Source organism: Streptomyces sp. 3-6 (assembly GCF_056323165.1).
This window is the reverse complement of the sequence record NZ_JBWHZP010000025.1, coordinates 1-56,011: the sequence shown is the minus strand read 5'-3', so window position 1 is coordinate 56,011 and position 56,011 is coordinate 1. Positions and strand designations below refer to the sequence as shown.

General features: G+C 73.5%; 42 protein-coding genes and 1 pseudogene. 16 read left to right on the top strand and 27 right to left on the bottom strand.

Features of this window, described 5'->3' with window-relative positions:
• Positions 1 to 104: 104 nt before the first annotated feature.
• The 3 genes from AC02VZ_RS23950 to rpsO all read right to left on the bottom strand — a co-directional run bounded on the left by AC02VZ_RS23950 (position 105) and on the right by rpsO (position 4,422).
• Positions 105 to 1,484 carry a M16 family metallopeptidase gene (locus tag AC02VZ_RS23950; RefSeq protein ID WP_432057821.1) on the bottom strand — a complete coding sequence of 460 codons (1,380 nt, stop codon included), beginning with the start codon at positions 1,482 to 1,484 and terminating at the stop codon, positions 105 to 107.
• Positions 1,481 to 3,712 (bottom strand): polyribonucleotide nucleotidyltransferase, encoded by a 2,232-nt coding sequence (locus AC02VZ_RS23945; RefSeq protein ID WP_432057820.1) that lies wholly within the window; start codon positions 3,710 to 3,712, stop codon positions 1,481 to 1,483. The genes AC02VZ_RS23950 and AC02VZ_RS23945 overlap by 4 nt, the downstream gene beginning before the upstream one ends.
• 422 nt (positions 3,713 to 4,134) lie before the next feature.
• Positions 4,135 to 4,422 carry a 30S ribosomal protein S15 gene (gene rpsO / locus AC02VZ_RS23940; RefSeq protein ID WP_164338358.1) on the bottom strand — a complete coding sequence of 96 codons (288 nt, stop codon included), beginning with the start codon at positions 4,420 to 4,422 and terminating at the stop codon, positions 4,135 to 4,137.
• Between the two features lie 439 nt (positions 4,423 to 4,861).
• Between rpsO and AC02VZ_RS23935 the strand changes: the two genes are divergently transcribed.
• Positions 4,862 to 5,143, top strand: coding sequence for a DUF397 domain-containing protein (locus AC02VZ_RS23935; protein ID WP_362101609.1), 282 nt, complete (start codon positions 4,862 to 4,864; stop codon positions 5,141 to 5,143).
• Positions 5,144 to 5,560: 417 nt separating this feature from the next.
• Here the strand turns inward: AC02VZ_RS23935 and eccD are convergent, their stop codons facing one another.
• Positions 5,561 to 7,072: a type VII secretion integral membrane protein EccD gene (eccD, locus tag AC02VZ_RS23930; RefSeq protein ID WP_476476363.1), complete on the bottom strand. Its 1,512-nt coding sequence runs from the start codon at positions 7,070 to 7,072 to the stop codon at positions 5,561 to 5,563.
• A gap of 554 nt (positions 7,073 to 7,626) precedes the next feature.
• Between eccD and eccCa the strand changes: the two genes are divergently transcribed.
• Both eccCa and AC02VZ_RS23920 read left to right on the top strand, forming a co-directional pair.
• Positions 7,627 to 11,604 carry a type VII secretion protein EccCa gene (eccCa, locus tag AC02VZ_RS23925; protein ID WP_476476362.1) on the top strand — a complete coding sequence of 1,326 codons (3,978 nt, stop codon included), beginning with the start codon at positions 7,627 to 7,629 and terminating at the stop codon, positions 11,602 to 11,604.
• Between the two features lie 617 nt (positions 11,605 to 12,221).
• Positions 12,222 to 12,944, top strand: coding sequence for a hypothetical protein (locus AC02VZ_RS23920; RefSeq protein WP_476476361.1), 723 nt, complete (start codon positions 12,222 to 12,224; stop codon positions 12,942 to 12,944).
• Positions 12,945 to 13,061: 117 nt separating this feature from the next.
• Here the strand turns inward: AC02VZ_RS23920 and AC02VZ_RS23915 are convergent, their stop codons facing one another.
• From AC02VZ_RS23915 to eccB, 7 genes are all read right to left on the bottom strand, one after another.
• Entirely contained in the window at positions 13,062 to 13,364 is a 303-nt protein-coding gene (locus AC02VZ_RS23915) for a WXG100 family type VII secretion target (RefSeq protein ID WP_432057816.1), read from the bottom strand.
• 43 nt (positions 13,365 to 13,407) lie between these two features.
• Complete coding sequence (locus AC02VZ_RS23910) at positions 13,408 to 13,749, bottom strand: WXG100 family type VII secretion target (RefSeq protein WP_362101623.1); 342 nt, start codon at positions 13,747 to 13,749, stop codon at positions 13,408 to 13,410.
• Between the two features lie 86 nt (positions 13,750 to 13,835).
• Entirely contained in the window at positions 13,836 to 15,035 is a 1,200-nt protein-coding gene (locus AC02VZ_RS23905) for a S8 family serine peptidase (protein ID WP_432057815.1), read from the bottom strand.
• A 117-nt stretch (positions 15,036 to 15,152) separates the two neighbouring features.
• Entirely contained in the window at positions 15,153 to 16,934 is a 1,782-nt protein-coding gene (locus tag AC02VZ_RS23900; protein ID WP_476476360.1) for a WXG100 family type VII secretion target, read from the bottom strand.
• Entirely contained in the window at positions 16,934 to 17,392 is a 459-nt protein-coding gene (locus AC02VZ_RS23895; protein ID WP_476476359.1) for a hypothetical protein, read from the bottom strand. The genes AC02VZ_RS23900 and AC02VZ_RS23895 overlap by 1 nt, the downstream gene beginning before the upstream one ends.
• A 256-nt stretch (positions 17,393 to 17,648) precedes the next feature.
• Complete coding sequence (gene mycP / locus AC02VZ_RS23890; protein WP_476476358.1) at positions 17,649 to 18,911, bottom strand: type VII secretion-associated serine protease mycosin; 1,263 nt, start codon at positions 18,909 to 18,911, stop codon at positions 17,649 to 17,651.
• Between the two features lie 14 nt (positions 18,912 to 18,925).
• Positions 18,926 to 20,461: a type VII secretion protein EccB gene (gene eccB, locus AC02VZ_RS23885; RefSeq protein ID WP_476476357.1), complete on the bottom strand. Its 1,536-nt coding sequence runs from the start codon at positions 20,459 to 20,461 to the stop codon at positions 18,926 to 18,928.
• A gap of 214 nt (positions 20,462 to 20,675) precedes the next feature.
• Here eccB and eccE point away from each other — a divergent pair, with 214 nt between their 5' ends.
• The 8 genes from eccE to AC02VZ_RS23845 all read left to right on the top strand — a co-directional run bounded on the left by eccE (position 20,676) and on the right by AC02VZ_RS23845 (position 33,165).
• Positions 20,676 to 21,992, top strand: a complete 1,317-nt coding sequence (gene eccE / locus AC02VZ_RS23880; protein ID WP_476476356.1) for a type VII secretion protein EccE — start codon at positions 20,676 to 20,678, stop codon at positions 21,990 to 21,992.
• A 5-nt stretch (positions 21,993 to 21,997) separates the two neighbouring features.
• Positions 21,998 to 22,810 (top strand): hypothetical protein, encoded by an 813-nt coding sequence (locus AC02VZ_RS23875; RefSeq protein WP_476476355.1) that lies wholly within the window; start codon positions 21,998 to 22,000, stop codon positions 22,808 to 22,810.
• Positions 22,811 to 23,019: 209 nt separating this feature from the next.
• On the top strand, positions 23,020 to 26,493 hold the full coding sequence (locus AC02VZ_RS23870; RefSeq protein WP_476476354.1) for an SCO5717 family growth-regulating ATPase: 3,474 nt from the start codon (positions 23,020 to 23,022) through the stop codon (positions 26,491 to 26,493).
• 510 nt (positions 26,494 to 27,003) lie between these two features.
• Positions 27,004 to 28,923 (top strand): ABC transporter substrate-binding protein, encoded by a 1,920-nt coding sequence (locus AC02VZ_RS23865; protein ID WP_476476353.1) that lies wholly within the window; start codon positions 27,004 to 27,006, stop codon positions 28,921 to 28,923.
• Positions 28,924 to 28,941: 18 nt separating this feature from the next.
• Positions 28,942 to 30,024: an ABC transporter permease gene (locus AC02VZ_RS23860; protein ID WP_432057806.1), complete on the top strand. Its 1,083-nt coding sequence runs from the start codon at positions 28,942 to 28,944 to the stop codon at positions 30,022 to 30,024.
• A gap of 200 nt (positions 30,025 to 30,224) precedes the next feature.
• Positions 30,225 to 31,127: an ABC transporter permease gene (locus tag AC02VZ_RS23855; RefSeq protein WP_432057805.1), complete on the top strand. Its 903-nt coding sequence runs from the start codon at positions 30,225 to 30,227 to the stop codon at positions 31,125 to 31,127.
• Positions 31,124 to 32,131: an ABC transporter ATP-binding protein gene (locus AC02VZ_RS23850; RefSeq protein WP_432057804.1), complete on the top strand. Its 1,008-nt coding sequence runs from the start codon at positions 31,124 to 31,126 to the stop codon at positions 32,129 to 32,131. Before AC02VZ_RS23855 ends, AC02VZ_RS23850 begins: the two co-directional genes overlap by 4 nt.
• The gene (locus tag AC02VZ_RS23845) at positions 32,128 to 33,165 is read left to right on the top strand and encodes an ABC transporter ATP-binding protein (protein WP_432057803.1); all 1,038 of its coding nucleotides are present in this window, start codon (positions 32,128 to 32,130) and stop codon (positions 33,163 to 33,165) included. Before AC02VZ_RS23850 ends, AC02VZ_RS23845 begins: the two co-directional genes overlap by 4 nt.
• Before the next feature lie 326 nt (positions 33,166 to 33,491).
• On the opposite strand, the gene AC02VZ_RS23840 is transcribed toward AC02VZ_RS23845, so the two are convergent.
• The 9 genes from AC02VZ_RS23840 to rimP form a co-directional block, all read right to left on the bottom strand.
• The gene (locus AC02VZ_RS23840; RefSeq protein ID WP_432057802.1) at positions 33,492 to 34,448 is read right to left on the bottom strand and encodes a bifunctional riboflavin kinase/FAD synthetase; all 957 of its coding nucleotides are present in this window, start codon (positions 34,446 to 34,448) and stop codon (positions 33,492 to 33,494) included.
• 169 nt (positions 34,449 to 34,617) lie between these two features.
• Positions 34,618 to 38,190, bottom strand: coding sequence for a trypsin-like peptidase domain-containing protein (locus AC02VZ_RS23835; protein ID WP_476476364.1), 3,573 nt, complete (start codon positions 38,188 to 38,190; stop codon positions 34,618 to 34,620).
• A 755-nt stretch (positions 38,191 to 38,945) separates the two neighbouring features.
• Positions 38,946 to 39,851, bottom strand: a complete 906-nt coding sequence (truB, locus tag AC02VZ_RS23830; RefSeq protein ID WP_432057801.1) for a tRNA pseudouridine(55) synthase TruB — start codon at positions 39,849 to 39,851, stop codon at positions 38,946 to 38,948.
• On the bottom strand, positions 39,848 to 40,297 hold the full coding sequence (gene rbfA, locus AC02VZ_RS23825) for a 30S ribosome-binding factor RbfA (protein ID WP_432057800.1): 450 nt from the start codon (positions 40,295 to 40,297) through the stop codon (positions 39,848 to 39,850). The genes truB and rbfA overlap by 4 nt, the downstream gene beginning before the upstream one ends.
• A 48-nt stretch (positions 40,298 to 40,345) precedes the next feature.
• Positions 40,346 to 40,642: a DUF503 domain-containing protein gene (locus AC02VZ_RS23820; RefSeq protein WP_362101735.1), complete on the bottom strand. Its 297-nt coding sequence runs from the start codon at positions 40,640 to 40,642 to the stop codon at positions 40,346 to 40,348.
• Between the two features lie 197 nt (positions 40,643 to 40,839).
• On the bottom strand, positions 40,840 to 43,881 hold the full coding sequence (gene infB, locus AC02VZ_RS23815) for a translation initiation factor IF-2 (protein ID WP_476476352.1): 3,042 nt from the start codon (positions 43,879 to 43,881) through the stop codon (positions 40,840 to 40,842).
• Positions 43,882 to 44,045: 164 nt separating this feature from the next.
• Entirely contained in the window at positions 44,046 to 44,327 is a 282-nt protein-coding gene (locus AC02VZ_RS23810; RefSeq protein ID WP_362101673.1) for a YlxR family protein, read from the bottom strand.
• A 172-nt stretch (positions 44,328 to 44,499) separates the two neighbouring features.
• Entirely contained in the window at positions 44,500 to 45,498 is a 999-nt protein-coding gene (gene nusA, locus AC02VZ_RS23805; protein ID WP_432057798.1) for a transcription termination factor NusA, read from the bottom strand.
• Positions 45,499 to 45,500: 2 nt separating this feature from the next.
• Positions 45,501 to 46,034, bottom strand: coding sequence for a ribosome maturation factor RimP (gene rimP, locus AC02VZ_RS23800; protein WP_432057797.1), 534 nt, complete (start codon positions 46,032 to 46,034; stop codon positions 45,501 to 45,503).
• A gap of 207 nt (positions 46,035 to 46,241) precedes the next feature.
• Between rimP and AC02VZ_RS23795 the strand changes: the two genes are divergently transcribed.
• The 3 genes from AC02VZ_RS23795 (at position 46,242) to AC02VZ_RS23785 (ending at position 48,275) form a co-directional block, all read left to right on the top strand.
• Entirely contained in the window at positions 46,242 to 46,799 is a 558-nt protein-coding gene (locus tag AC02VZ_RS23795) for a hypothetical protein (protein WP_476476351.1), read from the top strand.
• Entirely contained in the window at positions 46,796 to 47,239 is a 444-nt protein-coding gene (locus tag AC02VZ_RS23790; protein WP_476476350.1) for a DUF4439 domain-containing protein, read from the top strand. Before AC02VZ_RS23795 ends, AC02VZ_RS23790 begins: the two co-directional genes overlap by 4 nt.
• Before the next feature lie 124 nt (positions 47,240 to 47,363).
• On the top strand, positions 47,364 to 48,275 hold the full coding sequence (locus AC02VZ_RS23785; RefSeq protein ID WP_476476349.1) for an aminoglycoside phosphotransferase family protein: 912 nt from the start codon (positions 47,364 to 47,366) through the stop codon (positions 48,273 to 48,275).
• Positions 48,276 to 48,490: 215 nt separating this feature from the next.
• On the opposite strand, the gene AC02VZ_RS23780 is transcribed toward AC02VZ_RS23785, so the two are convergent.
• From AC02VZ_RS23780 to AC02VZ_RS23770, 3 genes are read right to left on the bottom strand one after another with little or no spacing between them, the layout of a single operon-like run.
• Positions 48,491 to 49,039 (bottom strand): hypothetical protein, encoded by a 549-nt coding sequence (locus AC02VZ_RS23780; RefSeq protein WP_476476348.1) that lies wholly within the window; start codon positions 49,037 to 49,039, stop codon positions 48,491 to 48,493.
• The gene (locus AC02VZ_RS23775; protein WP_476476347.1) at positions 49,036 to 50,187 is read right to left on the bottom strand and encodes a BN159_2729 family protein; all 1,152 of its coding nucleotides are present in this window, start codon (positions 50,185 to 50,187) and stop codon (positions 49,036 to 49,038) included. The genes AC02VZ_RS23780 and AC02VZ_RS23775 overlap by 4 nt, the downstream gene beginning before the upstream one ends.
• Positions 50,184 to 50,765, bottom strand: a complete 582-nt coding sequence (locus AC02VZ_RS23770; protein ID WP_432057791.1) for an RNA polymerase sigma factor — start codon at positions 50,763 to 50,765, stop codon at positions 50,184 to 50,186. The genes AC02VZ_RS23775 and AC02VZ_RS23770 overlap by 4 nt, the downstream gene beginning before the upstream one ends.
• Positions 50,766 to 51,178: 413 nt before the next feature.
• On the opposite strand from AC02VZ_RS23770, the gene AC02VZ_RS23765 reads away from it, so the two are divergent.
• Complete coding sequence (locus AC02VZ_RS23765) at positions 51,179 to 51,604, top strand: helix-turn-helix domain-containing protein (protein ID WP_432057790.1); 426 nt, start codon at positions 51,179 to 51,181, stop codon at positions 51,602 to 51,604.
• A 139-nt stretch (positions 51,605 to 51,743) separates the two neighbouring features.
• Positions 51,744 to 51,989, top strand: a complete 246-nt coding sequence (locus AC02VZ_RS23760) for a hypothetical protein (RefSeq protein ID WP_432057789.1) — start codon at positions 51,744 to 51,746, stop codon at positions 51,987 to 51,989.
• A gap of 106 nt (positions 51,990 to 52,095) precedes the next feature.
• Here the strand turns inward: AC02VZ_RS23760 and AC02VZ_RS23755 are convergent, their stop codons facing one another.
• The 4 genes and pseudogenes from AC02VZ_RS23755 to AC02VZ_RS23740 form a co-directional block, all read right to left on the bottom strand.
• A complete protein-coding gene (locus AC02VZ_RS23755; protein WP_476476346.1) occupies positions 52,096 to 53,799 on the bottom strand; it encodes a proline--tRNA ligase in 1,704 nt (567 codons plus the stop codon).
• A 123-nt stretch (positions 53,800 to 53,922) separates the two neighbouring features.
• Complete coding sequence (locus tag AC02VZ_RS23750; protein ID WP_432057787.1) at positions 53,923 to 54,492, bottom strand: GNAT family N-acetyltransferase; 570 nt, start codon at positions 54,490 to 54,492, stop codon at positions 53,923 to 53,925.
• Between the two features lie 52 nt (positions 54,493 to 54,544).
• Entirely contained in the window at positions 54,545 to 55,393 is an 849-nt protein-coding gene (locus tag AC02VZ_RS23745) for a GNAT family N-acetyltransferase (protein WP_432057786.1), read from the bottom strand.
• Positions 55,394 to 55,861: 468 nt separating this feature from the next.
• Positions 55,862 to 56,011 (bottom strand): annotated as a pseudogene (locus tag AC02VZ_RS23740) (flavodoxin-dependent (E)-4-hydroxy-3-methylbut-2-enyl-diphosphate synthase); the annotation flags it as partial.

Below are 56,011 nucleotides of genomic sequence, written 5' to 3'. Positions count from 1 at the left end.
TGGTGACGCCCGGTGGGCCGACAAATCCCAAACAGGACAGTCGAGACGTCAGTCAGGCGAGGGGTCAGACCCACCAGCGGCGTCACCACGTCACATCCTCACTGTCAGGCGACGGCGTCGTGCAGCCGCGCCGCCTGCTTGTCCTTGAGCGGGCCGATGACCGACAGGGAGGGCCGGCGTCCCAGGATGTCGCGGGCGACGGCGCGGACGTCGTCCGGGGTGACCGAGGCTATCCGGGCGAGCATGTCGTCGACCGACATCTGATCGCCCCAGCACAGCTCGCTCTTGCCGATGCGGTTCATCAGCGCGCCGGTGTCCTCCAGTCCGAGGACGGTGGAGCCGCGGAGCTGGCCGACGGCGCGTTCGATCTCCTCGTCGGGCAGGCCGTGCGCGGCGACCTGGTCGAGTTCGTCGCGGCAGATCTTCAGTACGTCGTGCACCTGGGAGGGCCGGCAGCCCGCGTACACGCCGAACAGGCCGCAGTCGGCGAAGCCGGAGGTGTAGGAGTACACGCTGTAGGCCAGGCCGCGCTTCTCTCGGACCTCCTGGAACAGGCGGGAGGACATGCCGCCGCCGAGGGCGGTGTTGAGCACGCCGAGGGCCCAGCGGCGGTCGTCGGTGCGGGCCAGGCCGGGCATGCCGAGGACGATGTGCGCCTGCTCGGTCCTGCGGTCGAGGAGCTCGACCCGGCCGGCGGTGCGCAGGGCGCGGCGTCCGCCGCGCGGGGCGATCGGGACGGCGGCCGGGTCGCGGAACGCGCCGGCCTTCTCGAAGGCGGCCCGGACCTGGCGGACGACCGTGCCGTGGTCGATGTTCCCGGCGCAGGCGACGACCAGGTGGGTGGGGTCGTAGTGCTTGCGGTAGAAGCGCCGGATGCGGTCGGCGGTCAGGGCGTTGACGGTGTCGACCGTGCCGAGGACGGGGCGGCCGAGGGGGTTGTCGCCGAACATGGTGTGCGCGAAGAGGTCGTGCACGCAGTCGCCGGGGTCGTCCTCGGTCATGGCGATCTCTTCGAGGATGGCGCCGCGTTCGACGTCGACGTCCTCCTCGCGGATCAGGGAGCCGGTGAGCATGTCGCACACCACGTCGATGGCGAGCGGCAGGTCGGTGTCGAGCACGCGCGCGTAGTAGCACGTGTACTCCTTGGCCGTGAACGCGTTCATCTCGCCGCCGACCGCGTCGAGGGCGGCGGAGATGTCGAGCGCGGAGCGGCGGGCGGTGCCCTTGAAGAGCAGGTGTTCAAGGTAGTGCGTGGCGCCGTTGAGCGCCGGGGTCTCGTCGCGGGAGCCGACGTGTGCCCAGATGCCGAAGGTGGCGGAGCGGACCGAGGGCAGGGTCTCGGTGACGATGCGCAGGCCGCCCGGGAGGGTGGTCCTGCGGACGGTGCCGGTGCCGTTCTCGCCCTTGATCAGGGTTTGGGTACGGGCGACGGCCCGCGCCTCCGGGGAGGTGCGGGCCGTCGCCTGGAAGCCACGGGACGTCACTTGGCGGCGTCGTCCTTCGTCTCGTCGGAGCCGTTGCCGGACTCGTCCTCGCCCTCGATCACGGGGATCAGGGAGAGCTTGCCGCGGGAGTCGATCTCGGCGATCTCGACCTGGACCTTCTGGCCCACGCCGAGCACGTCCTCGACGTTCTCCACGCGCTTGCCGCCGGCCAGCTTGCGGATCTGCGAGATGTGCAGCAGGCCGTCCTTGCCGGGCAGCAGGGAGACGAACGCGCCGAAGGTGGTGGTCTTGACGACCGTGCCCAGGTAGCGCTCGCCGACCTCGGGCATCGTCGGGTTGGCGATGCCGTTGATCGTGGCGCGGGCGGCCTCGGCGGCCGGACCGTCGGCGGCACCGATGTAGATGGTGCCGTCGTCCTCGATGGTGATCTCGGCGCCGGTGTCCTCCTGGATCTGGTTGATCATCTTGCCCTTCGGGCCGATGACCTCGCCGATCTTGTCGACCGGGATCTTCACGGTGATGATCCGCGGCGCGTTCGGGGACATCTCGTCGGGCGTGTCGATCGCTTCCATCATCACGTCGAGGATGTGGAGGCGGGCGTCACGGGCCTGCTTGAGGGCGGCGGCCAGGACGGAGGCGGGGATGCCGTCCAGCTTGGTGTCGAGCTGGAGGGCGGTCACGAACTCCTTGGTGCCGGCGACCTTGAAGTCCATGTCGCCGAAGGCGTCCTCCGCACCGAGGATGTCGGTGAGGGCGACGTAGTGCGTCTCGCCGTTGATCTCCTGGGAGATCAGGCCCATGGCGATGCCGGCGACCGGGGCCTTGAGCGGCACACCGGCGTTCAGCAGCGACATGGTGGAGGCGCAGACGGAGCCCATGGACGTCGAGCCGTTGGAGCCGAGGGCCTCGGACACCTGGCGGATCGCGTAGGGGAACTCCTCGCGGGTCGGCAGCACCGGCACGATGGCGCGCTCGGCGAGAGCGCCGTGGCCGATCTCGCGGCGCTTGGGGGAGCCCACGCGGCCGGTCTCGCCGACGGAGTAGGGCGGGAAGTTGTAGTTGTGCATGTAGCGCTTGCGGGTCACCGGGGAGAGGGTGTCCAGCTGCTGCTCCATGCGGAGCATGTTGAGGGTGGTGACGCCCAGGATCTGGGTCTCGCCACGCTCGAACAGGGCCGAGCCGTGCACCCGCGGGATGGCCTCGACCTCGGCGGCCAGGGTGCGGATGTCGGTGAGTCCGCGGCCGTCGATGCGCTTCTTCTCCTTGATGACGCGCTCGCGCACCAGGGACTTGGTCAGCGCGCGGTAGGCGGCGGAGATCTCCTTCTCGCGGCCCTCGAACTCCGGCAGGAGCTTCTCGGCGGCGAGGGACTTCACGCGGTCGAGCTCGGCCTCGCGGTCCTGCTTGCCGGCGATGGTGAGCGCCTGGGCGAGCTCGGGCTTGACCGCGGCGGTCAACGCCTCGAGGACGTCGTCCTGGTAGTCCAGGAAGATCGGGAACTCGCCGGTGGGCTTGGCGGCCTTCGCGGCGAGGTCGGACTGCGCCTTGCAGAGCACCTTGATGAAGGGCTTCGCGGCCTCCAGACCGGCGGCCACGACCTCCTCGGTGGGGGCCTCGGCGCCGCCCTCGACCAGCTTGACGGTCTTCTCGGTGGCCTCGGCCTCGACCATCATGATCGCGACGTCGCCGTCCTCCAGGACGCGGCCCGCGACGACCATGTCGAAGACGGCGTCCTCGAGCTCGGTGTGCGTCGGGAAGGCCACCCACTGGCCGCGGATCAGCGCGACGCGGACGCCGCCGATCGGGCCGGAGAAGGGCAGTCCGGCCAGCTGCGTGGACGCGGAGGCGGCGTTGATGGCCACCACGTCGTACAGGTGGTCGGGGTTGAGCGCCATGATCGTGGCGACGACCTGGATCTCGTTGCGCAGGCCCTTCTTGAAGGACGGGCGCAGCGGGCGGTCGATGAGGCGGCAGGTGAGGATGGCGTCCTCGGAGGGGCGGCCCTCACGGCGGAAGAACGAGCCGGGGATGCGGCCCGCGGCGTACATCCGCTCCTCGACGTCCACCGTGAGCGGGAAGAAGTCGAGCTGGTCCTTGGGGTTCTTGGAAGCGGTGGTGGCCGACAGCACCATGGTGTCGTCGTCCAGGTAGGCCACGGCGGAACCGGCGGCCTGACGGGCCAGGCGGCCCGTCTCGAAGCGGATGGTGCGGGTGCCGAAGGATCCGTTGTCGATGACGGCTTCGGCGTAGTGGGTCTCGTTCTCCACCAGTGTCTTCTCCGTTACATGTCGTCTTTTCGTCCCTCGCGCCCGTGTGGCGTGGGGGACGTGGTGGAGAAGCGCTCCGTCTGGTGCGGGCCGGTCTTCGATCGAAGCTCCCGGGTTCGCATTGCCCGGGGGCCACTACCGAGGACCGGCGGCGGCGAGGTGCGCTTCTCCCCTTGCGTCGTGACGCCCCGAGGGGCGTCCGTGACGTCCGTGCCGCGGATTGCGGTGCGGGCGTCTGTGACGTCAGTGCCGCGGGTGCGGTGCGGACGTCTGTGGCGTCCGTCCCGCGGGTGCGGCCGAGCGTCACGGTGAGTTGTTCCCAAGGCGTGTGTTACCACACTACAAAGAGGCGGTGACACTCCGCACGTACAGCAAAGGGAGCGGTCCCCGATCCTTCAGGGAACCGCTCCCCTCACGCCGTCCTACTTGGCGCCCGCCGCACCGCGACGGATGCCGAGGCGGTCGACCAGCGCACGGAAGCGCGCGATGTCCTTCTTGGCCAGGTACTGCAGCAGCCGGCGGCGCTGACCGACCAGGATCAGCAGACCACGACGGGAGTGGTGGTCGTGCTTGTGGGTCTTGAGGTGCTCCGTCAGGTCCGAGATCCGGCGGGACAGCAGCGCGACCTGGACCTCGGGGGAGCCGGTGTCGCCCTCCTTGGTGCTGAACTCGGAGATGATCTGCTTCTTCGTAGCGGCGTCGAGCGACACGCGTACTCCTCAAAGGTGTGATGAGTGGCCACCGAGTGCCCCCGGTCTTCGTCTCGGGGGATCTTCCATGACTCGGAAGGCGCGGATCCGCTGGGCGCGGCCTCCAGAGCGGGCGCTCCGGGGGTGCGTACACAAACGGCCATCGGCCAGCCTATCAGGCGGTGACGGGGCTCCCGTCCACGGTCCGCGGAACCGCCCTGGTGGAGGGCTCGCGGCCACTAGGGTGAGCGCCGGACCGTGGACACGCCGGGCAGGTCCGGCTCGCGGCGCGGTCGCCGTCAGCGGTCGGGGCGCAGGGTTGTGGTGGCCGGGGTCCACGGTCTGCGCCGGGGTCGCCGGTCGGGTCGCGGTCACGGTCGCGGTCGCCGTCACCGGAGAGTACGGCACAGCAGGTGGACAGTCGGAACAGACGGAACAGGCGGAAAGGGGTCGCTGCGGCATGGCGGAGACGGCTGAGGAGATCAGGGCGCGCAAGGAGCGGGAGAAGGACGAGCTGTACGGGCTCGACATCTCCGGCGTCGAATGGCACAGCGCACCGGGCACCGAGGAGCACGAGGAGCGGGTCGAGATCGCCTACCTGCCCGGTGGTGCGGTGGCCATGCGGTCCTCCCTGGACCCGGACACCGTGCTCCGGTACACGGAGGCGGAGTGGCGGGCCTTCGTGCTGGGCGCCCGGGACGGGGAGTTCGACCTGGAGCCGGCGGGGCCCGAGGCGGGCTGATCCCACGCGCGCCGGAAGGTGCCGGAGCGGGCGGGACGTCCGTCCGCCCGGCGCCCGGATGCGCAGCATCGCAGCGCCGGGGTGGACGTGCCGGAGGGGCGCGTCACCGGAGCGCCCGCTGACGGGCGCGGGGCGCGCCCTGCCTCGCTGCTGCGCGCCGGCGGGTGGCGACGGGGTGCGGCGCACGCCCGCTTGTGGCTGTGCGGTGTGCACGCCCCGCGTGTGGTGGTGCGGCGCACGCCCGCGCGTAGTCGTGCGGTGCACGCCCGGCTGTGGGGCGCGTCGGCGTGCGTGGCAGCGCGTCGCACGGCGCGCGGCCCACGCACGTGCGCCGTGTGCCCCGACGCGGCGGGCCCGGTCGGCCGGCCGTCCGTCAGGCGTCGGTCGGCTGCCCGTAGGGCGTCCGCTCGTCGTCCGTCAGCCGGTCATCGACCGCACCGACTGGTAGACCTCGAAGACAGCCAGCGCGAGGGGGACCAGCGTCAGCAGGACGAAGCCCTCGGCGATCTCCAGGAAGCGGCCCCAGAAGGGCGTGAGTCCGGTGCGGGAGGCCATCAGTCCGATCGCGGTGATGATCGCGGCCGCCACGGCGATGGCCGCGACCAGCCAGACCGTACGGAGGTCCAGGTCGGCCCGGTCGCCGGTGAGCGCGTCGCGGACCAGGGCGTGCGGCGGGTTGAGCGCCAGCCCGAGGCCGAGTGCCACCAGTGACCCGAGGCCGGCGGCCAGCAGACCGGCGACCTGCGCGGTGTAGCGGAACAGCTGGGCGCGCATCAGCAGCGCGATGCCGGTGGCCAGCGCCAGCAGCTGGGCCCACACGTCGTCCGAGAAGCCGAGCACCAGCGCGGAGCCTGCGGCGAGCAGGGCGCAGCCGCCGACCAGGCCGACGAGCAGTTCGTGACCGCGCCGGGCCTGCGCGCCGATGCGTTCGGCGTCGACCGGTTCCTGGGGTTCGGGGTCGGCGCCGTACGCGGTGCGGTGGGTGGTGTCCGGTGCGTCGAAGCCGATGGGCAGGCGGGCGAAACGCATCGACATGCCCGGCAGGAAGGCCAGTGCCCCGACGGCGACGGGGGCGCACAGGGCGGCCGTCTCGGACGGGGTCCAGTCGCCGAGGAGCGCCCCGAAGGTGGCGGCGAGGGCGAGGCCGGAGGCGACCGCGAAGGCGACGAACGGGCCGTCGCCGCGCGGGGAGCACAGGGTGAGGACCACCGAGGCCACCAGGACGGCCGCGCAGGCCAGCAGGAACTGCAGCTTGCCGATGCCCTGCCCCTCGGACAGCGAGAGCAGCCCGGAACCGGCCACGCCGGCGTTCGGCAGGGCAGCGAGCCCGAGCGCGACGCCCGCGGCACGGTCGTCGTAGACGCGGGCCCGGACGCAGCCGAGGACCACGAGGAGCACGCCGGTGACGCCCGCGAGGATGCCGGGCAGGCCGTGCATGTCGTGGCGCGGGTCGGCGGACCAGGCGACGAACGCGAGCAGGGCGAGCAGCACCCCGCCGCCGGTCAGGCCCGCCGCGCGGGTGAGGTCGTCACGCCACAGGGAGCGGTCGCGGGTCACGGCGGAGGCGACCGCTTCGGAGACGTCGTCGAAGACGGCCGGCGGGAGCGATGCGGAGAACGGGCGCAGGGTGAGGAGTTCGCCGTCGAGAATGCGCTGTGCCGCGAAGGAGCGGGAACTGTCGAGGACGGTCCCGTCCCGGCGGACGAGGTGGTAGCCGACCGGGGCGCCCTCCTCGGCGGTCTGCCGGGAGAGGCGGAGGATCTCGGGGTAGACGTCGGCGACCGGCACGTCGTCGGGCAGGGCCACGTCGATGCGGCTGTCGGGGGCGACGATGGTGACCCGGCAGAAACCGAGTCCCTGTGCCGCCCGGGTGGGTGGCGTCCCCTGCCCCGGTCCGCCCGGGCCGGTGGCCGCCGTCGAGGCCGTCATGCTCACCTGCTGTTCCCCCTCGGTGCTGCGTCCGTACTGAATCCGTACTGAGTCCGTACTGCAGTCCGCACTGCGTCCGGAGCGCGTCCGCACCCTGTCCGGAGCGCGTCCGTACTGTCGCGTACTGCGTCACTGTTTCGTGCTGCGTCCGCACGACGCCCGTACTGCTTCGGTCGTGCACGGTACTGCGTCGTCGCCGAGTCGGTGCGGCCCGGTGGCCTCCGCCCTGCGTCACGGGCCCCGGTCCGTGGGTACGGGGTGAAGGGCCTGTGTTTTCTTCCGGCGGTGCCACTGCCCGCCGTGGAGCAGGCGGTTGACGGCTGTTCGGCAGCCGGGTGCGGGCCCGTGCGGTCCGGGACGGCGTTCCCCGCCGCGCCGGATCTCACGTATGCCCCATATTCCCGGCCGGGTTCGCGTGTGCTGACGCGAACATCCGGCACCCTACCGTCCGTCGGCACGTGAGGGGATCAGTAGGATCGCGCGGCGGCCCTCGTCCGCCTGACACGGGGTGGTGGACGACAAACCCGGCGGGCCGCCAAGGGAATTGGTGAGCAGTGACCCAGATCGTCGTGAAGCGTCCGCCACGAGCGCTGCCGCCCGAGGTGCCGTCCGGTGAGGTCGTGGTGCAGCCGCCGCCCGAGTTGCCGCGGGACCACCGGGAAAGCGTGCTGATGCAGCTGCTGCCGACGCTCGGCATGGGCGGTTCGGTGGTGTTCTTCTTCACCAGCGGTCAGCCGTTCATGCGGATCATGGGCATGGTGATGATCGCGTCGACGATCGCCATGTCGATCGCGATGGTGATCCGCTTCCGCCGGGGATCCCAGGGTCAGCTCGCCGATCTGCGCCGGGACTACCTGAGTTACCTCTCCCAGACCCGCCGGACGGTCCAGGAGACGGCGCGCAGGCAGCGCGACGCCCAGTACTACCTGCATCCGTCGCCGGACCAGTTGTGGGCCCTGGTGGCGGAGGGCAGCCGCGTCTGGGAACGGCGGCCCGGCGACGAGGACTTCGGGCAGGTGCGCATCGGGCTCGGTCCGCAGGCGCTGGCCACCGAGCTGGTCACCCCCGAGACGGGTCCGGTGGAGCAGCTGGAGCCGCTCGCCGCGGGGGCGATGCAGCGGTTCGTCGCGGTCCACGGCACGCTGGACGACCTGCCGATGGCCGTGTCGCTGCGGGCGTTCTACCACGTGACGCTGGGCGGTGAGCCGGAGTCGGTGCGGTCCTCCGCACGGGCCCTGGTCGGTTCGCTGACCGCGCTGCACTCCCCCGAGGACCTGATCGTCGCCGTGGTGGCCGGGCGGGAGGCACTGGCGCACTGGGAGTGGGCCAAGTGGCTGCCGCACGTCCAGCTGTCCGGGGTCGCGGACGGCGCCGGGACCCGCCGTCTGATCGGCGCCGACCCCCGGGAGACGGAGGACCTGCTCTCCTCCCGCCTGACCGGGCGGCCCCGTTTCCACCCGAACGCCGCCCCGCTGCCGGAGACCCCGCACATCGTCGTCGTGCTCGACGGCGTGTCCCTGCCCCCGGACTCGATGCTGCTCAGCCCGGAGGGTCTGCAGGGGGTCACGCTGGTCGAGGTGACCGAGGGCGAGCCGGCCGGGGTGCGCGGCGACCTGTCCGTCGTGGTCCGGCCGCGGTCGCTGCACCTGGAGTCGGCGCACGGCGCCGTCTACGAGGGAACGCCGGACGCCCTGTCGTACGAGTCCGCCGAGGCCCTGGCCCGCCAGCTGGCGCCGCTGCGGATGGCCGAGGGCGGCGACGACGACGAACCGCTGCTGGCGAACCTGGAGTTCACCGACCTGCTCAACCTGGGCGACGCCGCCTCCGTCGACACCCGGCGGACCTGGCGGCCGCGGTCGCAGGCGGAGCGGCTGCGGGTGCCCATCGGCGTCGGCGAGGACGGCCGCCCGGTGATGCTCGACATCAAGGAGGCCGCGCAGGAGGGCATGGGCCCGCACGGCCTGTGCGTCGGCGCGACGGGTTCCGGCAAGTCGGAGCTGCTGCGCACCCTGGTGCTGGGCCTCGCCGTGACGCACTCCTCCGAGACCCTGAACTTCGTCCTCGCCGACTTCAAGGGCGGCGCCACCTTCGCCGGCATGGCGCAGATGCCGCACGTGGCCGCGGTGATCACCAACCTCGCGGACGACCTGACCCTCGTCGACCGCATGGGCGACTCCATCCGCGGTGAGCTCAACCGCCGCCAGGAGCTGCTGCGCGACGCGGGCAACTACGCCAACATCCACGACTACGAGAAGGCCCGCGCCGCGGGCGCACCCCTCCAGCCCATCCCGTCGCTGCTGCTGGTGATCGACGAGTTCAGCGAACTGCTCACCGCCAAGCCGGACTTCATCGACATGTTCGTGCAGATCGGCCGCATCGGCCGGTCGCTGGGCGTGCACCTGCTGCTGGCCTCGCAGCGTCTGGAGGAGGGCCGGTTGCGCGGCCTGGAGACGTATCTGTCGTACCGCATCGGTCTGCGCACCTTCTCCGCCGCCGAGTCGCGGGCGGCGCTGGGCGTGCCGGACGCCTACGAACTGCCGAACGTGCCGGGTTCGGGATTCCTCAAGTTCGGCACCGACGAGATGACGCGCTTCAAAGCCGCCTACGTCTCCGGCGTCTACCGCTCCGGCGGGCAGCAGAACCCGGCGGCGGGCGGCCCGCTGCCGGTCGACCGGCGGCCGGTGCTGTTCACGGCCGCGGAGGTGCCGGTGCACTACGCGCCCGTGCCGCAGCAGCGGGGCGCCGCACCCGGCGGCCCCGACGAGGTCGACGACGCGCTCGCCGACACCGTGCTGGACGTCGTCGTCCGGCGGCTGGAGGCCCAGGGCCCGGCCGCGCACCAGGTCTGGCTGCCGCCGCTGGACAGCCCGCCCTCGCTGGACGGCCTGCTGCCCGGTCTGACGGCCGTGCCGGGCCGAGGCCTGACCCAGCCCGGCTACGAGGGAGCGGGCCGGCTGCTCGTCCCCGTCGGCCTCGTCGACAAGCCGTACGAGCAGCGCCGCGACCCGCTGTGGGTGGACTTCTCGGGCGCGGCCGGCCACATGCAGATCCTCGGCGGCCCGCAGTCCGGCAAGTCGACGCTGCTGCGCTCGCTGATCTGTTCCTTCGCCCTGACCCACACCCCCGAGGAAGTCCAGTTCTACGGGCTGGACTTCGGCGGTGGTGGCATGGCCGCGGTGGCCGGGCTGCCGCACGTCGGCGGCATCGCCTCCCGCCTGGACCCGGAGAAGGTCCGGCGGACGGTGGCGGAGGTCTACGGTGTGCTGAACCGCCGGGAGGAGTACTTCCGCGCGTCGGGCATCTCGTCGATCGCGGAGTTCCGCACCCGGCGTGCCCGTGGGGACATCTCGGTCGCCGACCAGCCGTGGGGCGACGTCTTCCTGGTGATCGACGGCTGGGCCACCTTCCGCGGCGACTACGAGGCACTCGATCAGGTGATCCTCGACATCGCCACGCGCGGGCTCGGCTACGGCGTCCACCTGATCCTGTCGGCCTCCCGCTCGATGGAGGTGCGGTCGGCCCTGAAGGACAACCTGCTGAACCGGCTGGAGCTGCGGCTCGGCGACACCATGGACTCCGAGCTGGACCGCAAGATCGCCGCGAACGTGCCCGCCGGGGTCCCCGGCCGGGGTCTGTCGCCGCAGAAGCTGCACTTCATGGCCGCGGTGCCGCGCATCGACGGCCTCACCTCCGACACGGACCTCGCGGACGCCACCGCGGCCCTGTCCGCCGAGGTGTCCCGGCACTGGCAGGGCTCCGAGGCCCCGGCGGTCCGGCTGCTGCCCCGTACGTTCCCGGCGGAACAGCTGCCGCCGGGCGACCGGTTCCCGAGGCGGGGCGTGGCGTTCGCGCTGGACGAGGACAACCTGGAGCCGGTGTTCGTCGACTTCGACCAGGACCCGTTCTTCCTCGTCTTCGGCGAGAGCGAGTCCGGCAAGTCGAACCTGCTGAAGCTGCTGATCAAGCAGCTCACCACGCGCTACCCGGGCAACGAGTGCAAGCTGTTCGTGGTGGACAACCGGCGGTCCCTGCTCGGTGTCACCCCCGACACCCACCTGGCCGAGTACATCCCCATGTCCAACGCCATGGAGCACCACATGGCGGCCCTGGCCGACCTGATGCAGCGGCGCACCCCGACCGCGGACGTCACCGCACAGCAGCTCCGGGACCGCAGCTGGTGGCAGGGCCCGACCGTGTACGTGGTCATCGACGACTTCGACCTCGTCGCCACGTCCAGCGGCAACCCGCTGAGCGGCCTGACCGAACTGCTCCCGTTCGCCCGGGACGTCGGCGTCCGCTTCATCATCGCCCGCTCCACGGCCGGCGCGAGCCGCGCGTCGTACGAGGCGTTCATGCAGCGCATCAAGGAACTCGGCGCCCAGGGCGTCGTCCTGGCCGGTGACCCCGGGGAGGGCGACGTGCTCGGCGGCGTCCGCCCGCGCCCGATGCCGGCCGGGCGGGGCGTGTTCGTCTCCCGGCGCCGGGGGCGCCCGCTGGTGCAGACGGGGCTGGTGGCGGAGGAGGAGTTGTAGGGGCGGGCCGGCTGGTCGGTGGGTCGTACGGCCGGGGCTGTGGGGCGCTTCGGCCGGGCCGGCGGTGAACCGCTTCAGCCGGTGCTCTGACCGCGTGGGTTCGCCGGCGCGCCCGTATCCAGGAATCTGTGTCAGCCCCTCGCCCATGCACTTGCGCAGCGTCGACGGGAGACGGCTACCTCCGCGTCGGCGACACCACGTGTGGGGCCGCCCGGCGCGGAGACCCGGCTCACCGACGGCATTCCCAACGGCCACGACCGTGGTTCGCGCACCGCTGCGAAGTACCTGACGGACACGACGAACTGATCGCGCTCCGCAGCCCTTCAGCCCCAGGAACTTTCATGCCTCGAAAGCCCTTGCCCCGCAACCGTCACTCATACCTCCTCGTACTGATCGCCGCAGCATGCGCAGCCGTAGCCGGGATCGGAGCATGGCTCTTCTTCGGCCCCGACGATGAGAGCGACGGTTGCGAGAACCTGTTGCAAGACAAACGTGTCCAGGAAGCGTTGGGTGACTCCCACATGCCCGGAATGGACTGCTCCGGGCTCGGGGCGGTGGTACGAGAGGTCACCGTGGGGTCCCTGCCGGGTCGGCACTCACTTCGGCAGGCTCAGGCCATGAAGGATGTGCTCCTGGCTGTCGACGACGAGGTGACGAGGGCCGGGGGCCGTCTGGATCCGGGGGTGGGTGTGCCGCTTGCCGAATCGCTCGCGGACTACGCGTCGGACACAGGTGTGATGCTCGGTATGGGCAGCGCTGACTACGTCGTCCGAAGTTCCGCTTCCGAGCCGGCGTGGGAGGACGACGATGGCGTCCACATGGCCGTTCCGCGCGCTGCGCTGCTCCGGACCGTGCGGGCGGTGTCCGAGGAGCCCAAGGCGTTCGTCGTCCTCCGGCTGGCAGCGACTCGGCACGCTGCGGAAGGACTTGCAGCGGTGGAACGGGACGCGACCGGCGCCGAGCTCACGGCTCCACCTGCGCGCAACGCCCACATGCTCGGTGCGCTGGACGCGGTGGCCGAGGACGTGCGGGAGGACCTGGGCCGGGACGGTGCCGCCGAGTGGGAGCGGGAGGTTCTCCAGTGGCTGACGAAGCGAATTCCCGAGCCGTCGTCCTACGACGAGGATCCGGTGCATCACCTTGTGGGCTCGTGGCAGCGTGCGCTCCTCAGCGGCAAGGCGGAAGGCAGTCGGATTCTTCTCGAGCGGCAGAGCGCCGACATGGTCGACGTCTGGAGCAAGGAACGTGGTCTGGACGGCGAGGTGCGGCGCTCGCTGCGTGAGGACTCGCTCAACAGTTCTTTCGCGGCGCGGGGGAACACGGGGCGGGAACTGGGCTGAGAGAAGCGGGCACGGCTGCCGCACAGCAGGAGCGGGGGCACACGAAAGGGTGGACACCTCCCGTGCGTGTCCACCCCGTTCGTGTGAGGCGTGCGTGCCTCCGGCCGCCTGCTCGGACTACATGAAGTAGCTGGAGCCCTTCAGGTCGCCGCCGCGGTAGTCACCGCCGGCGGTGCCCACGCGCTGGGCGATGCTCGTCAGCGCCTGGTGGATGCCCCGGGCGTGGCGGTCCCACTCCTTGGTCTTCTTGGTGAACTCCTCGTACGCCTCGCCGCCCCAGCCGGCGGCCGCGTCGAGCACGGCCTTCTTGAGGGCTTCGAGGTCGTCCTCGAGCTTCTTGGCCTGGTCGCCCAGCTCGGTGGCGAGCGCGTCCATCGTGCCGTACTTGACGGCGAGTTCGTCGTAGTGGACTCCGGACATGGTTTCCTCGTTTCGTTGAGAGCCGGAAGGTGGTCGGCTCGCGTCAGTACTGGCTGAGGGCGGAGGTCTTGCCGCCGAGGTCGTCCACGGAGATCTTGACGATGTCCGCCTCGATCTGGCTTTCGAGGTTCCGCTTGTCCTTCTTGTTCAGCTCGATGCCCTCGAGGAAGTCGTCGAGCATCCGGCCGATCGCGGCCATGTGGCCGTTGATCTCCGTCTGCTTCTTGTCGAACGCGATGGCGCCCTGGCCCGTCCAGTGCTTCTCGATCATGTCGATCGTGCCCTGGAGGCGGGCGAGCGACTGACGGATCGAGTCGTACCGGTCGATGACGTTGGTCTGGAGCTTCTGTACCTGGGCCTCGTAGAGCTTGCGGCCGTCAGCCATGTCGGCGGTCCCTTTCGTGAGTGCGGTGGTGCGGTGGGTCGTGGTGCGTGTGGCTCACCGCGCGGTGGTGGGTGGTCGGGGTCGGGCTAGGGGGTCCGCCGTGAACGGAGCACGGCGAAGGCGCCGCCGCAGAGGGCCACGGCCGCGGCCACACCTCCGAGGACCACCCAGAGGGTGGTGTTGCCGCTGTCGGAGGCGTCCTCGGCGGAGGCGGACACCGAGGACCGGTCGTCCGCCGACCCTTCCGAGGGCTTCGCGGACGGCGAACCGGACGCGGAGACGGGCTTGCCCGACTCGTCGAGCACACCCTTCTCGTTCTCCCGGGCCAACGGGTCGACATCGGGCGGGCCGGGGTCGAAGTCCGGCTTCTCCAGCACCTTGCGGGGGCGGATCAGGCCGTAGCCGAGGTAGATGCTCGGGTCGTCCTTGGCCCAGTCGCGACTGGCGGTGTCGATGAGGCTGGCGAGGACCTGGTTGGCGGTCCAGTCGGGGTGCGCGGACCAGATCAGGGCGGCTGCGGCGGAGGTGAGGGCGGTGGCGCCACTGGTGCCGCCGTCGCCGTCGCAATAGGAACGGAGGGTGGCGTCGCAGTAGGAAGGCATGTTCACCCCCGGCGCAGCCACATCGATGTAGTTACCGTGCTCGGAGAATTTGGCGACCTTGCCGGACTCATCGGTGGCGGCGACGCCTACGACGTAGGGGTAAGCAGCCGGGTAGTCGATGAGGTTGCGCTTCATCGCATCGTTGCCGGCAGCGGCGATCATCAGCTTCCCCTTGGAATGGGCGTACTTGACTGCCGCCATTTCCTCGTCGCTCTCGGCATCGACGCCGAACGACATGTTGATGATCCGAGCGTCACTGTCAGCAACGGCCCTGATCACCTCTGCGACGTCGGGGGCGTTCTTCACGGGCTTCCTGGCTGTCGAGCCGACGAGGGCGACCCGGTAGGGAACGATCTTCGCTCCCGGGGCCAGTCCCTTGAGTCCACCGCCCGCCCCCGTGCCGGCGATCAGCTCAGCCATGCTCGTGCCGTGACCCGAATAGTCCTCAGTCGCTTCGTGGCCCACGGACTCCGGCACTTCACCAGCAAGGACCTGACCTCTGAGAGAAGGAGTGTCAGGATTGACGCCGCTGTCGATCACAGCAACCTTGATGCCCTCACCGGTGCTGACCTTCCACATCCCCTCGGCCTTCATCGCCGACAGATACCACTGCTTGGACTGCACGTCGGCGGCTGCGGCGCCCGTCGTGAGACCGGTCGACAGCAGAGCGACAGCGCCGACCATCGAGCAGATGACGGCGCTCCGTCTCCTGTTCCGTCTCTGCGAGGCCGCAGACGTGTTCCGCCCAGCGAGTCGGCTCACCCTTGACACCATGCTTCTGCCTGTCCCTTGTCCATCCGGTCAGTTGGACGCCGATGTGTCGTCGCGGCGCCCCCGGCGACGTGCACGGCCCGAGCCGGCGTTCCGGCCCTTTGACGCGCCATGCCGCGCTGCGGGTTCCTCAGATGAGCGGCCACTCTTCTTGGAGGCCGCCCCAGCCGCCGTAGGCGCTCCGATGACACCCTCGGAGCTGCCGGCTGGACGGCGGCCCGATGGTGCCCTGTTCGCTGTCCCGGGGGGTGCTCCGATCACGCCTTGTTGACCGGGCCTCTGCCCGTTCGAGCGGGCCGCGGCTGCGCCCTCTCCGCCAATGACGTTGCTGCGTGGCAGCCTCGGGGTTGTCCCGGCACCGGACTGCGGTGCCCCGACTACAGGGCGTCCGCCTACCACGCCGTCACCGCGTCGGCCGGGGGTTCCGCTGCGGCCTGCCAGTGGTGGTCCCATGGGGCCCATCGGCCCGCGAGCGCCGCCGCCTACGGGACCTGGCATCGGCGTCGCATTTCTCGGTACGCCACCGACGATGCCGCGTCCCGCGGTGCCGCTCCCTGCGCCGGAGGCCCCTGGCATGGCGCCACGCCCGACGGGACCCAGCGGACCGGTGGCCCTGCCCATCGGCCCGGCGCCCCCCGCTCCCATGCCCGGCCCCGTGCCCATGGCACCCGGCCCCATACGCCCGATCGGGCCGTTCCGCCCCGGCGCGCCGGCCGGACCGTGCGCCGCGGGAGGAACCTTGCCCACGGGCAACCCGCCAGGGCCACCCATCGGGCGCCCCGCCGTTCCGCGCAGGGCGGGCGGCATCATGCTGGGCGCCATGGGAGGAACGGGACCCGACTGGCCGACGGGACCGGCTGTCGCCGACGGCGCACCGGCCGTCGGCGGCCTCACTGCTTCCTGAGGAGGCAGGGTGCCGACGGTGTTGATCTCCGTGCCGACATTCGACTTCGGCAGCCCATCGGGCTTGGTCGCTTCCTTGAGCGATGCCTGCGCGTCCACGGACTGCCGCCCGAGCTCCGCTCCCCGTTCGCTCTGCGCTGTGGTGCGGGCGTCGTAGGAGGCAGCGGGCAACTGCTGTTCCGACGCAGGCGGCGTGGGCAAGCTCTCGTAGGGCAGCGGCTTCGGGACCCCCACATCCGGCATCTTCGGGAACACCGGCTCCTCCGCCGAGGCCATCTTCCCCTGCGACACCCGGTAGAACGACGCCAGCCGGTACATCTGGTTGATGGCTTCCTGGCGGTTCTGTTCCGCCTTGCGGGCGGCGGTGAACTCCTCGTTCGTGTCGAGCCGCTGGATGGGCGGGATGTCGTCGACGGTCTTGGGGTCGGCGCGGGAGTCGCGCGGGGGCATGGACTTGCGGACGGAGGCGAGGCCGGAGCCGGCGGCCATGACCTGGGTGCCGACGGTTTCCGCGTAGTTCGCCAAGCCCTTGGCGGTGGTGACGAGGCTCTTGGCCCACTTCTGGAAGGCGTCGTGGGCCTCGCCCTTCCAGTCGATGTTCTTGAGGTCACCGTCGAGTATGTCCGCGGCCTCCTCGATGGCGGTGCGGGCGGCGAGGAGCGCCTCGCCCGCGGACTCGAGGAGTTCGGGGTTGGCCGATTCCACGATGTCCACCATGTCGTTGAGGTCGTAGCCCTCGAAGTTGGTGGACGCGAAGTGGATGCCCCGGGCGTTCGGGAAGGGCGAGAGGGGGTTGAACGGGTTGACGACGCGGGTCATGTTCATGACCGCGTCCAGGGCGCCGTTCTGCGAGGTGGCGTCCTCGCGCTCGTCCTGGTAGGGATCCGGCCTGTTCTTGTCGCCGCTCATCAGTACCCCCCGTCGGTCTGGTCCGCCTTGTTGTCCCGCTTGTCCCGGGCGTCGCGCATCTCCTCGCTGGTCCGGTTGACCTCGGTCCGGATCAGGTGGAACTGGCGGCGCTGCTCCTCCTCGAGGTTGTCGAAGTCGACGTCCACGCCGTGCACGGCGATGCGCATGGCTTCGAGTTGCAGGCCGAGGGACTTGGACAGCGCGGTGATCCGCTCGTGGACGCGTTCGTACTCGAGGTGGAGCTGTTTGCCCTCGGGGAAGGCGCCGGTGCCGAAGGCGGTCTGCGGAAGGCTGTGGGCCGAGACCTTGGCCGGGCCGCCCGGTGATCCCTCGAAGGTTTCGAGGAGGTCGTCCACCTTCTCCTTGAACTTCGACAGCGCCATCACGCCGCGGCGCAGGTCCGCCGATCCGGACGCTTTGCCCGGTGCTCCGGCCCTGTCCTCCTCTGGAAGCCCCATGCTTCTTCCTCCCCGTGGGTACTGCTGCCCCGTTGTCCCCGTGCCGTGGCCGGTCGGACCCGCTCGGGCGTTGTTCCGTTCGCGCCCCGAAGCGATCACGACCGCAACGGAACCACTCTAGTGATCCGCACCGACAGTCCCAACTGCCATACGCCGTCGCGGTCGTACGGAACGGCGTATCCTCACCCTCTCTTCACCGGACGGTACGGACGCGGAGCCGGTTGCCGTCAAGGCGTCGGTGACCGAGCGGTGTTTCTCACATCGTGCTGTCGACGTTTTCCGGGGTGACCGCCCTCTTTCGCCTGCGCGCGTCCCGGACGGCCACCGCCGTACCGCCCAAGCCGGCCACCAGCACCGCGGTGCCGACGGCGACGTAGGTCGCGAGGCGGGCGTTGCGTTCGTCGGCGGTCTCGCCGAGCGGGAGGGGTGCCGCCGCGGGTGCCTCGGCGCGGGCGAGGCCCTCGCGGGGGCGCGGGGACTCGATCGGGCGGTCGTCCTCGGTGAGGGCGGCGACCGGGTCGACCACGCCCCAGCCGACCAGGCGGTCGCGGCCGGCGATGGTCCGTTCCGCGGTCTGCTCGATCTGGGCGACGATCTGACGCTGCGTCCACGTGGGGTGCTTGGCCCTGATGAGCGCGGCGATGCCGGCGACGTAGGGCGCGGAGAAGCTGGTGCCGTTGTCGAGGCAGTGGCCGCCCTTGGGGACGGTGGAGATCATGTCGACGCCGGGTGCCGCCACGTCGACGAAGTCGCCGGACTGGGAGAAGGAGGCGCGTTCGTTGTTGCGGTCGGAGGCGGCGACGGCGAGGACGCCGTCGTAGGAGGCCGGGTAGGTCTTCTTGACGTTGCCGCCCGCTCCGTCGTTGCCGGCCGAGGCCACGACGACGATGTCGTTCTTCAGGGCCTCGTCGATGGCGGTCTTCAGCTTCGGGTCCGGTTCGGCGGCGTCGGAGGTGTCCTGGCTGATGTTGATGACGTCGGCCTCGGCCGCGACGGCGTGGCGGATCGACCGGGCCAGGGTGTCGGTGTCGCCGTTGCCGTCCGCGTCGTTCTGCTGGATCGGGATGATGGTGGCCTCGGGGGCGAGGCCCACGAAGCCGGTCTTGTCGGCCGGGCGGGCGGCGATGATGCCGGCGACCTTGGTGCCGTGGCCGACGGTGTCGGTGGTGCCGTTCTCGTTGCCGCGGTCGACGGGGTCGCCGTTGTCGTCCTTGAGGCCCTTGGGCAGGAAGTTGCGGCCGCTCTTGGCGTCGACGGCGTCCTTGAGCTGCGGGTGGGTCGCGTCGACGCCGGTGTCGATGACGGCGACCCGTACGTCCTTGCCCTTGGACTGGCTCCACAGGGCGTCGAGTTGGACGCGCTGGAGGCTCCAGGGGCGGCCGGGGTAGGAGGCGTTGGGGTACTCGCACTGGTCGGAGAAGGAGTCGTCCGCGGCGGCGGGCGGGGCGAGGGTGACCGGGGCCGCCAGCAGGACCGCCGCGGTCGCCGTCCGGAGCAGGGCGAGGTGGGTGCGTCGCATGCCGTCCCCCGGGGTCAGGAGCCCTGCGGCTGGCGGGCCGCTGCCGTGGACAGGCGGGGTCCGGTGGGCAGGAACGCGGACCAGGCGGCCGGGACGGGTGCCGGGTCGACGTCGGCGTAGCCGAGGCGGGTCTGCGCCTGCTGGGCCTGCTGCTCCAACTGCTTCCTCTCCTCGGCGGACATGCCGATGCCCGCGTCGTCGGTGGCGCTGTCCGCGTTGGACTGCAGGACGTAGCGCAGGCCGGTGTCGGTGACCAGGAAGACGGGGCCGGCCTTGGTCTCGGTGCCCTGGAACTGACGGTAGAGCTGTCCGGAGCCCGGGGTGACGTAGGCGCTGGAGGAGCCGGCGGGGAGGTCGGCCGGGAAGTCGGTGCCGGCCCAGGTGGTGAGCGTGGTGGCGCCCTTGTCCCCGACGTGGTGCAGGACGTTGCAGACGGTGTTGCGGCTGCCCTTGACGGTGGAGGGCTCGTTGACCGCCTCGGGGGTGCCGGTAGGCCAGTCGTGCTCCTGGCCGAAGGGCTTGCCGGGGACGATCGCGCCGGGGCTGATGTCCAGGGCGTGTCCGGTCTGGCCTAGCGAGGTCAGGTCCTCGCTGGACAGCAGGAGTTTGGCGACGAAGGCGGAGACGGGGGCGACCCGGCCGGGGAGGACGACGTAGTGCTGCACCTTGTTGTTGTCGGGCGCCCTGAGCACGGTGCCGACCCTGTTGGCCGACGGGTCGAGCCGGCCGGGCGCGTCGGCGGGGGCGCCGGGAGTGGCGTCGAGCTCGGGGAAGGTGACCGGGTCGCCCCGGTGGAGGGTGGCCAGCCACTCGCGGGAGACCCGCTGCGGTTCGCTGCCGGAGCCGACGATCGTGCGCAGCAGGAGTTCCAGGTCGTCGCCGCTGTCCAGTTCGTCGACGCGGTAGGCGGTGCCGCCCGCGTCCACGATGTGGCGGTGGCCGTCGGGGTCGACGACGTAGAGCAGTTGACCGCCCTTCAGCTTCTGCTTGCCCTCGGTCAGGGAGCGTTCGCGGTCGGCGAGGACGAGGGCCGCCTTCTGGATGGACCGGCCGCCCGCGCTGGGGCGTTCACAGACCGCCCACCGTTTGGCCGCGGCCGCTTCCTTCGCGGAGGGCAGGCGGTCGGGGGCGTAGGGGATGCCGATGGTGGCGCCGTGCGGGATCTTGCCGCTGTCGAGGAGCGACTCGCTGACGGTGACGACGTCGCCCTTGTTGGGGGCCAGGAGCAGCTTGGCGGACGCCATGTTGAGGACGGGGTGCAACTGGGCCTCGTCGCCGGTCTTCAGCACGACGTACCGGGTGGTCGACTCGCTGGCGATGATGACTTTCTCGTTGGGGGTGTCCCAGCCCTTGGGCGCCGTGGGCTTGAGCATGCCCCAGGCGCCGAACACGGCCATGACGATCACGCCGATGACGACGCCGGGCACGACGCCCCGCAGCGGGCGGGGCGCTCCCTCCTCGGATCCCTGCGGGAACGACTGGACGAAGGCCGCGAGCAAGCGGCGCTTCGCGAAGGTGTAGGCGTTGAGCTGATCCCGCCGAGATGCCATTGGTGCGTGTCTCTCCCCGTGTTCCGCACGTGTCCCGCCCGCACCCGTTCCGGGGGCGGGGATCGCCGTCGTCCGCCCGCCGGTGTCGGACCGGGCCCCTACTATGCCTGGTGTGGGGAGCAACTGGCGGAGCGGGTAGGGTGCCTGGGCCCCGCAGGGCCTGGTGGGACGCGGGATTTCCTGCGTGTTGTGAACAAATGGGGGGAATGCAGTGATGGCTTCCGGAAGGCGGCCCCCGGGCCGTGGCCGGACCCGGACGCGCGGTGCCGCCGCACCCGACGCCGGGGCCGCGGGGCAGCCGTCCCCGCGCGGGGGTCTCCAGCTCAAGGTGCGTGCGGGACGCCCGGGTTCGTTCCGGTTGCAACGGATCGTCCTGGTGGAGCTGGCCGCCGCCGTGCTCCTGGCGGGCTGGTTGTTCGGGCCGCTGTTCCTGGTGCCGGCCGCCGTCGTCGCCGTGCTGCTGGTGCTGCTCGCCTTCGTGCGCCGCCGCGGCCGTTCGCTGCCCGAGTGGATCGCCACGGTGCGGGCGCTGCGTTCCCGGCGCAGGCGCGCGGCGAAGCTGGAGATCCCGGCGGGGACGGAGGCCGGGCTGGCGCCGGCCGTGGAGTGCGACCCGAGCCTGCGCACGTACACGTTCGGCGGGCGGGAGCGGCGTCCCGTCGGCCTGGTCGGGGACGGCACGTTCGTGACGGCCGTGGTGCAGGTGGAGGCGGACGCGACGGCCCTGCGGGCGGAGCGGTCCCGGCGGCCCCTGCCGCTGGCGCTGGTGCGGGACGCGCTCGACGTGGACGGGATCCGTCTGGAGTCGGCGCAGATCGTGCTGCACACGCAGCCCGCCCCCGCACTGCACCTGCCCCGTCAGTCGGTGGCGGTCAGCAACTACGCGCCGTTGCAGGAGCAGACCGGCGCTCCCGCGGTGCGCATCACCTGGATCGCGTTGAAGGTGGACCCGGAGCTGTGTCCGGAGGCCGTGGCGGCCCGGGGCGGCGGGCTGGTGGGGGCGCAGAAGTGCGCGGTGCGGGTCGCCGACCACCTGGCCAGCCGGCTGACCGGTGCCGGGTTCCGGGCCACGGTGCTCGACGAGGAGGAACTGACCTCGGCCATCGCGACGTCGGCCTGCGCCAACCCGCTGGTGACGGCGGAGGCGGGGCGGTCCTCCCGGCAGGAGCGGCGCACCGAGGAGTCGGGCCGCAGCTGGCGTTGCGACAACCGCAGACACACCACGTACTGGGTGCGCAGGTGGCCCGCGTTCGGCGCCGAGGGCGGTGTCCCGCTCCCCCAGTTCGTCGCCCGGGTCACCGCGGTTCCGGCGCTCGCCACCACCGTCAGTCTCACCCTGGCGGCGGAGGGCCGGCGGGAGCTGTCGTTGACCGGGCACCTGCGGGTGACCGGTCGCAGCGCGGAGGAGCTGACCGAGGCCCGGCGGGCGCTGGAGGGCACCGCGCGGGAGGCCGGTGCGACCCTCATGCGCCTGGACCGTGAGCAACTGCCCGGCGTACTCGCCACGTTGCCCCTGGGAGGTGTGCGGTGACGGCCATGACGACAGGACCCGGCGCCGGCCCCGGCGTCCCCGCGCCCGCGCCCGGCTCGGGCCCGGCGGCACCGGCTGCGGGTACGCCGGACACGGTGGCGTCCCGCGCCGCGGAGCTGCTGCGCACCGGTTTCGGGCTGATCGGCCCGCGCCACGGCCGGCACACCCTGAGCGCCGACGACCTGGACACCCTGGCGCTGCCGATCGGGGACGACGGGGTCGTCATCGGGGTGGACGCCGAGGGTCAGCCGGCGGTGCTGGGGCTCAACCGGCCCACCCCGTACGACATCGTGCTGATCGGCAGCCTGTGGACGGTCCAGGTGCTGGCGCTGCGGGCCGCGGCGACCGGTGCCCGGGTCGCCGTGGAGACCGGGCGTCCGCAGGCGTGGACGCAGATGGTGCACGCCATGGGCGGCGGGCAGAACGGCCTCGCGGTGTACGACGTCGGGCGGGTGCCGCCGCAGGGTGCGTCGGCCGGCACACCGGTCCTGGTCGTGCGGGACTGCGGGATGCGTCCGCCGCGCGGCCGGGTGGTGTCCGGGCGCTGGCAGGCGGTCCTGACGCTGCTGCCCTATCTGAGCCCCGTCGCGCCCCGGTTGCTGCGTCAGGCGCGGTTGGTGGGTGTCCAGCGCATCTCGCCGGACGAGTCGGCCGAACTGGGGCGCACCATGGGGCTGCCCCGGGCGGAGATCGACGCCCTGCCGACGCTGCCCGACGGTGTCACCCTGTGGTGCGCCGACCGTGACCGGCAGTACGTGATGACCCAACCGACCGACGCGGAGATCGGGTTGCTGGGTACGCCCCGGCGGATGGACTGAAGGCCGTCGGCCGCCGGGACGCGGAAGCGTACCGAGGGGTCGACGGGGCCTGCCGGGGTGCCGGTGGTGGTGATTAGGCTGGGTCCGGTCGGGGGCACCGTGCGACGGACGACTCCGCAACGGCCTCGGACAGCCCCCGGAGGACTTCGGACGACGAGCAGGGGCGCCCCGGCACGGCCCGAGGGTGCGCCACCACACCAGGAGGAACTGTGAACAGCGATCGGGACGGGAACCGCGGGGGCTGGGCGACACCCGGCGATGACCAGCCCGACGCGGAGTCCGTCGAGGCGACGGGCGAGTTCACCATCGACTACGCACCACCGGCCTGGTACACGCAGAACGCCTCCGGTGGCGGTGCGGGAGCCGCGGGCCCACCCCCGACGGGCTCCGGCGCGGTGCCCCGGCTGCCGGCGGGCAGCGGCTTCGAACCCCAGCAGCCCGAACCGCCCCGCCCGCAGGGCGAGGGGGCGGCGGACGACGCGGACCGGGTGACCGGCCCGGCCGCTCGGGCCGCGGTACCGCCCGCCCCGGTGGGCGGCGACGCCTACCCGCCGGACCCCGGAAACGGTGACCTGGAGAGCGGCGCCACGATGCGCTTCTCCGCCGCCGCCCTGAAGCAGGAGTTCGCACGGCGTGACGCCGCCGCTGAGGCGGAAGCCCGGTCCGCGGGGGCGGCGCGCCCCGAGGAGGGCGGCACGGAGCCCGGAGCGACGACCGGAACGACGGCCGGAACGACCGCCGCTTCGGAGGCCGCCGAAGCGTCGGCGGGACAGCCGGACACGGGCGGGCCCACCGGCGGACAGCACGGCGACGCGACCACCGCAGGGGGCGGGCAGCACGGCGACGCGGCCACCGCGTCCGGCGGCGCGCCGGAGGACCACGGCGGCGCGCGGATCGCCACGGCCGACGAGGGTCCCGGCCCGGAGGCCGACCGCGACGCCGCGGCCGGGCCGGACGGTTCCGGGCCGCACGGCTCCGGGCCGGACGGTGGCGGCACCGCTGCCGGTGCCGAGGGCCACGGTGGCGGCGTCCCTGCGGACGAGAACGCGAACGCGAACGCGGACACGAACGCGAACACGATCGCGGACACCGACGCGGACGAGGCGGTGCCGTCGGCGGGGGCAGCCGCAGCCGGTGCGCGACCCACCGTCGGAGCGGACCCGAGCGCCGGGGACGGAGCCGGGCAGCAGGACGGCGAGCACGCTCGGCCGGCGTCCGCCGACACCGGACAGGCGCCGGACGCCCAGCCCGGGTCCGAGGGGCCGGAGGGCTCCCGCCCGGAGGCGGAGGCCGCAGACGGCTCCACGCCGCCGGAGGGTGAGCCGGTGACCCCCGACGGCGCGACCGCCCCGCCCACGGCACCGCCCGCGTCGGCGCCGCCCGTCGAGGCGCACGGTGCCGACGCGCCGCAGGACGCCGTTCCGGCCACGGCCGACACGGCCCCGCCCGCCTGGGCTCCGCCCCCGCCCTCGCAGAACGTCCCACCGCTGCCCCCCGCCTACCCCGCGGCGCCCGCACCCGCGAGCCAGTGGCCGGCCCAGCCCCACGGGGTGCCGCAGCCCCCGGCCGCCCCGCAGGCGCCGGAACAGGAGGCACCGGCGGCCCAGGCACCGGCTCCGGCGCCCCAGCCGGAGGGCACCTCCCCGGCGCCGACCGCGCCGCAGCCGGGCGTCCCCGTCCAGCAGCCGCCCGCCTTCCCCCCGCAGGCCCCCCAGGCCCCGCACCCCGCGCCGGCCGCCTGGCAGACGCCTGCTGGCCCGGTGCCGCCGCAGCAGGGCCCGGGCCAGTCCGGCGCACCGGGTCAGGCCGCCCCGCAGCCGGGGTACGGGTTCCCGCAGGCCGGTACCCCCGGCCCCGGCGCACCCGCGGGTTACGGCTTCCCGCACACCCCTCCCCAGGCGGTCCCGTCGCCCAACCCCCCGGCCCAGCCGGGCGGTTACGGCTTCCCCCAGCAGCCGCCGCCCGCCCAGCCCGCTCAGCCTGCGCAGTCCGCGCAGCCTGCGCAGGAGGTGCCGGGGCAGCCCGGTGGCCCCGGGCAGCCGCAGCATCCGAGCGTGCCGCCGCAGGCACCCCGGCCGGACCAGCACGGGCAGGGCGGGCAGCCCGGGCAGCCGCCGGTCGACCCCCGGATCGGGGCCGCCTGGCCGCAGCCCGTGCAGCACGACCAGCGGCAGCCGACCAACCCCGGTGCGGCACCGCTCGGTTACACCGCGGCCGTGGAACTGTCCTCGGACCGCCTCCTCAACAACAAGAGGCAGAAGGCGAAGAGCAGCCGCCCCGCGGCCGGCGGCTCGCGCTTCAAGCTGGGCGGCAAGAAGGAGGAGGCGGAGCGGCAGCGCAAACTGGAGCTGATCCGCACGCCGGTGCTCTCCTGCTACCGCATCGCCGTCATCAGCCTGAAGGGCGGCGTCGGCAAGACGACCACGACGACCGCGCTCGGCTCCACCCTCGCCAGCGAGCGGCAGGACAAGATCCTCGCCATCGACGCCAACCCGGACGCGGGCACGCTCGGCCGGCGCGTGCGGCGGGAGACCGGGGCGACGATCCGCGACCTGGTCCAGGCGATCCCGTACCTCAACTCCTACATGGACATCCGGAGGTTCACCTCCCAGGCGTCCTCCGGTCTGGAGATCATCGCCAACGATGTGGACCCCGCGGTGTCCACGACGTTCAACGACGAGGACTACCGGCGCGCGATCGACGTGCTCGGCCGGCAGTACCCGATCATCCTCACCGACTCCGGCACGGGTCTGCTGTACAGCGCGATGCGCGGGGTGCTCGACCTGGCCGACCAGCTCATCATCATCTCCACACCGTCGGTGGACGGTGCGTCCAGCGCCAGTACGACGCTGGACTGGCTGTCGGCCCACGGGTACGCGGAGCTGGTCTCTCGGTCCCTGACGGTCATCTCCGGGGTCCGCGAGACCGGCAAGATGATCAAGGTGGACGACATCGTGTCCCACTTCAGGACGCGCTGCCGCGGTGTGGTGGTCGTGCCGTTCGACGAGCACCTGGCCGCCGGTGCGGAGGTCGACCTGGACATGATGCGGCCGAAGGTGCGGGAGGCGTACTTCAACCTGGCGGCGCTGGTGGCCGAGGACTTCGTCCGGCACCAGCAGGCGCACGGCCTGTGGACCTCCGACGGCAACCCGCCCCCGGTCGCCGCCCCGCCGCTGCCGGGACAGCCCGTGCCAGGTCAGCCCGGGCCAGGTCAGCCCGGGCCGGGACACCCCATGCCAGGGCAGCCCGTGCCGGGGCAGGCCGCCCCCGGACAGGGCGTGCCGGGCATGCCGTACCCGGGCGGAGCGCAGGCCCCCGGCCCGCAGCAGCCGCCCGCCGGAGGGCACCACACGCCCGGGTCCCAGGTCCCCGGTCAGCCCCAGGGCCCGGGCCCGTACCCGCAGCAGCCGTACGGAGCGCACCCCGGGCAACCGCACCCGCAGGCACCGCCGTACGCCCACCCGGCAGCGCCGGACCACCCGCAGGCCCAGCCTCCCCACGGGCACCCGGGGCAGCCGCCGGTCCCGCCGCATGCCGCCCACCCGCAGCCCCCGGCACCGGGGGCGGCTCCGGACCAGGCCTACCCCCTGGCCCAGCCGCATCCGCCGGCCCAGCCCCAGCCCCCGGCCGCCCCACCGGAGGCGCAGCCCCAGCAGGACCGGACCCCGCCGCCCCAGCAGTAGGGCGACCGGCCGGCACGGGAGGCGGCAACACCCGGCCGCCTCCCGCCGGGCAGCACCGCGCGCCCGTCCGCCCCTGCCCCGTCCGTCCTCCGATCGGCCCCTCCTCCAAGGGGCCGATCGGCCGTTTCCGCCCCTTCCGTAGGGTCAACCCCGTTTCCCCGCCCCTTCCCAGGCTCCGACCCCCGTTTCGGCCGCGCCCACCCCGCACACGCCCCTGTGCCCGGCCCACCCGTAGGACCCGGCCACCGTCCACACCCCGCCCCGGCCCCTTCACCGTCCACACCGCACTTCGCGCCGCCCGACGGCCGGATCCGGCCGTCAGCCCCTGGCCTGGAGTGCTTCAGTGGTCTCCGCCAATGGGCGGGAAATGCTCGCCAATTCGTTATTTCCGCAGGCCACATGGGGTGCACGCGCCGTTGACGGTGGCAGAGGGCGCTGATAGACACACTCATCACCCACCTGATCAACCCGTCCTTCCCGTGCGAGCGATGACGCGAGGTCAGCCCTCTTATGGACACGAACGATCAGTACGGCGGGCCCCCCGGCGGGCAGCGCCCCTCCCCCCACCCCCGGCCCCACCCCCGGCCCCCGCGCGGGTCGCTCCGCGGCGGTCCGCTGCGTGTCGTCGCGGTGGCCGGTGCGGCGGCGCTGACGCTGACCGCCGGGCTGGTGACACCGCTGAACCCGGCGCCCCAGCAGGCCGAGGCGGCCGACGACGGCAAGAAGGTGCTCACCGTCGCGGTGGCGCAGAGCGTCGACTCGCTCAGCCCGTTCCTCGCGGTGCGGCTGCTCAGTACGAGCATCCACCGGCTCACGTACGAGTACCTGACCAACTACGACCCCGAGGACAACCACGTCGTCCCCGGGCTGGCCACGAAGTGGGAGTCGTCGCCGGACAAGCTGACCTGGACGTACACCATCCGGTCGGACTCGACGTGGTCGGACGGGAAGCGGGCCACCGCCGAGGACGCGGCCTGGACGTTCAACACGATGATGACCGACGGGGGCGCGGCGACCGCCAACGGCAGCTTCGTCGCCAACTTCGAGAAGGTCACGGCGCCCAGCCCGACCGAACTGGTCATCCGGCTGAAGAAGCCGCAGGCCACGATGACGGCGCTGGACGTGCCGATCGTGCCCAAGCACGTGTGGGAGAAGGTCGACGACTACGCGAAGTTCAACAACGACCAGGACTTCCCCCTCGTCGGCAACGGGCCGTTCGTCCTCACCGACTACAAGGCCGACAGCTACGTGCGGCTGGAGCCCAACAAGGACTTCTGGCGCGGAGCGCCGAAGTTCGACGAGCTGGTCTTCCGGTACTACAAGGACCAGGACGCGGCCGTGTCGGCGCTGCGCAAGGGCGAGGTGTCGTTCGTCGCCGGTTCGCCGTCGCTGACCCCGGCGCAGGCGGCGTCGCTGAAGAAGGAGAAGAACATCCGGGTCAACGACGCGCCCGGGCGCCGCTTCTACGCCCTCGCCACGAACCCGGGCGCGAAGGCGAGGAACGGCGAGAAGATGGGCGACGGCCACCCCTCGCTGCTCGACCAGCGGGTGCGCAACGCGCTGTTCATGGCGGTGGACCGCGAGGCGATCATCGACAAGGTGTTCCAGGGGCACGCCGTGGAGGGGGCGGGTTACATACCCCCGCGCTTCTCGCAGTACTTCTGGGAGCCGTCCGCCGGCCAGGAGCTGGCGTACGACCCGGCGAAGGCGGCGGCGCTCCTCGACGAGGCGGGGTACCGGGAGAACGCCGACGGCAGGCGGGTCGGCAAGGACGGCGAGCCGATCACCTACCGGGTGCTGTGTCACGCCACCGACCCGAACGACAAGGCCATCGGCAAGTACCTGCAGGAGTGGTGGGGCGACCTCGGCATCGGGGTGCGGCTCAACTGCCTGGACAACGTGACCGATCCGTGGCTGGCGGGCGAGTACGACCTGGCGTTCGACGGCTGGTCGGTCAACCCCGACCCGGACTTCGTCCTGTCCATCCACACCTGTGCCGCCCTGCCGGCGACACCGAAGGACACCGGCGCCACCGACAACTTCATCTGCGACAAGACGTACGACGAGCTGTACGCACGCCAGCTCGCCGAGTACGACCCGGCCGAACGCGCCGATCTGGTACGGCAGATGCAGTCCCGGCTGTACGACCTCGGATACATGAACGTCATGGCGTACCCGAACGCCGTGGAGGCGTACCGCACGGACCACATCGAGTCGATCACCACGATGCCGGCGAAGGCGGGCAACATCTACGGCCAGGACGGCTATTGGAGCTGGTGGTCCGCGGTGCCGGCGGCCTCGGACGACTCGGGGGGCGGCTCCTCGTCGGCCGGTGTGGTCGTCGGGATCGTCGCGGGGGCCGTGGTCCTCGCGGGGCTGGGGGCGTTCGTGACGCTGCGGCGGCGGGCGACCGCCGACGACCGTGAGTAGGCGGCGGACGGGCGTCCGATGACCGCTGACGCAGCATCGGCGCCCGTGGAGGGCGCGCCGGCCGCCGGTCCGGTGAAGGGGGACGGACCGGCGGCCGGCCGCGGCGGCCCGCGGGCGCGCACCACGACCGGCTACCTGCGGTACGTGGCGGGCAAGCTGGCCGGCGCCGCCGTGTCGCTGTTCGCCGTCCTCGTCACGAGCTTCTTCCTCTTCCGGCTGATCCCGGGCGACCCGGTGAAGTTCATGACCGGCGGACGCCAGGTGTCGGCGGAACAACTGGACGCCTATCGGAGGGAGTTCGGGCTCGACCTGCCGATGTGGCAGCAGTTCACCGACTACTGCGGCAAGGCCCTCACCGGCGACCTGGGAACGTCGTACCAGTTCCGCGCCCCGGTGATCGACAAGATCACCGAGGCGCTGCCGAACACCCTGCTGCTGACCGGGACCGCCTTCGTCCTCTACACGGCGCTGGGTGTCCTGCTCGGCACGCGGGCGGCGTGGCGCAACGGGCGGCTCGGTGACCGGTTCCACACGGGTCTGGCGCTGGTCCTGTACTCCGTGCCGTCCTTCTGGCTCGGCCTGCTGCTGATCGTCACGCTGTCGGTCGGCGTCGGCCCGGTCCCGGGGCTGTTCCCGACCGGCGGCATGGAGTCCGGCGGCGAGGAGGGTTTCGCGTACGTGCTGGACGTGGCCCACCACCTGGTGCTGCCGGTGCTGACGCTGGTGGCGGTGGAGTACGGGCAGACGCTGCTGGTGACGCGGTCCGCGCTGCTCGACGAGATGGGCAGCGACTACCTGACCACCGCGCGGGCCAAGGGACTGCGCGACGACCTGGTGCGCCGTCGCCACGCCGTGCCCAACGCGCTGCTGCCGACCGTGACGCTCGTGTTCATCAACCTCGGGCGGACCGTGGCGGGCGTGATCCTGGTGGAGACGGTCTTCTCCTGGCCGGGGCTCGGCGGGCTGTTCTACCAGGCGCTGAGCGTGCCCGATCTGCCGCTGGTGCAGGGCCTGTTCTTCGTGTTCGCGGCCGCGGTGATCCTGATGAACACGCTGGCCGACCTGATCTATCCGCTGCTCGACCCCCGGGTGGGCCGATGACGACCGACCACGACGGCACGACCGACACGCCGGCGCCGGGCTCCGGTACCCCGGCCGGGGACCGGCCGCCGCCCGTCTCCTCGCCGCCTGCTTCCCCGCCCCGTGCTTCCCGGCCGCCTGCTTCCGCGCCGCCTGCCGACCCGTCGTCGGGCGGGCCCGCGCCCGTGCCCGCACAGGGGTCAGTGCCCACGCAGGGGTCCATGCCCGCGCAGGCATCCGCGCGGGCGCTGGCCCGGCAGCGGCGGCGCGCCTCGGTGGCCCGCTTCTGGCGGCAGTACCGCACCCACCGGGCGGGCGTCGCCGGACTGGCCGCGCTGCTGCTGGCCGGGGTGCTGGCGCTCGCCGCGCCGCTGCTGGTCGGCTCCGACGTCGACCAGGTGACGGACGCTCCCGGCGAGGCCCTGGAGAGCCCGAGTGCCGCGTTCCCGTTCGGCACCGACCGGTTCGGGCGGAACCTGCTCGGCCTGGTGGTCCAGGGCGCGCGGGTGTCGCTGCTGGTGGGGCTGCTCGCGGCTGTGCTGTCGGTGGCCATCGGCACGCTGATCGGGGTGACCGCGGGACACTTCCGCGGCTGGTACGCGACGGTGACGATGCGGATCACCGACTGGTTCCTGGTGATGCCGACCCTGGTGCTGGCGATCGCCCTGGCCAGTGTGATGCCCCGCTCGCTGGTCACCATCGTGGTGGCGATCGGGGTGACCACGTGGCCGACCACGGCCCGGCTGGTGCGCGCCCAGACGCTCGCGGTGGAGACCCGGCCCTACATCGAGCGGGCGCGGGCGCTGGGCGGCGGGCACTGGCACATCATGAGCCGGCACGTGCTGCCCAACGTGATGCCGCTGGTGCTGGCCCAGACGACCCTGATCATCTCGTCCGCGATCCTGGCCGAGGCGACCCTGGCCTTCCTCGGGCTCGGCGACCCCACGGTGGTGTCGTGGGGCGGGCTGCTCCAGGACGCCCGGGAGGCGGGCGCGGTCAGCTCCGGGCACTGGTGGTACCTGGTGCCGCCGGGGGTGGCCATCGCCTCGGTGGCACTGGCGTTCACGCTGTGCGGGCGGGCCGTGGAGTCCGTCCTCAACCCCAGGCTGGGGGTGGCCCGTTGAGTCTGCTGGAGGTCAGGGACCTGACCGTGACCTACGCGGGCGGGGTCGCCGCCGTGCGCGGTGTCGACCTGAGGCTGGAGGCGGGCCGGAAACTGGGGATCGCCGGGGAGTCCGGCTGCGGCAAGTCCACGCTGGCGCTGGCCCTGCTGCGGCTGCTGCCCCCGGGGACGCACACCGCCGGGCAGGTGCTGCTGGACGGCGAGGACGTGCTGGCCATGAAGTGGGGCCGGGTCCGGGCGGTCCGCTGGGCCGGCGCCTCGATCGTGTTCCAGGGCGCGATGCACTCCCTGAACCCCGTGCACCGGGTGGGCGACCAGATCGCCGAGCCCCTGCTGCTGCACCGCCGGGTGACCCCGGCCGAAGCACGGCGCAGGGCCGGGGAGTTGCTGGAACAGGTGGGGCTCCCGGCGGCGCGGGCGGCGGCCCATCCGCACGAACTGTCCGGTGGACAGCGGCAGCGGGTGATGATCGCCATGGCGCTGGCCTGCGATCCGCGGCTGATCATCGCGGACGAGCCGACCACCGCGCTCGACGTGATGATCCAGGCGCAGATCCTGCGGCTGATCGAACGGCTGGTCGCCGACCAGGACGTCGGCCTGATCATGATCAGCCATGACCTGGCGGTGCTGGCCGACACCTGCGACCGGCTGGCGGTGATGTACGCGGGCCGGGTCGTCGAGGAGGGCCCGGCCGACGCGGTCCACCGGGCCGCCGTCCACCCGTACGCCCGGGCCCTGTCGGCGGCGTTCCCCCGCATCGGCGACCCGGCGTCGCGCTTCGCGCCGCGCGGCCTCGCCGGGGATCCCCCGGACCCGTCGGCGCTGCCCTCCGGCTGCGCGTTCCACCCGCGGTGTCCGGTGGCGCTGGAGTCCTGCGCGGTGGACGACCAGCCGCTGCGCGGGGTGGACGCGGACCGGCGGGCCGCCTGCGTACGGGTCGGTGAGGACGCGACGGCCGCCGCCGCGGCGGTCCCCCTGCGGAAGGCGAGGCCCAGCACCCCATGACCACCTCCCCCACCACGACTCCCGCCGCCCCCCTGCTGAGTGCCCGGGGTCTGCGGGTCGCCTTCCCCGGGCGGCGCGGCGCGCCGGGCGCCCGCGCCGTGGACGGTGTCGACCTCGACATCCGCTCCGGTGAGATCGTCGCCCTGGTCGGCGAGTCGGGCTGCGGCAAGACGACGCTGGCCCGCGCGCTGCTGGGGCTGGTGCGGCCCACCGGCGGGCGGGTCACGTTCGACGGCGAGCCGCTGGACCACTCCGGGCGGGCCCTCAAGGCGTACCGCCGGCGCGTGCAGTTGGTGCTGCAGGACCCCAGCGGCTCGCTCAACCCCCGGCACACGGTGTACGACGCGGTCGCCGAGGGGCTGCGCATCCACGGCCACGGCGGTGACGAGCGGGCGGCGGTGGCGCACGCGCTGTCCCGGGCCGGGCTGCGGCCTCCCGAACGGTTCTTCCTGCGCTACCCGCACGAACTGTCCGGCGGCCAGCGGCAGCGGGTGGTGATCGCGGGCGCGCTGGTGCTGGAGCCCGAACTCCTCGTCGCCGACGAGCCGGTGGCCTCCCTGGACGCCTCGGTGCGCGGGGAGATCCTGGCCCTGCTGCTGCGCCTGCGGACCGAACTGGGCCTGTCCGCACTGGTGGTGACGCACGACCTGGGTCTGGCGTGGAACATCGCCGACCGGGTGGCGGTGATGTACCTGGGCCGGATCGTGGAGAACGGGGCGGTGGAGCAGGTGCTGACCGCTCCCCGGCACCCCTACACCCGGGCCCTGCTGTCGGTGCTGCCGGAGGCGCCGGGCGAGCCGGTGGTGCTCACCGGTGAACCGCCGGATCCGTCCCGCATCCCGGGCGGCTGCCGCTTCCACGCCCGCTGCCAGGTCCTGGCGACCGGCGAGGCGGACCGGGCCGGCGTCGCGGAGGCGTGCCGGACCGTGGACCCGGCGGTCCTGGACGGCGGCGACACGGCCCAGGTGGCCTGTCACTGGGCCCACACGACCGGCGTGCGGGAGACGGAGGACGACACCGCCGCGGAACACTGAGGCCGAGGGGGCCGGGGGCGCCGGGACGGACCGGGCACCGGCAACGGACGGACCGGGCACCGGGAGGCGGCCAGATACCGGGGCGAGCGGGTACCGGGACTCAGCACGTACCCGGGGGGAGCAGGTACCGGGAACGGTCCAGACCCCGGGGCCGGTCCAGCCTCCGGAGCCGGGGGGCAGGCACCGGGGTCGGAGTGCATACACCGGCGACGATCCGGGAGCCGGGCGCCGCGGGCGGCACGCAGGCGCCTCCGGGAGCCCTCACCCGGGCCCGGGGCACCCGGGACCCGTAGGGGGTGCGGACCGTCGGGCCGCGTCGCGCCCCGCTACGCCCGCTGTTCGGCCGCCGCGACCAGCTCGCGGCAGCGCTGCACGTCCCGGCCCATCTGCTCGACCAGGGCGTCGAGCGTGTCGAACGTGGCCTGGCCGCGGACGAAGGCCAGGAAGTCCACGGCGACGTGCAGGCCGTAGAGGTCGAGGCCGACGCGGTCGATGGCGTACGCCTCCACGGTGCGCTCGGTGCCGTCGAACTGCGGGTTGGTGCCCACGGAGATGGCGGCCGGCATGGCCTCCCCCTGGGCGTGCAGCCAGCCGGCGTACACGCCGTCGGCGGGGACGGCGGTGTGCGGGAGGGTCTCGACGTTGGCCGTCGGGAACCCCATCTCGCGCCCGCGCTGGGCGCCGCGCACGACGACGCCCTCCACGCGGTGCGGACGGCCCAGGATCTCGGCTGCGCCCTCGACGTCGCCCTCCGCGATCAGGCGCCGGGTCAGGGTGGACGAGAAGGGCTCGCCGCCGCCCGCCTCACCGGACACGAACAGGTCGACGACCTCGACCTCGAAGTCGTGGAGCTTGCCCTGCTCGGCGAGGAAGTCCACGGTGCCCGCGGCCCGGTGGCCGAAACGGAAGTTGGGGCCCTCGACGACCGCTTTGGCGTGCAGCCTGTCCACCAGCACCTTCGCCACGAAGTCGGCCGGGGAGAGCTTCGAGAACTCGGTGGTGAACGGCAGGATCAGGACCGCGTCCACGCCCAGCTCCGCCATGAGTTCCGCGCGCCGGTGGTGGGGGGCGAGCAGCGGCGGGTGGCTGCCGGGGCGGACCACTTCGCTGGGGTGCGGGTCGAAGGTGACGACGACGGCCGGGACGCCCAGGTCGCGGGCCCGGTCCACGGCGTGCCGGATGATCAGCTGGTGCCCGCGGTGCACTCCGTCGTAGGAGCCGATGGTGACGACGCTGCGCCCCCAGTCCTGGGGGATGTCCTCCAAGCCACGCCAGCGCTGCACTGTGCCTGCTCCTTGTCGAAACCTTGTCGAGCCGAGTCCGTGGACGTCGCGTGGACTTCTTTCCGCGCAGGTCTAAGGGTGCCATGCCGCCCCGCCGGGACGCGCAGCGGCATGCTCGCAGGGGCGCTCACCCGGGCCGCCGGCCCCGCCCCGCCACCCCGCGCCCGGTTCACACCGGGACGCGCGCGCCCACCACGTCCTCGACGGTCCGGCGGGCGCCGGGGCCGATCAGCGGCGCCCACACGCCCGGGGCGTCGGACAGCAGGCCGGCCAGCGCCGCGGCGAAGCCCGGGACATGGCGGGCCAGGTCGGCCAGGGCCCGGTCGAGGCGGGCGGCGCCGTCCGCGGTGCGGGCGAGCAGGAGGCCGGTGCGGTGGACGAGGTCGCGCAGGTCCGGGCCGGTGGTGCGGGCGGCGGCGTGCAGCACCGCGGTCAGGACGTCGGGGTCCTGCTCGCGGGCGAGCAGGGTGTCCAGCAGGACGCGGCGCAGCGGCCGGGAGGCGGGTGTGCCGGGGTCGGCGAGGAGGCCGGCGAGGGCCGCCCGCAGCGGGGCGGGGCCGCCGTCGAGCAGTCCGGCGAGCAGCGGGAACAGGACGTCCTGGGCGGCGGGTCCGCCGTTCAGGCGCCGCTCGGCGTACCCGGCGATGGGTCCGGCGAGTTCCGGGCGCCGTCGCACGGCGTCCCGCAGCAGCGCGGCGACCCGGCCGGCCAGGCCCGGGGTGGTGGCGTCGCCCAGGGCACGGAGGGTCTCGTCGGCGTCCGCCCGCGTGAGCCGGGCCCCGAAGGCGGCGAGGACCGGCCCGGGGTGCGTGATGAGGGCGCCGGTCAGTGCGTCCGGGGGGAGCTGCGGGTCCCCGGCCGCGAAGTGCTCCAGGGCGCGGGCCAGGTGCTCGTCCCGGCTGCTCGGGTCGCGGACCAGCAGGGCGAGCGCGCCGCCGTGCGGGGCGGGGTCGTCGGCGCGGTCGAGCAGGGCCAGGGCGGCCCGCCGCAGCAGGGCGCGGTCGGCGCCGTCGCGGGCGTACGGGACGACGCGCAGCCCGTGGGTCACGGCCAGGGCCCGGCGCGCGGACCGCCCGTCGTGCGCCCACCGGTGGACGGCGCGGCAGACGGCGCCGGGTTCCTCCTCGGCGAGGACGGCCAGCAGTTGTTGGGCCCGGCGGTGCGCGCTGTCGGCGAGCGCCTCGGTGAGGGCGTCGGGGGCGCGGTCGCGGTGGGTGTGCAGCAGGACCTGTGCGGCCGTCGCCACGGTCGCGTGCGGGGTGGCGGGCAGCGGCCGTTCGTCGTCGAACCAGCGGACGAGCTGGGGGATGACGTCGACGGGGGCGGCCGTGAGCAGCCGGGCGGCGGCGTCGAGGAAGCGCGGGCCGGTCTCGCACGGCGGGCCGTCGGCGGGGACGAGCCGCCGCAGCAGGGCGAAGCGGGTGTCGGGCGGCAGCGGGACGGTGCTCCAGAAGTCCGGGCCGAGCTCGGCGGGCACCGGGCGGCGCTGCTCCCGCCAGGCGACCACGCGGTGGGCCAGCAGCCCGAGGACCGCCGTGCAGGGCGTGGCGTCGGGCACCCGGGTGAGGGTGGCGGAGAGCAGCCGGGCGGCCCACCAGGAGGCCGGGTCGGCGTCCAGGGCGTGCACCAGGTCGGCGAGCCGGGAGGCGAGCGGGCCGGGGCCGCCGCGACGTCCGAGGCGCAGCAGGGCCTCCACGACGGGGCCGGCCCGGTGGTGCGGGACGGGGACGCGGTCCGGGTCGCCGGCGGGGCGGGGGGCGTGGACCAGAGCGCGCAGGGCCTCGTCCAGGTCGAGGTGGACGCCCTGGATCCAGTCGGCGAACTCCTCGTGGGCGAAGCGGTATCCGGCTCCCGCGGGCACCAGGACGCCCTCGGTCAGCACGGCGGTGGCCCAGCCGGTGCCCCCGCCGAGGTGGGCGGGGGCGGGGCCCCAGGGGAACAGCTCCTCGAACGCGGTCCGCTCCAGTTCCCCCTGGCCCGGCCCGAGGCTGCGCCGTGCGGCCTCGTGCAGCTGCCCGGCGACGCGGGCGGCGAGGCGGCGGACGGCGGTGCCGCGCAGGCCGTTCCCGGCGGCGAGGCGGACCGCGACGCGCAGGCACATCAGGTCCAGGTGGGCGGAGAAGAGGGCGTCGCGGTCGACGGGCACGCCGGGTGTGCCGCCGAGCGCGTCCCGGATCTCCGACAGCAGCCGGAGGGCGAGGGGGTGCCGGGCGTCGGCACCGGTGAGGACGTCGTCGGGCAGGCCGAGGTGGGCGCGGGCGCGCCGGGCCTCCTCGGCCGACAGGTCGCCGAGGGGCACGTGGGCGGGGGCCGGGTCGGCGCGGTCCGCCGTGTCCCGGGCCGCGTGCAGCAGGCCGGCGGGGAAGCGGGGCGCGGCGTCGTCCCAGAACTCCGGGCGGCAGGCGACCACCAGGCGGATGCCCGTCGTCCGCAGCCAGCGCACGGTGCCGTCGGTCCACGCGGCGAGACGGTGGGCGAGGACGGGGGGCATCTCCTCGGGGCCGTCGAGGAGGACGGTCAGGGGGCGTCCGGCGGCGCGGGCCAGGGCGGCGAGGTGCTCGGGCCCGGTGTCGCCGAGGCCGTCCGGGCCGGCCGGCAGGGGGCTGCGGGAAGCGGCCACGATGCGGGCGGCCCGGTCCAGGGCGCGGCGGGCGGCGTCGGCGAGGGAGGTGTCGTCCTGGTGGAGGTCGGCACCGCGCAGCCAGAGCGTGGGCCGGCCGTCCCGGTGGCGGCGGGCGGCGTACGCGGCGAGTTCGGTGGTGCGGCCGCTGCCGGGCGGGCCGACGAGGGCGAGCACGGTCGCCGGACCCTGCTCGAAGGCGGTGAACTCCGCCGTCACGCCCGCCCGTTCGATGCGGGGCACGCCGCCGGGCGCGCCGGTGTCCCCGGTGAGGACGCCCGGGGGGCCGTCCTGCGCGACGGAGGTGGCGGTGAGGTGCAGGACCCCGGCGACGTTCAGGTCGGCGCCGTAGGCGGGGACCGTGGTGGCGTTCCGGGCCAGGAGGGCGGCGAGCGGGCCGTCGGCCCGGCGGGCACCGGCGGCGGTGCCGTCCGCCCGGCCGGGGGCGTCCGCCGCCGTGGTGGGGACCGGTGAGCGCAGGGGGACGGCGAAGCCGCTGTCGCGGTGCGGGGAGCGCAGCGCGGTGCCGAGCACCCCGAGCACGGCGCCGGTCCGGGCGTCGAGCACGGGCCCGCCGGCCGCTCCGCCGCCCAGCCGCAACGCGTCCCGTCCCGCGGTGCCGATGGCCAGTTCGAGGGCGTCGTCGAGGTGGTGGGAGCGGTCGGTGGCGGTGTACGTGACGGCCGTGGCGCCCAGGACGCGGGCCTCGCGCCAGCAGCCGGCGGCGAGCGTCACATAGGTGCCGCTGTCGATCCGGTCGCGGACGGTGACGGGCAGCGGGTCGAGGCCGAGGCCGTCGGTGCGGACCAGGGCGAGGTCGAGGGCGGGCAGCGGGGTGACGGCGTCGGCGTCGACCACGCAGTGCCGGTCGTCCGGGGCGCGCAGGACGAGGCGGGGCAGTCCGTCGACGGCCTCGTGACTGGTGATCACCGTGCCGTGGTGGTCGGCGAGGAAGCCGGTGCCGCGCGGTCGCCCGGCGAGGTCGTGGACCCGGACCAGCAGGTCCTCCGGGGGCGGTGGCCCGAGGGGGGTGTCCCCGGCGTGGGTGTCCCCGGCGTCCGGAGCGGTGCCCGGCGCGTGGGAGGTGTCGAGACCGCGAGGGAGCCGGTGGCGCGATGTCATCGAGCTCATCGCCGAACCTCCCCGCCGTACTGCCTTACCACCGTGCCTGTGTTCTGGACAGTAGGCCACGATGATCAGCGGGAAACGCCCTTCGGCGAACGCGCCCCCTTCCGCTCCCCCGGTTCACTCCGAGCGCCTGCACGTACGGGTGAACAAAGGATGCCTGGTGGATACACCCTAGGGGTGGGGGAACCGAGGGGGACCGTGGAGCGGCGGCAGGGGGAGTCCCGTGACGCCGCTCCACGGACGGGACCGGCAGCACAGGCCGCCCGTGGCGGGCTCGTACCGGCATGGCGGCGCCCGACGGACCGGCCGCGTGGAGGAGACGAGTCGACGCATCGACGGGTCGATGGGTCGATGGGTCGACAGGGGGACACATCGACAGGGCCGTCATCGACAGGGCGACGCACCGCGTCGGCCGGGTCCTCGTCCGCGGGGCGACGGACCCCCTCCGCAGGCCGACAGCCCGCATCCGCGGCGGGGCACTTGACGGACCGACGGCCCAACTCGCCCGCCAGCGAGCCGACCGGCGGGCGAGCGGACCGACCGGCGGGCGAGCGGACCGACCGGTGGGCCGGCGAGCCGACCGGACCGACCGGCGGGCAAGCGCGACCGACGAGCAACCGAGCCGCCCGGCGAGCAACCGGACCGCCCGGCGAGCAACCGAGCCGATCAGGCGGCCGACCGGTGGGCAAGCCCGCAGGGCAGACGCATGTTCCACCCCCCTCCCGGGCGGGCGCCGCGGGCCGTCAGCGTCAGGCGAAGACGGCCAGGCTCTTGGCCTTGCCCTTGTGCTCCTCGACCAGGGCGAGCAGGCCGCCCTCCGGGCCGAAGACGGCCACCGGACCGGTGCCCGCGTACATCTCGGGCATCTCCAGCCGCACCCCGTTGGTGAGCAGCCGGGCGTGCCGGGCGTCGACGTCCCAGCGGGGGAACGCGGCCGCCGCCGCCTCGGCGATCGGCATGACGGTGAGGTCCTGCTGCAACTGGTCCAGGGTCCGCGCCGCGTCGAGACGGTAGGGGCCGACGCGGGTGCGGCGCAGCGCGGTGAGGTGGCCGCCGACCCCGAGTCCGGCGCCCAGGTCGCGGGCGAGGGCCCGGATGTAGGTGCCGGAAGAGCAGACGACGGAGACGACCAGGTCGAGCACCGGGGTGCCGTCCTCGGCGACGGCTTCCCGCACGTCGTACAGGTCGAACGAGGAGACCGTGACCGGCCGGGCCGGGATGTCGAAGTCCTCGCCCTCGCGGGCCCGCTTGTAGGACCGCACGCCGTTGATCTTGATGGCGCTGACCTTCGACGGGACCTGCATGATGTCCCCGGTCAGTGCGGCGATCCCGGCGTCGAGGGCCTCGCGGGTGACCTTCGAGGCGTCGGTGGAGGAGGTGATGTCCCCCTCGGCGTCGTCGGTGACGGTGTCCTGCCCGAGCCGGACGGTGCCGAGGTACTCCTTCTCCGTCAGCGCCAGGTGGCCGAGCAGTTTGGTGGCCCTCTCGACGCCGAGCACGAGGACGCCCGTCGCCATCGGGTCGAGGGTGCCGGCGTGACCGACCCGGCGGGTGCGTGCGATGCCCCGCATCTTGGCGACCACGTCGTGCGAAGTGAAGCCCGACGGCTTGTCGACGATGACAAGGCCGTCGGGCGTGGGGGGTTTCTGCGTCATTCGGCGGTGTCGTCCGTCTCGTCCTCGTCCGGCTTGCGGTACGGGTCGGCCTCGCCGGCGTACGCGGCGCCCGCGGACGCCTCGCGCACCTTGGCGTCGGACTGGCGCGCCTTGTCGAGGAGGTCCTCGATGTTGCGTGCCGTGTCCGGGAGGGCGTCCATGACGAAGGTCAGCGTGGGCGTGAACTTCACGCCGGCAGCGCGGCCCACCTCGGAGCGCAGCACGCCCTTGGCGCTCTCCAGGCCCGCCGCGGCGGCCTGGCGCTCCTCGTCGTCCCCGTACACCGTGTAGAAGACGGTCGCCTCCCGCAGGTCACCCGTGACCCGGGTGTCCGTGATGGTGACGTGCGTGCCGAGCCGCGGGTCCTTGATCCCGCGCTGCAGCTTCTGGGCCACCACCTCTCGGATGAGGTCCGCCAGCCTTTTCGCCCGCGCGTTGTCGGCCACTGGTCCGTCTCCCGTTCTTTCCTGATCTCGTTCTCGACAGCCTGGTCGTCAGTCGTCGTCTTCGCCGTGGAAGCGCCGCCTGACGGACAGCAGTTCCACTTCCGGATGCCCGGCGACCAGCCGCTCGCACCGATCCAGCACGTCGGTGATGTGCCCCGCGTCGCCGGAGACCACCGCGAGGCCGATGAGCGCCCTGCGATGGAGGTCCAGATGGTCCACCTCGGCCGCGCTCACCGCGTACTTGCGCTGGAGTTCGGCGACGATCGGGCGGACGACGGAGCGCTTCTCCTTCAGCGACCGGACGTCGCCGAGGAGGAGGTCGAAGGACAGCGTCCCCACATACATGTGCAACCGGTTCACCCGCCGGCACGGGATCGATGGCCCCGCCATCCAGTGGGCGGGGGCATCACGAACGGTACAACGAAGCGGGCCGCGTGATCGACGGATATCGCGCCCCGCGGCTCCCGGCCGGTCCGCGACCGGGCACGCGCCGGCCGACGGGACATGGAGCGTCCCGTCGGCCGGCGCGTGGACCGTGGCGGTTACGCCCGCGGCTTCTCGCGCATCTCGTACGTCGCGATGACGTCGTCGACCTTGATGTCGTTGAAGTTCCCGAGGTTGATACCGCCCTCGAAGCCTTCGCGGATCTCGGTGACGTCGTCCTTGAAGCGACGCAGTCCCTCGATGGTGAGGTTCTCCGCGACCACCTTGCCGTCGCGGATGAGGCGCGCCTTGGTGTTGCGCTTGACCTCGCCGGAGCGGATGAGCACACCCGCGATGTTGCCCAGCTTGGACGACTTGAAGACCTCGCGGATCTCCGCCGTGCCGAGCTCGACCTCCTCGTACTCCGGCTTGAGCATGCCCTTGAGGGCCGCCTCGATCTCCTCGATCGCCTGGTAGATGACCGAGTAGTACCGGACGTCCACACCCTCGCGCTCGGCCATCTGCTGTGCCCGCCCGGCGGCGCGCACGTTGAAGCCGATCACGATGGCGTCGGAGCCCATCGCCAGGTCGATGTCGGACTCCGTGACCGCACCGACGCCGCGGTGCAGGACGCGGATGTCGACCTCTTCGCCGACGTCCAGCTGGAGCAGCGAGGACTCGAGGGCCTCGACCGATCCGGACGCGTCACCCTTGATGATCAGGTTCAGCTGCTGGACCTCGCCGGCCTTGAGCACCTTGTCCAGGTCCTCCAGCGACACGCGGCGCGTGCGCTTGGCGAACGCGGCGTTGCGCTCACGGGCGGCGCGCTTCTCGGCGATCTGACGGGCCGTACGGTCCTCGTCCACGACGATGAAGTTGTCGCCCGCACCCGGGACGTTGGTCAGGCCCAGGACCTGGACCGGCGTCGACGGGCCCGCCTCGGTGACGTTGTTGCCGTTGTCGTCGAGCATGGCGCGCACGCGGCCGTAGGCGTCGCCCACCACCATCGTCTCGCCGACCCGCAGCGTGCCTCGCTGGACGAGGACGGTCGCCACCGCACCGCGGCCCCGGTCGAGCCGGGACTCGATCGAGATGCCCTGCGCGTCCTGCTTCGGGTTGGCCCGCAGGTCGAGCGAGGCGTCGGCGGTGAGGACGACGGCCTCCAGGAGGCTGTCGATGTGCAGACCCTGCTTGGCGGAGATGTCGACGAACATGGTGTCGCCGCCGTACTCCTCGGCCACCAGGCCGTACTCGGTCAGCTGACCGCGCACCTTGGTCGGGTCGGCGCCCTCGACGTCGATCTTGTTGACCGCGACGACGATCGGCACGTCCGCCGCCTTGGCGTGGTTGAGCGCCTCGACCGTCTGCGGCATGACGCCGTCGTTGGCCGCGACGACCAGGATCGCGATGTCGGTCGACTTGGCACCGCGGGCACGCATGGCGGTGAACGCCTCGTGACCCGGGGTGTCGATGAAGGTGATCTTGCGATCCTCTTCGTTGACCTCGGTCGTGACCTGGTAGGCACCGATGTGCTGGGTGATGCCGCCCGCCTCGCCGGAGGCGACGTTGGTCTTGCGGATGGCGTCGAGCAGTCGGGTCTTTCCGTGGTCGACGTGACCCATGACGGTGACGACCGGCGGACGGACCACCAGGTCCTCCTCGTCGCCCTCGTCCTCGCCGAACTCCAGGTCGAAGGACTCGAGCAGCTCGCGGTCCTCCTCCTCCGGGCTGACGATCTGAACCGTGTAGTTCATCTCGTCCGCGAGGAGCTGGAGCGTCTCGTCGGAGACGGACTGGGTCGCGGTGACCATCTCGCCGAGGTTCATCATGACCGCGACGAGCGACGCCGGGTTGGCGTTGATCTTCTCCGCGAAGTCGGTGAGCGAGGCACCGCGCGACAGGCGAATGGCTTCGCCGTTGCCGCGAGGCAGCATCACACCGCCGACCGACGGGGCCTGCATGGCCTCGTACTCCTGGCGCCTCTGCCGCTTCGACTTGCGGCCGCGACGCGCGGGACCGCCGGGACGGCCGAAGGCGCCCTGCGTGCCACCGCGGCCACCGGGACCACCGGGACGGCCACCGAAGCCGGGACGGCCACCGCCGCCACCGAAGCCGCCGCCGGGACGGCCGGCGAAACCGCCGCCGCCACCGGGACGGCCGGCACCGCCGCCGCCACCGGGACGCCCGGCGAAGCCGGGACGGCCGCCGCCGCCGCCACCGCCGCCGGGACGACCCGCACCGCCCGGACCGCGGCCGCCGGGGCCGGGACGCGGGCCGGCAGCGGGACGCTGCGGCATCATGCCGGGGTTCGGACGCGGACCGCCGGGACGGGGAGCCCCGCCCTGCGGACGCGGCATCGAGCCCGGGGTCGGGCGCTGCCCGCCCGGAGCCTGCGGACGGGGACCGCCGCCCGGGGCACCGGGTGCCTGGGGACGGGGACCGCCGCCGGGAGCACCGGGGCCGCCGGGGCGCTGTCCCTGGGGACGCGGCGCCTGAGGACGGGCCATGCCGGTGGAGCCACCCGAGGTGAACGGGTTGTTGCCGGGACGCGGGCCGGCCGGGCGGGCGCCCGGACGGGGACCGCCGGGACGCTGTCCCTGACCGGCCGGACGGCCCTGACCCTGGCCCGGCCCCTGACCCTGACCGGCGGGACGACCGCCGGGCTTGGGGGCACCGGGACGCGCGCCGCCGGGCTTCGGCCCGGACGGGGCGGCCGGCGACGCGGGCGGGGCCTGGAACTCCGGCGCGGCCGGGGCCGGACGCGGCGCGGGGCGCGGGCCCGGCGTCGGACGCGGACCCGGGGTCGCCGGCGAGGGCGCCGACGGGGCCGGGGACTGGGACGCGGCCGGCTTGGGCGCGGCCGGCGGCTTCGGGGCAGCCGGACGCTCCCCCGGCGCCTTGGCGGCGCGGGGGCCTGCGGCCTGTGCCGGAGAGGGTGCCGCGGGCCTGGGGGCCGCCTTGCGGGGCGCTCCCGGCTTCGCCGCGGACTTGCCGTTGCCGCCGCCGCCCTGGAAGGCGTCGGTCAGCTTGCGTACTACGGGCGCTTCGATGGTCGAAGACGCCGAACGGACGAATTCACCGAGTTCCTGGAGCTTGGCCATGACGACCTTGCTCTCCACGCCGAACTCCTTGGCGAGTTCGTAGACCCGGACCTTAGCCACTTCGCTCCTTTGAGGTCCGGGTTGCGTCCGGACCGTCGCTAGTTCATGGGCGTACTCATCGCGTACTCATCGAGTGCTCATCGCAATCTCGACCTGCTTTCGACTCGCGAGGTACCAGACCGCACGGGGGGTTCCGTGCGGCATGTCTTCCTGTCGGGCTGCTGTCAGCAACCCTGTGCCTGCTCGACGTAGTGGCGCAACGCCTTTACGTCGAGCGGTCCCGGGACGCGGAACGCCCGCGGGAACGCCCTGCGGCGCACCGCCTGGTCCAGACAGAGCGGGACGGGGTGTACATAGGCACCCCGGCCGGGCAGCGTACCGCGAGGATCGGGGACGCAGGCGCCCTCGACCGCCACGATGCGCAGCAGCTCGTTCTTGACCGCCCGCTCCCGGCACCCCACGCAGGTGCGTTCGGGGCATGCACGGGTAGGTGTCCGGCCAGACACAGCTCAGTCTACCTCCCCGAAGCGACCTCACCCCTTCGGGGCAAGGATCGAACACGTGCCGCAGAAAAAGCTGTCGTGATCTCAGCGACCTGCGGCCTGGATCCATTCCCCGGCGGCTTTCCGGCCGGCCGGGCGACGCGCGGTGCGGCCGTCGGCCGCACCGCCGCCCGGGCTACTCGCCGGACGCCCCGCCGGGCTGCTCGGTGTCGGGCCGGATGTCGATCCGCCAGCCGGTCAGCCGGGCGGCGAGCCGGGCGTTCTGGCCCTCCTTGCCGATGGCCAGGGAGAGCTGGTAGTCCGGCACCGTCACCCGGGCGGACCGGGCCGCCATGTCCACGACCTCCACCTTGGAGACCCGGGCGGGCGACAGGGCGTTCGCCACCATCTCGGCCGGGTCGTCCGACCAGTCGACGATGTCGATCTTCTCACCGTTCAGTTCGGCCATGACGTTGCGCACCCGGCCGCCCATGGGGCCGATGCAGGCGCCCTTGGCGTTCAGCCCGGACCGCAGGGAACGGACGGCGATCTTCGTGCGGTGACCGGCCTCACGCGCGATCGCCGAGATCTCCACGGAGCCGTCGGCGATCTCCGGCACCTCCAGGGCGAACAGCTTCTTCACCAGGTTGGGGTGGGTGCGCGACAGCGTGACCGAGGGCCCGCGGACGCCCTTGGCGACCCGGACGACGTAGCTGCGCAGCCGCATGCCGTGCGGGTACGTCTCACCCGGGACCTGCTCCTGCACCGGCAGGATGGCCTCCAGCCGGCCGATGTCGACCAGTACGTTCTTCGGGTCGCGGCCCTGCTGGACGACGCCGGTCACGATGTCGCCCTCGCGGCCCGCGTACTCGCCGAGCGTCGCGTCGTCCTCGGCGTCGCGCAGCCGCTGCAGGATCACCTGCTTGGCCGTGGTCGCGGCGATGCGGCCGAACCCCGACGGGGTGTCGTCGAACTCGCGGGGCTCCTGGCCCTCCTCGACGTCCTCGGGGTCCTCCTTCGCCCACACGGTCACGTGCCCGGTCTTCCGGTCGAGCTCCACGCGCGCCTGGCGGCGGCTGCCCTCGGTCCGGTGGTAGGCGATGAGGAGAGCCGATTCGATCGCCTCGACCAGCAGGTCGAAGGAGATCTCCTTCTCCCGCACCAGGCCCCGCAGGGCACTCATGTCGATGTCCACGGCTACGCCTCCTCTTCCTTCTCGTCGCCCTGCCTGGCGGACGCGTCGTCGGACTTGTCGTCCTTGCGGTTGAACTCGACCTGGACGCGCGCCCGGGTGATGTCGCCGAAGGCGAGCCTGCGCGCGGTGGGCCTGCGCCCCTTGACCCCCGGCACCTCGACGTCGAGTCCCTCGTCGTCGGCCGTCAGGATCCGGGCGGTCAGCTCGCCGCCCTCGGTCAGCTGGAACCTCACCAGGCGTCCGGTGGCCCGCACGTAGTGCCGGTGCTCGGTGAGGAGGCGCTCCGCGCCGGGGGTGCCCACTTCGAGGGTGTACTCCCCGCTGCCCATCGCGTCCGTCTCGTCCAGCTTCGCCGAGAGCGCACGGCTCACCTCGGCGATCCGGTCCAGATCGGCACCGGTGTCGGAGTCGACGGTGACGCGCAGCACCCGCTTGCGGCCGACCGAGTCGACGGCGATCTCCTCGAGATCGAGGCCCTGTGAGCTGACGAGCGGTTCCAGAAGTTCTCGCAGCCTCTCGCTCTGGGTGGTGCTCATCCGGGTGACTCCTCGGCCGCGTGTGCTGTTGTGGGACGGTGCGCGTGTCTGGTCAAAGGGTATCCGGTCGCAGAGGGTGATGCCGTCCACCCGGTGACGGAGGGTGCCGCTGACCGCCGCCGGGGGCGACCCCGGGTACCGTGATCACGCGTCTGCGGCCCCCGCCGTCGCCGCCACGTTCGACCGAGCCCCCCGAGGACGTCTCCCGTGCCGTTCCCCCTCTTCCCGGGCACCCGCTCGGGGCCCCGCAGACGGAGCCTGCTCGCCGTCGCCCCGGCGGCCCTCGTCGCCGCGGGCTGTTCCGCCGGGTCCGACGACTCCGCCACCACCCGCGGCAGCGGCCCCTCGGCCGCGGAACGGGTCCGCGCGCGTGCGGCCCGGGACAGCAGGGAGCTGGCCGCCCGGTACGACGCCGTGATCGCCGCGCACCCCGGGCTCGCCGAGCGGCTGCGCCCGCTGCGCGCGGACACCGTCCGGCACGCCGACGCCTTCGGGCCCGCGCCGACGCCATCCTCGTCGTCGGGGGCGCCGACGCCGTCCGGCACCGGCGCCGAGGCGTCCGCGGCCCCCTCCGCGCCGTCCTCCGCCGCCGTGCCGGCGACGCCGAAGGAGGCCCTGGCCGGCCTCGCCGCGGCGGAACGGGAGCTCGCCGACCGGCGCACCCGCGCGCTGCTGGAGGCGCCGGGCGAGCTGGCCCGGCTGCTGGCCTCCGCGGCGGCGGCCGGGGCGGCGCACGTGTTCCTGCTGACGGAGGGACGGGCGTGAGCGAGGCGGAGGAGCGGGAGCTGCGGGCGTTGCAGGCGGCCCTGGCGGCGGAGCACGCGGCGGTGTACGGCTACGGCGTCGTCGGCGGACGCGTCGGCACGGACCACCGGCCTCAGGCGCGCGCCGCCTACGACGCCCACCGGGCCCGCCGGGACGCGCTGGTGCGCGACGTCCGGGAGGCGGGGGCCGCCCCGGTCGCCGCGGCCGCCGGGTACGCGCTGCCCTTCCCGGTGCCGGACGCGGCGGCGGCCGTGCGGCTGGCGGCGGAACTGGAGAACCGCCTCGCCGGCGTCTACGCGGACCTGGTCCGCGACAGCCGGGGCGGACGGCGCCGGGCCGCCGCGGAGGCGCTGCGGGAGGCGGCGGTGCGCTCGGCCCGCTGGAGCGGGGGGAGCGTAGCCTTCCCTGGGCTGGCCGAGCGGGCCGGTCCGCAGGACTGAGGCGCCCGCGGGCGGCACGGCCCGGGACGGCACGGCGCCGGGCGCGCGGACGGCGCACGACGGGCGACGGGCCCCGCGACACCGCGGGCAGGCTCCGCGACACCACGAAGGGAACGACGCGCGCATGGTTTTCGACCCGCCGAGGCGTCTGGTGAGGGCGCTCGCGGAGACGGCTCCGGACGGTGACCGCTGGCTGGAGCAGGTGCCCGGTGCGGCACGGCGGGCCGTGGCCGCGCTCGGGTTGACCGTGGAGCGGGTGCAGGTGCCCGGGGGCCGCAGCAGTCTGGTGGTGCTGGTGAGCACGGCGCAGGGCACGCCCGCGGTGCTGAAGCTGGCGCCGCGCCGGTTCCGGCCGGAGGCCGAGCGGGCCGCGCTCGCGCACTGGGCCGGGCGGGGCGCGGTGCAGCTGCTGGACGCGGAGGCCGTCCCGGGGGAGCCCGAGGGGGTGCTGCTGCTGGAGCGGCTGCACCCGGACGTGTCGGTGCGGTCGCTGCCCGAGGCGCGGGCGCTGCTGGAGGCGGCGGGGACGCTGCGCCGCCTGTGGGTGCCGCCGCCCGGGGACCACGTCTTCGAGACGGTGGCCGAGCGGACCGGGCGGCAGGCGGAGGCGATGCGGGCGGGCGCCGGGGCGGACCCGGAGTCGGCCGCACTGGTGCGGGACGCGCTGGCTGCCCGGGACGAACTGCTCGCCGGGCCGCCCGAACCCCGCCTCCTGCACGGGACGTTCCGGCAGAGCAAGGTGCTCGCGGGCGAACGGATGCCGTGGCTGGCGGTGGGTCCGGACCCGGTGGTCGGTGAGTGCGCCTTCGACCTGGCCCGGCTCGTCCGCGACCGGGTGGAGGACCTGATCGCCCAGCCGTCCGGCGCGGCGACGACCCGCCGCCGGGTGAAGCGGCTCGCGGAGTCGCTGGAGGTGGACCAGGAGCGGCTGCGCGGCTGGACCCTCTTCCGTGCGGTGGAGTCGGGCGTGCGCGCCCGCCGGGTGGGCCGCGTCCAGGACGCGGAGCTGCTGCTGGAGTTCGCCACCTGGCTCTGACTCCTCGGAGGTCGTGGCGGGCCCGGTCGTAGAAGGCTCGGAAATCGTGGCGGGCCCGGTCGTGGAAGGCTCGACGGACGTGGCGGGCCCCGGAGGTCCCGGGCGGGGTGCGGGCGCGCCCCCCTGCCGGTGATGGTGGCAGGGGGGCGCCGGTGATCCGGTCGGCGTGCCTCCCGAGCTTGCCGGCCGGATTCCCGGGTGTCCCCCGGCACGGCTCACGAACCGGCCGAGGGCCCCGGTGCCTGCCGTCCGGCCGCGGCGGCGAAACCGGCCGACAGGGTTCCTTCGCAGGCCAGCAGCTGCGTGTGGCGGCGGATGACCGCCTCCTGGTCGGGGGCGTCACCGTCCGGCACCGGGTGCGGGACGGGTTCCGGCCCCGGGGGCACGTGGGCGAACAGGGCGAGGTCGCCCGGTGCTATCCGCCACGACAGGTGCCAGCCCCCGGCGACCAGGCACAGGCGGTACGCGCCCTGCGGTCCCTGGCCGGGGCCGGTGAGGGGCGTGAGGACCGCGCTGGCCGGGTGCAGCGCGGCGAGCCAGGCGAGGAGGTGGGCCCGCTCCCGCTGGACGCGGCCCAACTGGCGTTCGTAGGAGTCGGCGTGCTGCTGCCACCGGGCCAGCCGCTGTCTGCTGACGGACAGTTCGTGCTGGAGGCGCAGCCGGTCCTCGGTCTCCCGGCGGCGGGCCGTGCGGTGCCGCAGGAGCCGTCCGACCAGGCCGCCGGAACGCCGTCCGGCGGCCCCCACGGCGGCCCGGGGGCTCATCGGTCCTCCTCGTCGTGAGGGGTGCCGCGGACGGGGGTGAGCGGGCCGGCGTACTCGGCGACGTTGGCCAGGGAGCAGCGTTCCGGGCGGCCGTCCACCGACATCAGGGGCATCCCGTCGGGGGTGCGCAGCCCCTGGAAGTACCAGGTCTCCCCGTGCGCGTCGCGGTGCGGGAGCGTCAGGTCGTAGGTGGTGTCGCCGTGCCGGTGGGTCCGCTCGGCCGTCCCGCGCGCACCATGCTCGTGGGGGCCGTCCGGGGCGCGGGCGACGACGGTCACCCGGACTCCGTCGCGCCGGCCTTCCCCGGCGAGCGTACGGGGGCCGAACGCCTCGCCGGACACGGTGATCCCGAAGTAGGCGCACCAGGCGTCCCAGCGCGGATACGGGGGTGCGAGCCCGAGGAGGACCCGCACGGTGTCGCCGTCGGCCCGGACGCCGCGCACGTCCGGGTGGGTGCCGATCTCGCGCTCGACGGCCCGCGCCACGGCCCGGGCGCGGGCGGCGGCGTCCTGCTCCGGGACGGCGGCCGGGGCGGGGACACCGGCGGGGGCGGGCTGCTCCGTTCCGCCTCCGCCGGGCAGGGCGTGGAGGTGGTCCGCCGGGCTCGGCAGGATCCGCACGGGGAACTGAAGGAGTCCGGCGGGGAGGGCCGGCGGGGCGTCCGGGAGGTGGACGTCGAGGACGTGGTCGTGCCGGTGGGCCGTCACGGTCACGCGGACGACGGACACCGTGCGGACGTCGACGGGGGCGTCGGCGCGGGCGTGCTCGGGGAAGCCGTCCGCGGCGTGCGGGTGTCCGTCCGGGGGGTGGGTGCGCCCGTCCTCGGGGTGGGTGTGGCCGTCGACGACGGCCCAGGGGTGCCCGTCGACGAGCCGGAGGGCGGCACCGTCCGCCGCGTGGGCGTGGCCGTCCGCGGCCGGGAAGGGGGCGTGCGCCGAGTGGGCGTGCCCCTCGCCGGCGGGAAGGTGGGCGTCCGCCGCGTAGGCGTGGCCGTCCACGGCGTGCAGGTGCGCCTCCACCGCGTGGGCGTGCCCGTCCGCGGCCGGGAGAGGGGCGTCCGCCGGGCAGGCGTGTTCCGCGCCGGCGGGGAGGGGGTCGTACGCCACGGGGAGGTGGCCGTCGACGGCGTGCAGGGGGCGTTCGTTCACGAGGGCATCACTCCCGCCGCCCAGCGCAGTTTGTGCATGGCGCGGTGGGTCAGCGCCTTGACGGCGCCGACCGTGCGGCCCATGGCGTGCGCGGTCTCCTCGGCCGACAGCCCGCCGAGGAAGCGCAGTTCGACGCAGTGCCGCTGGGGCGGGGCGAGGGCGCCCAGCGCGCGGCGCACGGTCTCGCCGGCCTCGATGGCGTCCAGTTCGCGCAGCACCAGCGACTCGGTGCCGGGGCCGGGCTGCACCGGGTCGCCGAACTCGGCGACGAGCATCTCCCGGCGGGTGCGGCTGCGGCCCACCTCGTCGAGGTGCAGGTTCCTGGCGATGATGGTGAGCCAGGCGACGGGGTCCGTGCCCCGCCAGGCGAAGCCGCCGATGGTGCGCAGGGCGCGGGCGAACACCTCCTGGGTCAGGTCCTCGGCCAGGTGACGGTCGCGGGTGCGGCACAGCAGATAGCGGTACACGAAGCCGTAGTGCTCGCGGTAGAGGTGGGCGAACGCCTCCCTGTCCCCGGTGCGGGCACGAGCGAGCCACGCGGGCTCCGGGGCGGTCCCCCTGCCGGTGTGTAAGGACACGGTCGGTACTCCTTCGACGTCGGGTCACGGCGGGCGCCCGGTGTGCGGCGCCTCGCGGGTGCGCAGGACAGGACACGCGACCCTGCCTGCAATCTTCATGTGGATGTAGATTCTTGCGTGACACTTCGTGTGGGCCCCACCACCCGAGGAGACCCTCGGCCGGGGCGGCCCGGACGCACGTGCGTACGCCCGCCCACCGCCGGCCTGGCCGATGTCCGACCCCCGAAGCCGTCTACAGTCTCCGTGTAGATGTAGATCGTGTCAAGGTACCCGGGGCATACTCGGTTTACGGGCCGCACGGGAACCGGAGGTTGTGCGCGGGCGGCTGACGCGCGCGGGCGCACACCAGGCGGTCCGGTGACGATCTGCGATCTACTTGCGCTTGTAGATGGCCATGGCCGATCCTCTGACGCGTGACGAACCGCGAGACGCCCTCCCCCACCTCCTCCAGCACCGGCGACGACCAGGACCGGCCGGGCGAGGATCTCGCAGCGCTGCTCGAGCGCCTCCTCGCGCAGGTCCCCGGCCGGAGCCAGAAGGACCTGGCACGGGAGGCGGACATCTCCTACCAGACGCTCAACGCCTGGATGAACCGCACCCGGGGCACCTCACGGATCCCCCCGGAGCGCCTGCGGGCCATGGTCGAGGTGTTCCGGCGGTGGGGTGTGCGGACGACGCCCAAGGAGTTCTTCGAGGCCGTCGGGCGCCCGGTGCCCGGACCGGGCCGCGACGAGCGCGAGGCCCGGCTGCTCAAGCTCTACCGCCAGCTCCCCGAAGCGCGGCAGCGCGCGCTCATCAAGGACGCCGAGGCCATGCTCCAGGTCAGCCGGATGTCGTGATCCCACCCGTCACAGTGGCCCGACGGCCGACGATTGCACCAAAAACCCCACAGGTGGCCCAGAGCATCGATACCATCGGGTGGCCGCTGGCCTCCCGAAGCGGAATTCCATGCCGTTGTGCATCCCTGGGGAGACAGTCATGTGCATCCACGTTTTCGTGGCGGACGATCTGCCGGACATCGTTGTGTGGGACCCCGACGAAGTCAGCGTCCTGGTGGCGCGGGGCTCCCGGGCCCGGGAGGTGCTCCGGGAACTGCGGGCCCTGCTGACGATCGACCTGGGAGCGCCGGAGGGCACCGGCACCGCGCTGTTGTGCTTCTGCGGTGCGCGCATCGAACTTCCCGTCGGCCTCACCGAACAACCGGTCACGGCCGGCGTCTGCTGACCCCGGCGTGAGGCCCGGCCCACGGCGTGCGCCGCGCGGCCGGGCCGTCCCGAGCGGCGTCGCCTCCGGCCCGGCCGAGCCGGCCGGAGGCGACCCACGGGCCGGGTCAGAGGGCCGTCAGACGGGCCACGGCCTCCTCGACGGTGAGCTCCTCGCGCTCACCGGTGCGCCGGTCCTTCAGCTCCACCACGCCCTCGGCGGCACGGCGTCCGGCGACCAGGATCTGCGGAACACCGATCAGCTCGGAGTCGGTGAACTTCACGCCCGGGGAGACGCCCGCGCGGTCGTCGACCAGGACCCGCACCCCGGCCGCGGCGAGCTTCTCCGAGACGTCCAGGGCCAGTTCGGTCTGCAGCGCCTTGCCCGCGGCCACCACGTGCACGTCGGCGGGCGCGACCTCCTTGGCCCAGATCAGGCCCTTGTCGTCGGCGTGCTGCTCGGCCAGGGCCGCGACCGCGCGCGAGACGCCGATGCCGTAGGAGCCCATGGTGACGCGGACCGGCTTGCCGTTCTGGCCGAGCACGTCCAGCTTCAGGGCGTCGGTGTACTTGCGGCCGAGCTGGAAGATGTGGCCGATCTCGATGGCCCGGTCCAGCCGCAGCCCGGTGCCGCACTTCGGGCAGGGGTCGCCGTCCTGCGCGACGACGACGTCCACGTACGCGTCGACCTCGAAGTCCCGTCCGGCGACCACGTTCTTGGCGTGCGTGTCGGTCTTGTTGGCGCCCGTGATCCAGGCGGTGCCGGGCGCCACGCGGGGGTCGGCGAGGTAGCGGACCTTCTCCAGGCCCTGCGGGCCGACGTAGCCGCGGACCAGCTCGGGACGGGCCGCGAAGTCCGCCTCCGTGACCAGTTCGACCTCGGCGGGCGCGAAGTGCGCCTCCAGCTTGCCCATGTCGACCTCGCGGTCGCCGGGCACCCCCACGGCCACGATCTCGCCGTCCACCTTGACCAGCAGGTTCTTCAGGGTGGCCGAGGCCGGGACGCCGAGGGAGGCGGCGAGGGTCTCGATGGTGGGGGTGTCGGGCGTCGGGATGTCCTCGGCCGCGGGCACGTCCGCCGCGTCGACCGGCCGCACCTCGTAGGTGATCGCCTCGGTGTTCGCGGCGAAGTCGCAGTGCGGGCAGTCGGCGAACACGTCCTCGCCGGCCTCCGCCGGGGCGAGGAACTCCTCGGACTTGGAGCCGCCCATCGCGCCCGCGGTGGCCGCACAGATGCGGTAGTCCAGGCCCAGCCGCTCGAAGACGCGCTGGTACGCCTGCCGGTGCAGGGCGTAGGACTCGCCGAGCCCCTCGTCGGTGACGTCGAACGAGTAGGAGTCCTTCATCAGGAACTCACGGCCGCGCAGGATGCCCGCCCGGGGACGCGCCTCGTCGCGGTACTTGGTCTGGATCTGGTAGAGGATCACCGGCAGGTCCTTGTAGGAGGACGCCTGGTCCTTCACCAGCAGGGTGAAGATCTCCTCGTGCGTCGGGCCGAGGAGGTAGTCGCCGCCCTTGCGGTCCTTCAGGCGGAACAGCTCGCCGCCGTACTCGTCCCAGCGGCCGGTCGCCTCGTAGGGCTCGCGCGGCAGCAGGGCGGGCAGCAGCACCTCCTGGGCGCCGATGGCGTCCATCTCCTCGCGGACGATGCGCTCGACGTTGGCGAGGACCTTCTTCCCGAGCGGCAGCCAGCTCCAGATGCCGGCGGCGGTGCGGCGCACGTAGCCCGCGCGGACCAGCAGCTTGTGGCTGAGGACCTCGGCGTCCGCCGGGTCGTCGCGCAGCGTCTTCGCCATCAACTGGGACATGCGCTGGACCGGTGCGTTCGCCATGGTTCTCGTCACTCCTGCTGCTGGGGGTCCCCCGGCTCGAACGCAGCCGAGAGGGGGGAAGGTGATGACGAGAGGTTAGCCGGGCGGGACGGGGCGGTGGAAATCGGTTACGGCCCGGCCCCGTCAGGGGCGCAGCAGGGGCAGCGGCGCGCCCATCACGGCGTACGGCTTGGTGGCGCTGGGGAAGTGCACCCGGCGGGCCAGGTCCTGGTAGCCGAGGGAGCGGTAGAGGCCGCGGGCGGGGCTCTCCACGTCGATCGCCGAGAGGATCGAGCGGGGTTCGTCGGCGCCGTCGGTGATCGTGGTGATCAGGGCCCGGCCGATGCCGTGCTGCTGGTGCCGCGGGTGGACGTGCAACTCGGTGATGACGAAGGAGTCGTCGAGCCAGTCCCCGTGGCCGAGGGCGCGCAGGTAGGGCTCCACGACGGTGGACCACCAGTGGCCGCGGTCGTTGGGCATGCCGTAGACGAAGCCGACGAGGCGCCCGGAGGCGGTGGTGGCGCCGAACGCCCGGGCCCCGGGGAGCGTCATGTGGCGCAGCACGATCTGCCGGCGCACGGCCACCTCGTCGGGGCCGAGCCCGAAGGCGGCCGCCTGGACGTCCAGGGCCGCGTCGACGTGGGCCGGGAGGTCGAGGGGGCCGATCACGATGTCGTCGGCGTCGGGTCGGCCGTGACCGGGAAAGCGCAGCATGCGGGGAGACTACAGGGCGGCGGGGCCGGTCCGGAGGGGTCGCCCGGCCGTCTCAGAACAGCACGCTCATGAACGCGCCGACTTCCTCGAAGCCCACCCGCCGGTAGGTGCGGCGGGCGGGGGTGTTGAAGTCGTTGACGTAGAGGCTGACCACGGGGGCGACGTCGGCGAGGGCGTACCGCAGGACGGCGGCCATGCCGGGGGCGGCGACGCCGGTGCCGCGGTGCTCGGGGGCCACCCAGACGCCCTGGATCTGGCAGGCGCGGTCGGTGGCCGCGCCGATCTCCGCTTTGAAGACGACGTTGCCGTCGGCGTCGAAGCGGGCGAAGGAACGTCCCGCCCCGACGAGCTCCGCGACCCGGGCCTGGTAGAGCAGGCCGCCGTCGCCGGCCAGCGGGGAGATGCCGACCTCCTCGGTGAACATGGCGACGCAGGCCGGCATGATCCGTTCCATCTCGTCCTTGCGGACGCGGCGCACGTAGGGGTCCGGGGCGAGGTCGGCGGGCATCCGGTCGGTGACCATGAGCGGCTGGCAGCGGCGGACCTCGCGGGCGGGGCCCCACTGGGGTTCCAGCAGCCGCCACAGCTCGGCGGTGGGTTCGGCCGGGCCGACGATGGAGGAGCAGCGGCGGCCGGCCCGGCGGGCCCGGTCGGCGAAGGCGCGCACCGCCCGGGGGGTGGCGCAGATGGGGACGAGGTTGGCGCCCGCGTAGCACAGGGAGGTCAGCATGCCGCCCTCGTACCAGCCCCACATCTCGCCGCCGAGCCGCCAGGGGTCCAGGCCGGCGACCCGCACCCGGGACGTCACGAAGGCGTTGGCGACCGGCTCGCGGTCGAGCACCGCGAGGGCGGCGTCCAGGTCACTCGGTTCGAGGACCCGGGAGGTGGTCTGCGTCAACACGCGCGGGGGCCTCACACACTGGGGTCTGCTGGTTTCCGCACTGTACCCGCGGAGCCGGGGCCGCGCCGCATCGTGCCGGTGCCTTCCCGGGGGCCGCTTCGCGGTGCGTGCCGGGTGCGCGGGCCCGCCGCGGCGCGCTCCGGTACCCGGGTTCGTCCGGCCGGGTACCGGTGGGCCTCCGGCCCGGAGCCCGTACCCGTCCGGCCCGGTACCCGTACGTGTCCGGCCGGACCGCGCCCTGGTCGGGCCCGGTTCCCGTACGCGTCCGGCGCGGTATCCGTGCCCGCCCGGCCCGGCAGGCCCCCGGTCCGGCGCCGGGAGGTGTCCCGGTCCGGTCCTCAGGCGTGCCGGTTCCGCGCGCTCCGGGCCGGAAGGGCCGGGGCACGGGGCGTCGGTGCCGTCGACGGGGGCCGCGGGCCCCCGCCCGGCCGGCCGGGGCGCGTCCGCCGGGAGCGGGCGGCGGCGGGGTCAGTCGGCGACGGAGATCTGGGGTTCGCCCGAGGCGATGCCGTCCTTCTCCATCTGTTCGGCGATCTTCATCGCCTCCTCGATCAGCGTCTCGACGATCTTCGACTCCGGCACCGTCTTGATGACCTCGCCCTTGACGAAGATCTGCCC

Excerpts from the sequence above, each read along its gene's own strand:
- AC02VZ_RS23935 (WP_362101609.1), top strand. The coding sequence starts at position 4,862 with ATGGCGGAGACGGCTGAGGAGATCAGGGCGCGCAAGGAGCGGGAGAAG.
- eccD (WP_476476363.1), bottom strand. The coding sequence starts at position 7,072 with ATGACGGCCTCGACGGCGGCCACCGGCCCGGGCGGACCGGGGCAGGGG.
- AC02VZ_RS23920 (WP_476476361.1), top strand. The coding sequence starts at position 12,222 with ATGAAGGATGTGCTCCTGGCTGTCGACGACGAGGTGACGAGGGCCGGG.
- AC02VZ_RS23915 (WP_432057816.1), bottom strand. The coding sequence starts at position 13,364 with ATGTCCGGAGTCCACTACGACGAACTCGCCGTCAAGTACGGCACGATG.
- AC02VZ_RS23910 (WP_362101623.1), bottom strand. The coding sequence starts at position 13,749 with ATGGCTGACGGCCGCAAGCTCTACGAGGCCCAGGTACAGAAGCTCCAG.
- AC02VZ_RS23905 (WP_432057815.1), bottom strand. The coding sequence starts at position 15,035 with ATGGTCGGCGCTGTCGCTCTGCTGTCGACCGGTCTCACGACGGGCGCC.
- AC02VZ_RS23900 (WP_476476360.1), bottom strand. The coding sequence starts at position 16,934 with ATGAGCGGCGACAAGAACAGGCCGGATCCCTACCAGGACGAGCGCGAG.
- AC02VZ_RS23895 (WP_476476359.1), bottom strand. The coding sequence starts at position 17,392 with ATGGGGCTTCCAGAGGAGGACAGGGCCGGAGCACCGGGCAAAGCGTCC.
- mycP (WP_476476358.1), bottom strand. The coding sequence starts at position 18,911 with ATGCGACGCACCCACCTCGCCCTGCTCCGGACGGCGACCGCGGCGGTC.
- eccB (WP_476476357.1), bottom strand. The coding sequence starts at position 20,461 with ATGGCATCTCGGCGGGATCAGCTCAACGCCTACACCTTCGCGAAGCGC.
- eccE (WP_476476356.1), top strand. The coding sequence starts at position 20,676 with ATGGCTTCCGGAAGGCGGCCCCCGGGCCGTGGCCGGACCCGGACGCGC.
- AC02VZ_RS23875 (WP_476476355.1), top strand. The coding sequence starts at position 21,998 with ATGACGACAGGACCCGGCGCCGGCCCCGGCGTCCCCGCGCCCGCGCCC.
- AC02VZ_RS23865 (WP_476476353.1), top strand. The coding sequence starts at position 27,004 with ATGGACACGAACGATCAGTACGGCGGGCCCCCCGGCGGGCAGCGCCCC.
- AC02VZ_RS23860 (WP_432057806.1), top strand. The coding sequence starts at position 28,942 with ATGACCGCTGACGCAGCATCGGCGCCCGTGGAGGGCGCGCCGGCCGCC.
- AC02VZ_RS23855 (WP_432057805.1), top strand. The coding sequence starts at position 30,225 with ATGCCCGCGCAGGCATCCGCGCGGGCGCTGGCCCGGCAGCGGCGGCGC.
- AC02VZ_RS23845 (WP_432057803.1), top strand. The coding sequence starts at position 32,128 with ATGACCACCTCCCCCACCACGACTCCCGCCGCCCCCCTGCTGAGTGCC.
- AC02VZ_RS23835 (WP_476476364.1), bottom strand. The coding sequence starts at position 38,190 with ATGACATCGCGCCACCGGCTCCCTCGCGGTCTCGACACCTCCCACGCG.
- truB (WP_432057801.1), bottom strand. The coding sequence starts at position 39,851 with ATGACGCAGAAACCCCCCACGCCCGACGGCCTTGTCATCGTCGACAAG.
- AC02VZ_RS23820 (WP_362101735.1), bottom strand. The coding sequence starts at position 40,642 with ATGTATGTGGGGACGCTGTCCTTCGACCTCCTCCTCGGCGACGTCCGG.
- rimP (WP_432057797.1), bottom strand. The coding sequence starts at position 46,034 with ATGAGCACCACCCAGAGCGAGAGGCTGCGAGAACTTCTGGAACCGCTC.
- AC02VZ_RS23785 (WP_476476349.1), top strand. The coding sequence starts at position 47,364 with ATGGTTTTCGACCCGCCGAGGCGTCTGGTGAGGGCGCTCGCGGAGACG.
- AC02VZ_RS23780 (WP_476476348.1), bottom strand. The coding sequence starts at position 49,039 with ATGAGCCCCCGGGCCGCCGTGGGGGCCGCCGGACGGCGTTCCGGCGGC.
- AC02VZ_RS23760 (WP_432057789.1), top strand. The coding sequence starts at position 51,744 with ATGTGCATCCACGTTTTCGTGGCGGACGATCTGCCGGACATCGTTGTG.
- AC02VZ_RS23755 (WP_476476346.1), bottom strand. The coding sequence starts at position 53,799 with ATGGCGAACGCACCGGTCCAGCGCATGTCCCAGTTGATGGCGAAGACG.
- AC02VZ_RS23750 (WP_432057787.1), bottom strand. The coding sequence starts at position 54,492 with ATGCTGCGCTTTCCCGGTCACGGCCGACCCGACGCCGACGACATCGTG.